This is a genomic window from Oxynema mangrovii CENA135 (genome assembly GCF_016632315.1).
GTDB classification, from domain to species: Bacteria; Cyanobacteriota; Cyanobacteriia; order Cyanobacteriales; family Laspinemataceae; genus Oxynema; species Oxynema aestuarii.
Genome location: NZ_JAEOXH010000001.1, coordinates 2979461 through 3037131 on the forward strand (window position 1 = coordinate 2979461; position 57671 = coordinate 3037131).

The window sequence follows — 57671 nt, forward strand, 5'->3', positions numbered from 1 at the left end:
CGAAGATGTGGAAGCCTCGGCGTTCGCCCGGGAGTCTCAGGGATGAACGACTTTTTTTTAATCCGATACGGATCGGAAATTTTGCTGCGCTCGGGCGAACACCTGTTTTTAGTGTTCGTGGCGATTTTGGTGGCGACGGCGATCGGATTGCCCCTCGGAATTTTGATCACCCGCAAGCCCGGCTTATCTCAAACCGTGTTGACTTTCGCCAATATCGTGCAGACGATCCCGAGTTTGGCGATGTTCGGTTTCTTGATTTCCGTTCCCCTCCTCGGCGGGATCGGCAAAGTTCCGGCGATGGTGGCGTTGATGCTCTATTCCCTGCTGCCGATTATTCGCAACACCTACACCGGGATTACCAATGTAGACCCGGCAGTGCGCGAAGCCGGACGCGGAATGGGAATGACGGACTGGCAGTTATTGGTTCAAGTGGAGATTCCGTTGGCGTTAGGGGTGATTTTGGCCGGAATTCGCGTAGCTACGGTGATTTCTGTCGGGATTGCCACGATCGCGGCGGCGATCGGCGCCGGAGGGTTGGGCGTGTTTATTTTTCGAGGGATCTCGATGGTCAATAACGATTTGATTCTCGCGGGAGCCGTTCCGGCGGCGTTGATGGCGTTGTTGGCGGATTTCGCGATCGGCTGGCTCGAAAATCACATCACTCCCAAAGGAGCGGCGAACGAATGAGTCGAGTGTTTGCGAAGAAAAGCTGGCAGACGATCGCCCTGTTGTTGATTTCGGCGATCGCTACGGTGGCGGTGGCGGCGTGCAATACTTCGATCTCCGGATTCTCCGGCGGCGGAGACCTGGCGATCGGCTCGAAAAATTTTACCGAACAAGTCATTTTAGGCGAACTGCTCGCCCAACATATCGAAAACCAAACCGATTTAAAAGTCCAAAGACGTTTAAATTTAGGTGGAACTTTTATCTGTCATCGGGCGATCGTTGCCGGACAAATTGATGCCTATGTCGAATATACCGGAACGGCCTTGAGTGCAATTTTAAACAAAAAACCGATAAGTAATCCCCAAAAAGTTTATCAAATTGTCGCCGAAGAATATCGACAGCAATTTAATTTAGAAGTGGGTCAATCCCTCGGCTTTCAAAATACTTACGCTATCGTCGTTCGTAACGAAGATGCCCAAAAATATCAGTTAAAAACTATTTCCGATTTAGCTCGCTACGCCCCCGCATGGGAAGCAGGCTTTGGTTACGAATTCATCTCGCGCGAAGATGGTTTTCCCGGCTTGTCGGACACTTACGACCTCAAGTTTTCCAGCAGTCCGGAAATTATGGATTTAGGGTTAATGTACCGCGCCTTGGTCAACAATAAGGTAGACGCGATCGCCGCCAACTCCACTGACGGCTTGATCGAAACCCTCAATTTAGTCGTTCTAGAAGACGATAAAAAATATTTCCCTCCTTACGAAGCTATTCCCGTCATTCGCCAAGAAACCTTAGAAAAATATCCCGAACTCGCCGAAGTCATCGGCCAAATTTCCGGCAATATTTCTGCCGCCGAAATGCGACAGTTGAACTATCAAGTCGATGGCGAATTTCGTAAAGTTAAAAATGTAGTCGCCGAGTTTTTAGCTGAGAAAAACTTTGGCCAATAAGAGATTATTTTATAAACATTAAGAGCGATGTTTGATCTTGTAGGGGTTTGGTTACCAAACCCCTACTTTATATTTATCTTTGTAATCTCTAAAAATCTAAAATCTAAAATCTAAAGTCATTTCAATTTAGATTGAGACAGGTTCTGGCATTTACAGCGCCTTTAAGAGTCAGTTTACCCACACCCTGTAGAGGTGATTCGCGAATCACCTCTACACAGATATTGTGTCTCATTCTTATTTGAAACCACCATAAAATCTAAAATCTAAAATCTAAAATCTCAAATTCCTACTTCCGTTCTTTTTCAATCTCCGATCGCCTCAAGCGCAACTGAATTTCTTCGAGTAACTTGCGATTCACCGCCATTAAATCCGCCACTAAGCCCAACATCCATAACTGAAAGCCCATCAACATTAAAATTGCCGCCAGAATTAAACTCGGAATTCGCGTGCGTTCCGTTCCCATCAAAAAATAAACAATCCAGCGAACGCCAAGAATAAATCCCAACCCAAACGGAAAACTCCCCAAAATGAGGAAAAACCGTAAAGGTTTGTACGTCATAAAAATCCGAAAAATTGTAAAAATTGATCGCCGAATATAGGCGGGAATACTTTTGACTAAACGCGACGGTCGTAAAAAACCATTCGTGCGGATGGGAACCGAAGTAATCGCCATTCCCTTTTGTCCCGCTTGAATAATCGTTTCCAGAGTATAAGTATATTCATTAAAAACATTAATACGCATCGCCGCTTCCCGACTGAAGGCGCGAAAACCACTCGGAGCGTCGGGAATCTTCGTATTGCTCGCCAAACGAACGACCCAACTCCCGAGGCGTTGGAGGGCTTTTTTAGTGGGCGAAAAATGCTCGATATCGGCGATCGGTCGTTCGCCAATCGTGATTTCTGCGTCTCCCAATAAAATGGGTTCGATCAGTTTGGGAATATCTTCCGCACAGTATTGATTGTCCGCATCGGTGTTCACAATAATATCCGCGCCCGCTTTTAAAGAGGCTTCCAAACCTGCCATAAAAGCTTTCGCTAACCCTTGGTTACTTCCGAGGCGGACGACGCGATCGACCCCACAAGCTTTGGCAACTTCTACGGTGCGATCGCGACTCCCATCGTCTACGATCAACCATTCAATTTCATCGATTCCGGGCAACTGGCGAGGCAATTCGCTCAAGGTGACGCCGAGGGTTCGTTCCTCGTTATAGCAAGGAATTTGGATAATCAGTTTAGTCATCCGCGCGCTTACTGATGGATTGAGAAAATTAAGGGCAAAGTTTCAATTGTACGGGAAATTGCGACTGGGGAACGGGCGATCGCCTAGACGGGCCTGCCCAATCGAGAAAGTGGCGATCGCCGTTCTCCGATCTAGTCTTTGTTGACAATAACCTTTCTAAAAAAACAATGAGTTCCTTGGAATTTTAGGAAAAAGTATTAACTAAATAGAGCTATTTTATCCAATGGTTTACCATTTTTTATCTAAAGCGCTACATTGACGACTAGGGGGAGTTATTGCTAGGATTCAATTGAGGAAGATTTTCCTAAAAATCGTCATACCCTACACGTCAATCGAGTTATTGCCATGCCCATCTACAGTTATTTGTGTCCGAGTAATAACCAAAAGTTGGACGTCATGCACGGGATGAACGAGAGAGCGCAAACCTGGGGCGAACTCTGCCGTTTTGCCAAATGCGATCCGGGGGATACGCCGGAAGATACTCCCGTCAAGCGTTTGATTACCGCACCACATACGATCGTCCCGACGGGGAATAGCGATCTGAAGAGTCACGGGTTTAGCAAGTTAGTCAAACGCGACGATGGCGTTTATGAAAACGTCACGGCGACGGATAATGAAAGTCGCATTGTCCGACCGGGCGATCGCTCCACTTACCCGGATATGAAAAAGAAATTTGGCGATTAATTTTGCCATTAATTCTGTCTTTTATTTCGCCATCGATCGCGCGATCGGGATGTTTATGGGTTGACCCGCTCTCAAAACCCGATCGCCCCTCGAAAAAGCGATCGATCGCGATCGGACTAGCGGTGAGGGGGGTTGAGTTTGAGCATTTCCCAAGTCGTATAAGTACCGATCGGACTCCACAGTAAATAAGGAACTAATAACAACGCCGCCGACTGGGAAACCGACCAGACACTGACGGCGAGTAAAGCACTCAGTACGGTTCCCGTAGCGCCGACGATCGTTCCGACGAGCAAACTTCGCAGTTTGGTCAACAGAATCGTGTAGGAAATAGTCACGATTTCTAAAGCTAAATAAAACCCCATCAATACCCAAGTTTTAACAGTTCCCGGGTCGCTTTCCCAAGTCACCACCGCCGACCACGCGCCACAGATAAAAATGACCGTCCAAATGAGGGGAATGGCGGCTTCAAAGGTCAGCCATTGGGGACGATGCAGGCGATTAAACCAGCGTAAATCTTCTGAAGAATTGAGGGAACTTCCGCCGATCGCCACCAGTAAAGTGACGACAGCAACAACCATCCAAGATTTTAACATCAGTTTTTCGGCGCGATCGCGCTTTCAAGGCAAATTGAGCGATTAATGGTGTTCGATTTCGAGATATTTTGCTGGTTTGTTTATAACATTTTTAGGCGATCGCCCGCTCTACCTCCAGTTAGATTATTTGTATTTTTAGCGATCCTATTTAGGTTACCCTAACGTATATAACCAACCATCGCGACCGCAGAGATAAACGCGATCGTTCCAAACAATTGGGGTAGCTTCAAAAGAAACACCGGGTTTAAATGCCGCAATTTGTTCGACTTTCAAACGATAAAATTCGCCTCGGGAATTGACCGCCGCTTGGCGATCGCCCGGATTGCTTTTTTCCCAAGTAAACTCAAATAAATAAACCCCATTATATCCGGCGGCGATCGCCCGATTTCCCTCGGTAAAAATTGGCGTAGAAATCGACGCGCCGATTTTTTGCTTGTACAAAATTAACGGCGTATCGTATTCACCTTTCCCGGAAAAGCTTTTAACTTTTTCCCCGGTTACGGTATGTTGCGATCCGAGATAAAAATAGCCGTCGAGTGCATTCGTTGCGAAAAGCGGCGGAAACTCTTCCCCGGAACGATAGCGATCGTTTAACGCCACCGAACCGATTACCCCGCCTTTCCAACTTTTTAAATTGGCATTTCCTGTAGGTAAAAACCATTCGATCGCCGCTTGCGGGTCTTGAGTCGGATCGAGTTTTAAGATGCCTCCCGAACCGGAAATATATTGTTTTTCTACCGAACAAAAAAGTTTTCCGTCGTCAGAAATCGCCACGGTTCCATCGAGATCGGATCCGGTAAAGAAATCCCAAACAATTTGGCGATCGGTCAAACTAATGCCATAAATATGACCGGAACCGGAGGCGATATAAAGGCGATCGCCGAGTCTGGCGGGAGAAGATTCCGTCACGAGATTCCCCCCTTGACGGCTCCGATCTCCTTCTTCGTAAAGTTGAACTTCGCTCACAATTTCCGGCTGCAAAAAGCCCGATTTTTCTGAAATCGCTTTGGTCGAACTGTTGAGAAAATAACCGATACTATTTTCCCCCGCATTAAATAATAAACCGTTGCCCAAATCTAAAGGGCTGCTATCATTATCCCGGCTATAACTGGCCGTTTTTTTAATATTTAATTTCCAAATTTCTCGACCCGTTCTAAAGGAAATGGCGCGCAAACTCGGAATCGGTTTTGAGGTAGAAACAGAATTTTTATTCCCCAAGCGACTCCCTTGTAAAATCACGATGCGATTGTCCTCTGTGGCGGTCGGATCGATATAAATTGTCGCCGTTCCTTTGAGAACGTCATCAAATTGGTATTTCCAGACGAGTTCGTTGGTGTCGAGATCGATTTTGCGTAAATGGTGGTCGTAAGATCCGATGGTTAAATAGAGTTTTTCACGATCGCGGGTTAAGGTAGGTTGTCCCGTCCACCCCGCACCACTCCAGGTTTTCCAGGTCGAGCCTACTTTTGTTTTCCCCGTTCCTAATGGAAATTTATCCAAAACTTTGAGGTGTTTGGGAATCCCTCGTCCGTAAAAATTGCGGCGATCGTTTCCGAGAAAAGTAGGGATGAGTAAATCGATTTCTAAACCGGGTTCGGGAACTAATTCGTTAACTTTGGAAGTTACGGCTTTCGAGAACAGCGTTTGAGGGGCGATCGTATCGGAATGGCTGCGCTGACAGGCGGCGATCGTCGGTGGAATGGCGCTGGCGAGCAAAAATTGCAACGCCAGTTTATTAAAATTTCGTCGCGCTAAAGTCATCAGTCGAGTTGATGGAAGTAGATACACGCATTTCTGAACTGCCAGAGGTTAAAACTGACAAGACATCGCGCGATCGCCCTCCGGTTTTCTCCAATTTGAAGATCGGGGAAGCGCGATCGCGCGATGTCTCAAATTATATCCGGCAATTACAAGATCGTGACGAGAAGAAGGGCGATTTTTATTTAATGGGATGGAGATCGGGAGTTACGATCGCCTTTGATGTCTGAGTACGGTTTAATTTTAGCGCGATCGCGCGTCACGAATTTGGAAAAATCCCGCGTATCGAGCAATCTCGAATCTGCCGACTTCGACGCCCCCCGACGCCCGACTAACAGACAAATTTGGCACATCTTTAACGATCCTCCTAATTTTTACGACACAGATAGTAATTATTCATGATGTCGTGGTCGAGCTGCTTGAGTTCGGCACCTATAAATCCGGCGTCGCGCAACATTTTAAAGGCCAATTCTTCGCCCCACATCGTCCCTAAACCCATGCCGCCCATTGCCAGAGAAACGGACATGCAATGTAGACAAGAAACCGTATACAAGAAAGGCGCGACGGGCAAATCAATATTGTTGGCAACATTAGAAGAAGCGCGAATGTCTTGCATCAAATATGTGCCGTCTTTACGCAATGCTCGGTGAATGGCTTGTAAAACTAAATCGGGATGGGCTTGGTCGTGAATGGCATCGAAGGTAAAAATGAGGTCGTAGCGATCGCATTCGTTGAATTTGGCTGCATCTTCAACTCGAAATTCGATGTTAGTCAGCCCCCGAGCCGTACTTTCCGATCGCGCATCGGCGATCGCTTCTTTGGAAAAGTCAATTCCGGTAAAATTGCTGTTAGGAAATAAGCTCGCCATTTCCATCAATGCCCGACCGCGACCGCAACCGAGATCTAAGACGTCGATCCCGCGATTTAAGCGATCGATACCGTCGGGAATGAGCGGTAAAATCCCATCTTTTAAGGCACTGACGACAGTTTGCGCGCTATCTTCTGCCATCACTTGATGGAAGCGATCGTAAGCGGAGTAAGGAAGGCCACCTCCTTTTTCAAAACAGTCGAGAATTTCATCTTCTACACTGGCAAGTAAGGGGATTAATTGCAAGCTGACTGCAATATTATTCGGCGTCGCCTCCCGCGTTAAAAAAGCTGCATGTTCTGGCGGTAAAAAATATGTTTGAGTTAGGGCATTATGCTCGATAAATCCTCCGGTGACCATAGCTCCCAACCACTCGCGCACGTATCGCTCGTTGAGTCCGGCAGCATCGGCAATTTCCTGACTGGTCGCCGCTTGCATTTGCCCCATCGCGTCAAACAAACCCGTCCGATGACCGATAGAGGTCATCAATGCCAAAGCGCCACTGTTGAGAATACCGAGCAAGTTCTGTGCAAATGCCTCGGCTTTGCTTTCGTTAAAGGCTTCAACGACCTGCACCATTGCGATTTCTCCCTAAAAACCAACTAGTTGGTATACTAGCCCGGGAGATCGGTAACGTCAATAGCATTAAATCGATGTAATTATTGCTATATAATAGTTTTAGGCTTTTTTGTAAATAAATTTTTTCGCTTAATATTTCTAAATACAAGTCGATCTGTTACACTAGATTGAGTATTACAGACTGAATAGTTTGTTAGAGGCGATCGCCTCGTCCATCCCAATTATGGAGATCTGAATGCCTAGAACCGGTGAAGAAACGCGCCAACGAATTCTCGATGCTGCCGAATCGCTCATTTTAGGTCACAGCCTTGCTGGAACCTCAATCGATATGGTTTTGGAGAAAGCAGGTATTACTAAAGGAGCCTTTTTTTATCATTTTAAAAGCAAATCCGACTTAGCCAAAACCTTGATGGAACGTTACGCCCGTCAAGAATTAGTGATTTTAAATGAGTCATTAGAACGCTCGGAGCGTCTCAGCCGCGATCCGTTACAACAATTATTGATTTTTATTGGGTTACTTCAAGAAATGAGCGATCGCTTTTTAGAGTCGGGGGCGGGTTGTTTGATTGCCTCTTATTTTTATCAAGCTGAAAAAATCGATCCGGAAATTAGGGAGATTGCCGCAGAGACGATTCGCGAATGGCATCAAAAATTAACTCGTAAGTTTGAAGAGGCGATCGCCCTCTATCCGCCGCATTTTCCGGTAGAACCGGAGTATTTAGCCGATGGCTTAGTCGGAACAGTGGAAGGAGCATTTATTTTAGTTCGGGTCTTGCAAGAACCGCAACAACTCGAAGCCCAAATTGCTAACTATCGCAATTATATCGAATTATTATTTACTCCGAAATAAAGTAGGGGCAAAAATTTTTTACCCCTAGGGTCATTGAATTATGGGGTAAAGAATCGATAAATACGGCAAGATCTTTCACTGAATTGAGAATAGGTATAGAGCGATATAAAAAAACTCCAGCTAACCACTGGAGTTTACCTTCTAGAAAGGAAGAGGTAAAAATTCTATAGGGTTGTCAGATATCCGGTTTAGAAATAACGAACAATTAAGGGAAGTAAAACTTCCAAAACTTCGCCCGTGACAGTATCTTGAACCTTGGCTCTTCTAAACGCAGTTCGTCCCATGTATGAAAAAACACTCGGCGAACTCATATCCCCGATGAGTTCGACCAGTTCATAGCGACCGTCATCGCTACTTTGAGGACGAATAATATCCCCGACGCTTCCCAAGCCACCTGCTTTATTTAAAATGACAGGCATGGAACGAATAATCGGGTATTTTTGACCTTGTAAGAGCAACCAAGTTGCCGTCAAAGCGGGTTTGGGGATTTGCGCGTTGGCAGCGTGAGGAAAGATGAACCCTGAAGACAATGCAAAACCTGCACTGAGTGCGAAAACTTTCGCCGTGAGAGAAAGATTCATAGATTTGATGTCTCCAGAATAGGATATTTTTTCGTCGATTCTGATTAAAAATCGCCGAATTTCTCTGACATTGACTCTCGTGAGCGGGTAGATGTTCCCAGGGAAGAAAAAATGCCTCGGGATCGACTGAGGTAACTGACTTCTGACTGCCGATTTTGTGCTTTTTTCTGTTGTTTGTTGCCTTTCCAATGTCTAAAATGAGATCGGGAATGAAATTGGGATACCTGGGTTACGGACTTCTACCTCTGCTTAAAACTTAAGTGATTTTTTTCATCACTAAAATCCGCTCGAATTTTGTTGTTTTTGTTTGGCGGCGCGATCGCCGATTGTCGGGAATCAGATCGTCATAAATTGTTTCTATACGGAAGCGATCGTTGGTGACTTTTAGGGCTTCTTCGGCTAACAGTTCTGCCGTTCGCCGCGTTTTTCCATTTTGACGCACGTCTCCTAACACTAAAATGCAATAACTGCCGGGTTTGAGAACGCGATACATTTCTGACAAGCAGACCGACATTTGTGGTAAATATATTTTAATTTTCGCCGTTAAAGAGCGATCTAATTGTGGCCAGTCCTCACAACCGAGAAACCACAAACGCAGGCGGTTATCGCGGGCGTAGTCCAGGGCGCCAAAGTACGGCGGGCTGGAAATAATGGTATCGACGGACTCGTTATCGATCGCCAAACTCATCGCATTCTCCTGCCAAATCTGATAATGGCGATCGCCCCAATTGTCTGGGAGTAAAGAACGGCGATAAGCCCGCTTAATTTTAGCGAGCAACCGCGATCGCAAATCCCGATAAACGTACATTTCCGGGAAGCGATCGCGCGGATATTTCGATTTTCGTAAATACGGGACGAGGTGGCTCGCTGGATAAGACAGAAAACCGGGGCGAACGTGATGTAAAATTCCCAACAAACAGCCTCTGATAAAATACTCTTCTCGTTCTTTTAACCAGCGAAAAGCAACGATAATTTCTCGTAAAGTATCTGGGTGGAAAAACTCTTTTACCCATGGAGGAATTGGGGTTAAATCGATGTTAGGAGCTTCTCGTTCGACGGTTTCGAGTAAAATTTCGGCGCGGGCGATCGCCTCGCTTTTGGTTGATGGCGCCTCCAACTTTGCCCGGGAAATTGCGTAAGCGTAGGGGCTGAGATCGTTGGCCCATACCTGGCGTCCGGCGATCGCCGCTTCTAAGGGAACCACTCCCGAACCGCAAAAAGGATCGAGTACCGTATCTCCTGTTTGAGAATACAGTTGTAACAAAACTTGCACCATTCCAGTTTTTAGCTTTCCCACATAAGGAGAAAGTTGCTGCAAGGTACTCTCTTTGTTATTAAAAGAACCATGCCACAAATTCGCATCGAGTTTCATTTTAAAAGCTTTTTAAAGTATAAATTGAGATCGCCCTAAATTTATATATTTTCGTTCATACATCCGCAAAAGAAAGGACAGATCTAACCACGACCTGCCCTTTATTGAATTTTTAATTGTCTTTTCAGTTCGATGCAGTCAACTAAAAAATACCGAGGACAATTACAAAGGTAAACAGACACAAAACAATAATCGAGAAAATCAGCAAGTCGGCTACACTTTCATCGGTATAAATTGGAAACTTCTTACCAGAGTCATCCATGAGAGACTCTCCTTAACGCTCTTGACGCTTGATTTAGGGATTTTCCTTAATTATAGTCACAGTAATTGGAAATTTTTGACAGGTAACATAATAGTTTATGAATGTTTATCAAACTTTAAAAGGTTTTCTTTATTTGCCGAAACAATAAGCAAACTTGCCTGTATCCCAATTCCCCTGGCGCCCCTGCGATCGTAGCGATCGCCTCAACGATTGTCGGTTGAAGTCTCTATTCCTAACTTTTTTTCTAAACGGCGACTAGCCCAAGACATCCCATAGCAAAATAGCCAATAAATTAAGGCAACAAAAATATAAACTTCCGCGTAGCGTCCGATAAATTCGGGTTGGGCGACAATCGATCGCGCCATCCCCGTTAACTCGACCAAACCGACAATCGACAGTAACGACGTATCCTTAAATAAGCCGATAAACTGACCGACAATCGCAGGAATCACCGCCCGTAACGCTTGCGGTAAGATGATTAAGACGACAATTAACGGGGAAGACAAGCCCAATGCTTTCGCCGCTTCCACTTGACCGCGAGGGACCGATTGCAAGCCTCCACGCACATTTTCCGCCATATATGCCGCACTAAATATAGTCAATCCGGCGATCGCCCGGACGACGCGATCGAGGTCTACATTCGCAGGCAAAAACAAGGGTAACATCACTTGTGCCATAAATAAAATCCCAATCAAGGGAAAACCCCGAATAATTTCGATGTAGACAACCGATCCCCAACGCACGATCGGCAAGCTACTTTGTCGCCCGAGGGCTAGCAAGACCCCCATCGGAAACGACAGGACAATACTGACCGTCGCCGTCAGCAACGTTAACAGCAAACCATTCCATAAGTCCGTCCGAACTGGTTGCAGTCCCCAACCGCCGCCAATCAGCCATAAAATCACCGGAAATAACAAAATCCAGGCGAACGGTATCCATTTCGATCGCCGAGGGCGCCATTTCGCGATCCACAGAGATAGTCCCCCGGTGGCGCCGACCAATCCGAGGATGACGCCCATGCGCCAATAAAGGGTTTGGGGATAACGACCGACGAAAAATAAAGAAAAATTGCTGCGGACAACTTGCCAATCGGCGAGGGCGATCGCCCAGTGTATAAATCCACGCCCGACTTGATAGAGAAACCAGCAACAAATCAGGGTGATAATACTATTGTACCAGCTATTAAATAAGTTTTGCCGCATCCAAGTCCACGGCGAGACTTTGGTGGTTTCAGGTTTTAACGATTCGGACATTTTGGGATTTTAGATTCTAGATTCTATAGCCATCCTAAATGATTGGTCACCCAAAGAGGGAGCAAGATGCTACCACTCCCAAGGTTTTTAGATGTAAAATTCAGATGTAAAAATTGTCAATTTTGTAACTAGAGAAACAATGAGGAAAGCAGAATACCCTCACTCCAAAAATCTTATTCTATCGGGCTGTTTGCAAGATCCCTGAGTCGGACAGTTGAAATATCTAACACCTTACTATCTTTCCTTAATTTGCACCTTTCGATTGTACCAATTGAGGAGTAAAGAAATTGATAAACTAATACTTAAATAAGTCAGCATTAATAAAATCATAATTTCCACCGATCGCCCCGTATTATTAAACGTGGTTGAAGCGACAAAATACAAATCTGGATAGCCGATCGCGATCGCCAAACTGGAGTTTTTCGTTAAATTCAGATACTGACTCGTTAACGGCGGAACGATCGCGCGTAAGGCTTGGGGAAAAACGACTAAACCCATCACCAAACTTGGCTTTAATCCGAGCGATCGCGCGGCTTCCCATTGTCCTTTTGGAACGGATAAAATCCCGCCGCGTACAATTTCCGCGATAAATGCCCCGGTGTACAAACTCAACCCTAATAATAATGCCGATAACTCTGGAGAAAGTTGGAGTCCGCCGAGAATTTGTCCGTTCTCTTGTAATTGAGGAAAACTCCAGGGTAAGGGTAAAGCTAAAAATTGCTGGCTGACGTAAATTCCTAACGGTAACTTAACTGCATTTTCCGCCGCAGGTAAACTTAAGAAAACGGCAAAATACCAAAAGAAAAGTTGTAATAATAACGGCGTGTTGCGAAGAACTTCGACATAAATAAGAGAGATTTTTCGCAATAACCAATTATCCCAAAGTCGTGCAATTCCCGCCGCTACGCCGACCACAGTAGCGATCGCGATTCCGGAGATCGTGACCCGCAACGAATTAATTAAGCCAACTAAAAGGGCGCGAGTATAGGAATCCGATCGCCGATATGCAATCGGGGTTTCGCCAATATCGAAAGAGGCTTGCAATTTGAGAAAATCAAAGCCCAGTTCGATATTTTGCTGGTATAAATTAAACTGCAAATTTCGCCAAAGCCAGTGAGCGAAAATTGCGATAAAACAAGCGACGATCGCCTGTAAGGTAAAATACCAAAAACGGCGATCGCGCAGTGGTTTTTGCAAGTTTTGCATCATCCTAATTACGAACTGAAACGATCGCGATCGTGGGGTTCGTCTAAATTAAAGATCGGCCCGATAGGAACGATGCGAGTGGGGTTTACTTTGGGATGACTTTGATAGTAATGGCGCTTGATATGCTCGAAATTGCAGGTTTCTTTTACGCCCGGATATTGATATAACTCTTTGAGATAATTCCAGAGATTGGGATAATCTTGAATCCGGCGTAAATTACATTTGAAATGAAAGTAATAAACCGGGTCGAAGCGCAATAAAGTTGTGAACATGCACCAGTCTGCCTCCGTGAGGCGATCGCCGCATAAATAGCGTTGTTTTCCTAAGATTTCTTCCCAATTATCCAGGGCTTTAAATAAATCGGTGACCCCTTCTTCATAGGCGATTTGAGTTGTTGCAAATCCCGCGCGATAAACACCGTTATTAATCGGCTGGTAAATCGCATCGATCGCGCGATCGACTTCCGCTTTCAAGTCCGGCGGACAAAAATTAACCGAATTTTGGGCAATGGCTTCAAATTCAGTATCTAACATCCGAATAATTTCGCGGGATTCGTTATTGACGATCGCCCCAGTTTTCTTATCCCACAACACCGGAACTGTAACCCGCCCGCTATAATCCGGTTGGGCTTTAAGATACAGTTGCCACAAATAATGACAGCCGTTGACGCGATCGGGAATCATCCCCGGTTCGTCGCTAAATTCCCAACTATTTTTGTCGATAACGGCAGACACGACCGACAGAGAGATCGCATTATCCAGTCCTTTTAATTGGCGCATAATTGCCGTTCGATGCGCCCACGGACAAGCCCAAGAAATATAGAGATGATAGCGTCCGCTTTCAGCTTTAAAGCCACTGGAACCGTCGGAAGTAATCCAATGGCGAAAGGTGGTAGAAGGACGAAGAAATCGACCTTGGTTATCTTCTTGTTCCCGTTCGGAAACCCATTTACCGTCAATCAGTAAGCCTAAACCCATGGTGATTTTAGATTTTAGATTTTAGATCTTAGATCTTAGATTTCAGATCTTAGATTGAAACAATGAGGGAATCGAGACTCGGGACTGAGTGAAAGCTCAAAACCCTCCCCAGTTTTACCCTTTTCCTCAACGAAAGGGCGGGGCGTACATTAATCCCCCGTCAGTCCATAATTTATTTAAACCGCGATCGAGGCTTAAGGGGGTCTGGGGGCCGAGGTTGCGATCGTACATTTCGCCGTAATTGCCGACATGTTTAATCACTCGGGCGGCAAAATCGGGACTTAAGCCTAATTCTTGGCCTAAATTGCCTTCGGTTCCTAAGAAACGTTTGACTTCGGGATTGGGATTGTTGGCTTGTTCCTCAATATTTTTAGAGGTAATCCCGAGTTCTTCGGCGTAGATGGTGGCGTAAACCACCCAACGCAGAACCTGCGTCCACCGGGGGTCTCCGTCGCTGACGGCGGGGGCGAGGGGTTCTTTAGAAATGAGGTTTTCGAGAATTTGGTGGTCTTCGGGGTTGGGAAAGCGCGATCGCCGCGAGAGGAGTTGGGATCGATCGGAGGTGACCGCCTGACAGCGACCTTCGGCGTAGGTGGCGTAGGCGACGTTGACATCTTCAAAGACCACGGGTTGATAGGCGAGACCCTGTTCCCCCATCACGTCGGCTAAGTTCTGTTCGTTGGTGGTTCCAGTTTGGGTACAAATGGCTTTATTTTCGAGGTCTTTGAGGGATTCGATACCGCTATCTTTGCGAACCATGATCCCCTGACCGTCATAAAAGACGACCGGGCCGAATTCCATCGCGACGGCGCCCGTATCGCGGCTGAGGGTAAAGGTGGTGTTGCGACTGAGAAGGTCTACTTCGCCGCTTGTAACGGCGGTAAAGCGTTCTTTAGCGTTGAGATTGCGAAATTCGACGGCGGTGGGGTCGTCAAACACGGCGGCGGCGATCGCCCGACAAATCTCGACATCGAGTCCGGCGTATTCGCCTTGAGTGTTCACGAAGCTAAACCCGGGCAATTCGCCACTGACCCCACAAACGATCCGACCCTTGGTTTTAATGCGTTCTAAGGTAGGCGAGGTGTTGCTGGCGGATCCGGAGGATGTCGAACTCGGTGGCACACTCGGGCCACACCCCCCCACGACCAGCGCCAAACATAAACTCACCAGTGGTAATAATCCCCATTTAGCCATAACTTCGCCCGTGGCAATAACCCCCATGTCAATATTGTCCTTGTTTACACGCCAGGGTAGTAGTGATTTCGTCAAACCAACCGCGCCACGAAAGTTGTTGGTCGCTCGTGGCTCAGGTCTTATCTTACAGCGTGACGAAACGCGACCGAAGGCGATGGCGCGTTTGACGGCCAGGATCGCTGTCGGATCTGGCGCCGGGGAAATTGGCTGACGAGTCTGAGCGATCGCGCGAGGGATGAAAGGGGGAGAGCGATCGCGATTCGGAATCGGCGCAGGATTTCAGCCCATGCTTTCGGTTCCGATCCGTTCTTGGGCGATGTCACGAATTAATGACAGTTTCGTTCTCAGGTAATTGTCGATCATGTTGGTTTCGTCTTGATTCAGGGATTGCTCTTGCTTGAACTGCTTGATCAACCATTGAATCAAACTCGTGTCGTCGAGGCTCAACAGAATATTTACCTGAGAATTTTCAATCGACGACCACAGTTGACGGAGCATTAACGGGTTCATCAAAACCTCCTTTGCGGTTACCCTCTTGGATCTCCATCCGGAAGAAGGGAGGAGCAAAATAGTGATTTTGGATACCTTGCGGCCAGGAACCACCAAACCTGGAGGATTCCCCTACGGTACGCGCATCGAGATGCCTGGGTATCGGTCGGGGAAGTGGATGTTTCCCTAACAGAGGGCTCGAATTGGGGACAGATTCAGCCCTTCGTTTTCGGTTCTCGTTCGAGGGGTCTTTCGACCCGAACGGGGTAGAGTCAAGCCCTCACCCGCGATCGCCGTTTCCAAGACTCAACAGTGGGTTAATTGACCCTAATCGGGGGCTTGGAGCAGCCATCTCCAGTCTACTTTGACGCCAACCTCGGAGACTGCAAGAACCCGAGGTCTAGTACCTTTAATTTTTCCTTTATATTTACACCATAGCTTATCTGGTAATAGCAGATTCAACAACACATAAGATGCAACAATAATTACAAAAACCTTACATTGGCGTTATCATAACTTTACCTTATAAATCATCAACAAGAGCATAAACCTTTATGAAGAAAAAGCGAATAGATTACATTCCACCGGGCTTTATCTTTCTTAAAGTTAAGGCGGGGGAGTGGCGAGCTTTAGGAGTCGGCGGATAGAGCGATCGCCGATTCCAAACCCTTGTCAGACAAGGGGAGGCGCCGATCCTGCCAGAAAGAGACGCTGCGATCTATCGCCGATAAAAAGGGGTGAAAAAAAAGGCAAAATCGCCAAATAGAAGGAAGTTGCGGATCTACCGATCGCCTGAGTTCTACAATAAGCGATCGCGGGATAGACGGGCGATCGCTTTGCAGAAATTGACAAAGATCGGCGGTTTCGATCGTAAAAATTCACAAGAAGATCGGGTCGGCAGATCGAAGCTTTCTTCTCGCCGACCCGAAGTAGCAAAACAGGCAAAAATGACCAAAATGTAATCTATTCTACCGTTACAGACTTGGCCAAATTGCGCGGCTGATCCACGTCCAAACCGCGACGGGCCGCAATGTGGTAAGCCAAAAGTTGTAACGGAATCACGGATAAAATCGGCGAAATTAATTCATCCACCACCGGAACGGGTAAGAGGGTATCGAACACGTCCGTCGCGTGCTTGCCATTTAAAGACGTAACGCCGACGATGCGAGCATCGCGGGCTTTTGCTTCTTGGGCGTTAGAAATCACCTTTTCGTAGACCGTCCCGGGCATGGCGATCGCCACCACCGGAACCTTAGAATCGAGTAAGGCGATCGGGCCGTGCTTCATTTCCCCCGCCGGATAGCCTTCCGCGTGAATGTAACTAATTTCCTTGAGCTTGAGGGCGCCTTCGAGGGCGATCGGGAAATTAATCCCCCGTCCGATAAAAATAAAATCCTGAGTTTCCACAAACTCGTGGGCCAACTCTTCGATCGCCCCATCTTGAGAACTGAGCAACATCTCAATTTGAGCCGGAAGTTGCCGCAATCCCGCAATAATCTCCTCGATGCGCGCTTCCGTTAACGTTTTGCGTTGGTACCCCAGATCCAGCGCCAAAGCGTAAAACGCCATCAACTGCGCCAAAAAAGTTTTCGTCGCCGCCACCCCGATCTCGATCCCGGCATGGGTATCGATCAAATGCGGCACCAAATGGCCCAAAGACGATTCCGGACGGTTGGTAATCCCCACCAAGCGGGCGTGATAGGCGGGGTCGAGACCGTTGCGGCGCTGTTGTTCCGTCGCCAACGCCGCCAGGGTATCCGCCGTTTCTCCCGACTGAGAGATCCCGACCATCATCACGTTCGGTCGCAACGGCGACGGAGCGTAACGGAACTCCGAGGCATACTGCACGTTGGTGGGAATTCCCGCCAGTTGTTCGAGCAGGTATTTGCCCACTAATCCGGCGTGCCAACTCGTCCCGCAAGCGAGAATTTCGATCTGTTCGAGATCCGCATATAATGCCGGGGGAATGTCGAGGGTGACCGGGGGTTGTTCGTTGTCTCCCGCCTGCCAGTCCTTGTTAAAATAAGCGTCCAAACAGGTGCGAATGACGCCGGGTTGCTCGTAGATTTCTTTGAGCATGAAATGGCGGAAGCCCTGCTTTTCAACCAGTAAGGGATTGAGGTTGAGCAAGCGGGGAGATTTGCGGAGGCGATCGCCTGCAAAGTTGTAGATTTCGACGCCTAACGGGGTCAGACGGGCGATTTCTCCATTTTCAAGCGCCAACACCGCCCGGGTGTGGGAGACGATCGCCGGAGTGTCCGAGGCGCAGAAAAATTCCCCCTGACCGAAACCGATGACTAAAGGCGCTTGCTGCCGGGCTACAATCAGTTCGTCGGGGTAGTCCGCACTGATGACGGCGATCGCAAAAGCTCCCTCTAAGCGATTCACCGCTTGGCGTACCGCCTCCAATAACGGCGAAGTCGCTTGCAGCGCCGCATTGGTACGATCGCTGCCGTCCAACTGGGTCAAGATTTCCGCGATCGTGTGCGGGATCGTTTCCGTATCCGTATCCGAACGAAACTGGTGTCCCCGTTCTTGCAGTTCGGCCCGCAATTCCCGATAATTTTCGATAATCCCGTTTTGAACCACCGCCACGCGCTGGTGATTGTCCATGTGGGGGTGGGCGTTGTGTTCTTCCGGTTTGCCGTGGGTCGCCCACCGCGTGTGACCGATGCCGAGTTGAGCCGGATTGTCCAACCCTTCGAGCTTGTCTCGCAGGTGATGGAGCTTGCCTTTAGCGCGAACGCACTGGAGTTGACCGTCATGGACGGTGGCGACCCCTGCCGAATCGTAGCCTCGATATTCCAGTTTTTCCAATCCGGATAGTAAAATTTCGCTCGCGGTTTGCGTGCCGATATAACCGACGATTCCACACATGTAACCGATCGCTCCTGTTGAATGCGGTACTGTTTATATTATTTTGCGTTTTCTGGAGTCGGTTGGGAGGCGATCGCGCCGTTGGCTGGGTTCTGGAGGGAAATTCGACATCGACACCGATGCGATCGTCCCGGAAAGACGAGGGTTGAGTTGCAAAAGTTCTCTCGACTCCGACTCGACGATCGCCCCACGGGACGTTATACGGGGGGCGATCGTCCTTGAGAGTTGTCTTCCGACGGCCTGCCGTGGATTCCGGAAACTCGACCGTTCCCCCGCTTGCGCGATCGCGTCCGCCTCGCTTCAGAAAAGTTCAAACAAATGAAAGTGCAAAAAAAAGTAAAAAAAAAGAGAGAGCCGTTTGCTCCCTCTTTTCCAGGAAAACCTTGAGTTGAAAACAAGGTATCGAGTCGAATGACTTTAGTAAGCCAGACCCATGCTCCGAGTCGTTTCGGCACCGAGATAGACGCGGACGCTTAAGAAATCAGTCGGGCAAGCGGTTTCGCAGCGCTTGCAGCCGATGCAATCTTCGGTACGCGGGGAGGAAGCAATTTGTCCGGCTTTGCAACCATCCCAAGGCACCATTTCTAATACGTCAAGAGGACAAGCACGGACACATTGGGTGCAGCCAATGCACGTGTCGTAGATTTTGACGGAATGAGACATGGAATCAATACTCCCAAAGAATTCTCAACAGGATTTCAGATCGATGGTAAATAGCTTTAACGGTGAGGTTTCACCGTTAAGAGATATAAATCTTGGCTTAGTTTATCGCAGTCGTTCTGAGTCCTCTCATCAAAGGGCCGATAACTTAAAACATCGTAATATTCCGACGGCAAAGCGGGCGATCGCCGGAATCGAGCTACAGGGACGCGATCGCCTCGGAAAGGCCACTTCCTCGCTCCCCTCGGGGATCGCTTCCCCTGGCCCTTACTCGTCCTAAAATCCTAATTTTTGTAACAAAGAGCGCGTCGAAACCACGTGACGGTCTAAGCCGAGTTGTTCCGGTGCGAGTCCCAACGCCAGAGCCACCAGTTGCGGTAAGTGCAGCACGGGTAAGTTGAGAGGTTGGCCGATCTGTTGGGCGACCTCCGGCTGACGCGAGTCTAAATTCAAATGGCATAAGGGACAAGGAGTGACCAGACAATCGGCTCCGGCGGCGATCGCCTCTTGGATGTGGGTTCCCGCCATTTGAAAAGACTGTTCGGTGGCGTAACTCGACAAAGGCCAACCGCAGCATTGGGTTCGCCCTCGATAAATCACCGGAGTCGCCCCCACCGCCTCAAACAGGTTTTCCATCGATCGCGGGTCGAACGGATCGTCGTAGGGGAGGGTGCTTTGCTTGCGTAACAGGTAGCAGCCGTAGAAGGCAGCACACTTGAGTTCCGACAGGGGACGGCGCACGCGATCGCGCAACGCCTCCAAACCGTAATCGCCCACTAACGCCCACAGCAAGTGTTTGACTTCCGTGGTGCCACGATAGGGAGAGCAGTGTTGTTCGCTCAGCAACGTATCGATTCGGTCGATATAGGCGGGATCTTCCGTTTTTAACGCTTTCAACCGCTCGTCTACATGACCGATCACCCCCTGGCAGGTACTGCAGTGAGTCAGCAGGGGTAAATTGAGTTGTTCCGCGAGGGCAATATTGCGCGCGTTGACCGCATCTTCCAACAGTTGGGAATCTTCTTTAAACGTGCCGGAACCGCAGCAAGACGCTTTTTTCAGTTCCACCAGCTCGATGCCGAGAGCTTCGGCCAACGCTCCGGTAGACTGATACAGTTCGCGACAAGCGCCTTGGGCAACACAACCGGGAAAGTAAGCGTATTTGAGCGATTTAGATACCATGAGAGTGCCTGGTCCTAGGAAACAAAGGCGGGCGAAGTGCGCGAGACGCCCGTCTCTATCATCCCCTGTTGCGAGCCTCGTGCAAGGGAGAGGCGATCGTACCGAAGCGAGTTTTTTTGGGTAAAAATAGAGGATCTATCCCCTTCCGAGCCATCTCCACCGGGGCGGCGGCGATCGCTTAAACCGTTGTCGAGCGCCGAAAGTCAAGGATTTTTCCCCTTCGAGGGAACTCGACCCTCGTTAACTACGAACTCCGAGACAATCCGACTCGCGTTGTCTTTCCGTGACAACAATCGGATAAGATAAGGAAATGTCTAAAAGCGATCCCGCGCCGAAATTGCGAGGACAATCCCGCAGCGATCTTGGCGTCGAGGAGTTCCGCGAACGAGACATCAAGCACGGATCAAATCCCTATACGATTGAAGCTACGGCATCTAAAGAGGAAAAGCTAATGAGTCAAGAGGACATTTTCGCCAAGGTCAAAAAGATTGTTGTCGAACAACTCGAAGTCGATCCGGAACAAGTCAAACCCGAAGCCAATTTTGCTAACGATCTCAACGCCGATTCCTTAGATGTCGTTGAATTAGTGATGGCTTTAGAAGAAGAATTTGATATTGAAATTCCCGATGAAGCGGCAGAAGACATAGCTACGGTGCAAGCTGCCGTGGACTATATCAGCAGCAAAGTGGCAGCCTCTGCATAAATTGCCTGCCTCCACCTGGGTTCTGCGTTTAAGGTGTGGAAGCTCTCGATACTGAATCATGACCAACGTCGAACGAAAACGAGTTGTTGTTACGGGTCTTGGTGCGATTACCCCGATTGGAAATACTCTCCAAGAGTATTGGGAAGGATTGTCGAGCGGGCGTAATGGGATCGGACCGATTACGGCCTTCGATGCCTCCAAACATGCCTGCCGGATTGCCGGAGAAGTCAAAGGATTCGACCCGCACGATTATTTGGATCGTAAAGAGGCCAAGCGCATGGATCGCTTCGCTCAGTTTGCCATTGCAGGCAGCAAGCAAGCGCTGGCGGATGCACGGTTTGCGATCGATGACCTGAACGCAGGACAGGTGGGGGTCATCATCGGCACGGGCATCGGTGGCATTAAGGTGATGGAAGACCAGCAGACGGTCTATCTCAATCGAGGACCCGATCGCTGTAGTCCGTTCATGGTGCCGATGATGATTGCCAACATGGCTGCCGGACTGACGGCGATCCATACCGGAGCTAAAGGGCCCAATTCCTGCCCGGTGACCGCTTGCGCGGCGGGGTCGAATGCGGTCGGCGATGCGTTCCGGTTAGTTCAGGGCGGTTATGCCAAGGTGGCGATCTGCGGCGGCACGGAAGCGGCGATCACGCCCTTGTCCGTGGCTGGATTTGCCTCGGCGCGGGCGCTTTCGACCCGCAATGACGATCCGACCCGAGCCTGTCGTCCGTTCGATCGCGATCGCGACGGCTTCGTCATGGGCGAAGGCACGGGCATCCTGCTGCTCGAAGAATTAGAACACGCCCTCGATCGCGGCGCCAAGATTTATGCGGAAATCGTCGGGTACGGCATGACCTGCGATGCCTATCACATTACCTCTCCCGTTCCCGGCGGCACCGGAGCGACCCGGGCGATGGAACTGGCGATGGCAGATGGCGGGATCGCTCCCGAACAGGTCAGCTACATCAACGCCCACGGGACGAGTACCCCCGCCAACGATAAAACCGAGACCCTCGCGATTAAAAAAGCTTTGGGCGATCGCGCCGCCGAGGTGGCGATTAGCTCGACCAAATCGATGACCGGGCATTTACTCGGCGGGTCCGGCGGGATCGAAGCCGTGGCGACGGTGATGGCGATCGCCAACGATCGCGTCCCCCCGACCATTAACTTAGAAAATCCCGATCCCGAGTGTGACTTGGATTACATTCCCCATCAAAGTCGCGCCCAAACGGTGAACGTCGCCTTGTCCAATTCTTTCGGATTTGGCGGGCATAACGTCACCTTAGCGTTTAAAAAGTTCGCCTGAAACCTCACTCGCCGCCCGTCGAGCGTGAAAGCCGCGATCGGTTCGCCGCCAAAATCGCTTTCACGCTCGCTCGGCAGTGATTTTGAGCCGATCCCCTTGTCGGTATATCCCCCTAATGGGATCATGAGTCTATCCTTTAGGGCAGACTCGCTTTGAGACTCACTTGAAGCGAACGCCCTCCAGTACAAGAGCGTCGTTAAAAAAAAAGAGACTATGGCCGTTGCAACCCAATCCCTCCAAGAACTTTGCATCAACTCCATTCGCTTTTTAGCGATTGATGCGGTAGAAAAAGCGAATTCGGGCCATCCCGGACTGCCCATGGGCGCCGCCCCGATGGCCTTCGTCCTCTGGGACCGCTTGATGCGCTACAACCCCAAAAATCCCAAGTGGTTCAACCGCGATCGCTTCATCCTCTCCGCCGGACACGGCTGCATGTTGCAGTACGCCCTGCTCTACCTGACGGGTTACGACGGTGTCAGCATCGACGATATCCAGCAATTCCGCCAGTGGGAATCGAAAACCCCCGGTCACCCGGAAAACTTCCAAACCGAAGGGGTCGAAGTCACCACCGGACCGCTCGGTCAAGGGATTGCCAACGGCGTCGGGATCGCGATGGCCGAAGCCCATCTGGCGGCCAAATTCAACAAACCCGACCTCAACATCGTAGACCACTACACCTACGTCATCCTCGGTGATGGTTGCAACATGGAAGGGGTCTCTGGAGAAGCTTGCTCCCTCGCCGGACACCTCGGTCTCGGCAAGCTGATCGCCTTGTACGACGACAACCACATTTCGATCGACGGTTCCACCGATATCTCCTTCACCGAAGATGTCGGCAAGCGCTTTGAAGCCTACGGCTGGCACGTCCAACATGTCGAAAACGGCAACACGGACCTCGACGCCATCCAAAAGGCGATCGAAGCAGCCAAGAAAGTCACCGACAAGCCCTCCTTAATTAAAGTCACCACCACCATCGGCTACGGCTCCCCCAACAAAGCCAACAGCCACGACGTTCACGGGGCAGCCCTCGGCGCCGATGAAGTCAAAGCTACCCGCGAATACTTGGGCTGGAACTATCCCGAGTTTGAAGTTCCTCAAGACGCCCTCAGCCACTTCCGCAAAGCGGTAGAACGCGGCGCCAGCTACGAACAAGAGTGGAACGCTTTGTGGACGCGCTACAAAACCGAATACGCCGAAGAAGCCGCCCTCTTAGAACGGATGATGAGCGGCAAACTTCCCGAAGGGTGGGACAAAGCCCTGCCGACCTACACCCCGGACGATAAAGGAGACGCCACCCGCAACCACTCCGGTAAAGTCCTCAACGCCCTCGCTGGGGTGCTGCCCGAACTGATCGGCGGTTCGGCGGACTTGGCGCCTTCCAATAAAACCCTGCTCAAATGCTCCGGCGACTTCCAGAAAGGCGCTTACGAAAACCGCAACCTCCGCTTCGGTGTCCGCGAACACGGCATGGGCGCCATCTGCAACGGCATCGCCCTGCACGGCTCCGGCTTAATCCCCTACGGCGCGACCTTCTTGGTGTTCACCGACTACATGCGCGGTGCAATTCGTCTGTCTGCTCTGGCGGAAGCGGGGGTGATTTGGGTGATGACCCACGACTCCATCGGCGTCGGCGAAGACGGCCCGACCCACCAACCGATCGAACATGTCGCTACCTTGCGCGCCATCCCCGAGTTGATCGTCATGCGTCCGGCGGACGGTAACGAAACTTCCGGCGCCTACAAAGTCGCCGTCGAAAATCGCAAGCGCCCGACCTTGTTGGCCCTGTCCCGTCAAGGACTGCCCAACTTGGCCGGAAGCTCGATCGAAGGGGTGAGCAAAGGCGGTTACATCCTCTCCGACAGCGACGGTACCCCGGAGATTATCCTCATGGGTACGGGTTCGGAAACTCATCTGTGTGCCGAAGCGGCGGAAAAACTGCGCGCCGAAGGGAAGAAAGTGCGCGTGGTGTCGATGCCGAGCTGGGAAATCTTCGACGAGCAAGACGATGTCTATCGCGAGTCCGTGCTGCCGAAAGCGGTCACCAAGCGTCTCGCGGTGGAAGCGGGTTCGAGCTTCGGCTGGTGCCGCTACGTCGGTTCCGAAGGCGATACGGTCTGTATCGATCGCTTCGGCGTCTCCGCTCCCGGCGGCGTGGCGCTCAAGAACTTTGGCTTTACTGTCGATAACGTGGTCGCCAAAGCGAAAGCGCTCTTAGGTTAATTCTCTAGGTCGCGCGGCGATCGCCCCGGAAGGCTCTCTAGTTTCTAGGGAGCCTTTTTGTTTGACATTCAACCGGAATCGAACTCGTCTCCGTCCGTGCCAGCCTTGCTAACGCGAGTAACCGCACTGGATCGACGATCTCGAACAGAACAAAGTCGATCGATTCAGGTGATTATAAATTAATGTAAAAAATTAAACCTCGGGAAAAGCCATCGGTTAGAGTGTTTGTCAAGCTTTGTTTTTCTTCGTTTTCAGACCAGTTTTTTAATATTTTCATAATCTTTTAGGAAACCCAGCCAATGACAAACCTTAACTATTCATTAACTCCGGCGATCGCTTTTTTAAAACAAGAATTATCTCTCTCCAATGCCTCAATTGAAATGGCCTTGCGCTACAGCGATCGCGAATGCGGGCCGTTGCCGACGATCTTGTTAAAATATGGCTTAATCTCCGTGGAGCAATTCGATCGCCTGTTCACCTGGCTGCAACGGGAAGGAGCGGAGCTCGCCGCCGCTCCCGTGTCCGCCGCTTGGAGCGGCGAGCCTCCCGCAGACCCCGAAGGGTGGTAAAGTCCCGCCTGCGGACGAGAACGCAAATCTGAGAGCGTCGTGCAATGATCCGTAAGCTTGCCTGGAACAGCCTTAACGTCAGCTTGAAATTTCTGGTCATTCTCGGGCTGGTCTTTCTCGGTGGCAGCGTCTTGAGCTTTGCAGTCCTTTCCAACTTGCACAATCGAACCGCCACCGACCAGGTTTCCCAACAGGCGATCGTCCTGATGGAAACGATCGATTCCGTGCGGCAATATACGAACGCCCAAGTCAGCGACTTGTTGGAACAACCCTTGGAATCGCAAGATCGATTCATTCCGGAAGCAATCCCCAGCTATGCGGCGCGGCAAGTGTTCGAGCAGTTTCGGGGAAAAAAGGGGTTTGAAAATTATCTGTATAAAGATGCGACCCTCAACCCGACCAACTTGCGCGATCGCGCCGACCCTTTTGAAGCCGAACTGGTCGAGCAGTTTCGCCGCCAGCCGAATCTCGAAGAACTCGAAGGCTTCCGCAACATTTTAGGACAACAACATTTTTACGTCGCGCGCCCCTTAGTCATTCGCCAACCCCAGTGTTTGCGCTGCCACAGCACCCCGGAAGCAGCACCGAATAGCCAAATCGAAATGTACGGAGCCGAAAATGGTTTTGGCTGGCAACTCGGAGAAATTATTGGAGCGCAGACGATTTACGTTCCCGCCAGCGCCGTTTTCGATACCGCCTTTCGGGATTGTTTGACGGCGTTGAGCGTGTTTATCGGGATTTTTGCCCTGGTTATCATCATTGTCAACCGTTTGGTCCGCCAGCTCGCGATCGCCCCGATCGGCCCGATCGCCCACCTGGCGCGTAAAATTAGCAACAACGAACTGAGCGGCGAGAGTGAAGCGGGGGTCGAAGAACTGCGCCAGCTCGATCGCATCGCCCGCCGTCAGGACGAATTCGGGCAACTGTCCCAACTGTTTCGCGAGATGGCTCGAGCCATTTACTCGCGAGAACGCAACTTTTTAGAACAATTGCAACGATTGCGCCTGGAAAGCGATCGCGCCCGCCAGAGCAAAGCGAGCCGCGAAGCCGAACTCAAGCGCCCTCGGGACTGGCGCTCTTTAGTCGATCGCGCCCGACAACTGCGCCAGCACGGCTCGACCGAGGACTAATGGCATTCGCGATCGACCGACGGCGAAGGACTCGCCGACGTCAAACTCGTTCCCCCCATTTCCTGATGGCGGTTCCATCGGATCGAGGCCATCAGAAAGCGCAACCAACTGCGTTCCGCATCGGAGGTATGGGGGTCTTTAGCCAAGCGGCGGACGAACTCCAAATCGGTCGCACTCAAAGCGCCCACGGGCAAACGGCTCAAGCGGGCTAACTGCGGCGTCCACAAGCGCACGGTTTTGTCGGCGCTGCTGGTCGCCAGCACTTGGCCGTTATCGCTAAATTGCAACCCCATCACCCATTCTTCGTGACCGCGCAGTTGCTGGATGGCGGTCGCGGTCGCGGTATGCCACAACCGCACGGTACGATCCCAACTGCCCGTGGCCAGCAGTTCCCCGGTCGGGTTGAACGCCAAGCAGGAAATCGATCCGGTATGGCCTTCTAACGGGGGTAAAGGTTCGGCGTCGGGGAGTTTCCAAAGCCGCACGCTGTAATCGTTGCTCCCGGTGGCGATCGCGCTGCCGTCGGGACTGAATGCCAGACAGGCCACCGAACCGCGATGGCCGCTCAAGGTTTTGAAGGGGGCGCCGACGGGCAACCACCACAAGCGTACCGTGGTATCCCAACTGGCGGTAGCCAGCAGTTGGCCGTCGGGAGAGATGGCCAAACATTCGACCGGTCCGGCATGTCCGGTCAGGGTTTGGATCGCTTCGCCACTGGGGAGCAACCAGAGGCGCACGGTGCCGTCGGCGCTTCCGGTGGCGAGGAGTTGGCCGTCGGGACTGATCGCGAGGCAGTTGATCCAGCCCGTATGTCCGGTGAGGGTGGCTTGCAGGCTTCCGGTGGGCAGGCGCCAGAGGCGCACGGTGCCGTCGGCGCTTCCGGTGGCGAGCTGTTCTCCGGTGGGACTGATCGCGAGGCAGTTGATCGGTCCGGTGTGTCCTTTGAGTTGTTGCAAGGCTTGGCCCGTGGAAATGCGCCAGAGGCGGACGCTGCGATCGTCGCTTCCCGTTGCCAGTAGCAAGGTTTTGCCGTAGGCGCCCACACCGGGATGGCTGAAGGCGAGACATTCGATCGGCCCGTCGTGTTTGACCGGGGGGCGATCGAGGTCTCCGGTGCGGCTGTAGGGGTGACCGAGGGTGTTGACGCGCTCCCCCGTGGCGGTATTCCACAGTTCGACGGTGCCGTTGGCGAGGGCGATCGCCAACAGGGGCGGTTCTCGCACGTAGCCCACACTGGTCGGCCCGATCGCGAAACAGGTGACGGGTTGGGCCGTCGGACCGATCGCATGGGAACAGTGCATCCGTCCGGCTAAGGCGGAGACATCGCCGATACATTGGCTCGCGAGCTTGTGCAGGACCTGCCACCCGGATAACTCGTTGGGGGTCTGCGGTTGCCACTGGGGTTCGATCTGGCGCAAGAGGCGCACGCTCCAGGCGGGGGGGGCTTGTTGGGCGAGTTTCCACATGCTCGACCACGATCGCGAGCGGGCTAAAATGGCGATCGCATTTTCCCATTCGCGATCGCTCATCTCCCCGAGTCGGCGGCGGTTCGGCGGCCCGACGATCGTTTCGACGATTTCGAGGCGTCCGGCTTTGCGGGCTTTGTCGGCAATGCGCGATCGCACCGCTTCGTCGGCGTCGAGATAGGCGTTTTGTAGCAAGCTGCCGTCGATGTCGAGCTGGTCGTAATCGGCCCACTGTTCGGTGAGGTAATAAAATAAGGCGCGTTTTTGCGGGTCGCTGGGGGCGTATTTGGCGGCGATCGCCGCTTCGCTCGCTAAAGGATGGTCTCGCTCGATCGCCCAGCGACAGACTTCCTCGCGCGCTTTCGGTCGCTGCAACTGCCGCAACGCCACCAACGCTTGCATCACGATCCACCCGTCTACATCGCGACAGGCAATCAGCAACGGTTCGACCACTTCGCCCCCTTCTTGGGTCACCACTGGCATCTGTCCGACTTTGAGGGCGCTCAATACCCGGATTAAAAGCGGTTGGCGGGCGATGTAACTGCCGCTTAAGAGTACTTGTTCTAAAAAGGGCGTCCGGGTCATCGCCCACTGCTTGCACAACGCATCGATCGCCTCGGGATTTTGCAGGCGAAACAAGCACTGGCGCGCCGCATGGGCGATCTGCACGTCGCGATCGCGGCAAGCTTTCAGGAGGGGCTTGATCGGATCGGGAATCTGAGCCACCACCTGCTCGACCTGCCCGACTTTTAACGCCGTCAGCAAGCATAGCGCCAAAGGGTGGCGGGCGATCCAGCGCCGTTCCAGCAGTAACTGGGTCAGTCGTTCGTGGCGCGTACTCGCCCAGACCGCACATACCGCATCGATCGCCTCGGGGGCGTCTAACTTTCGCAACGCCTCGATCGCAATTTCGTTCAAGCGCTCGTCCTCGGGGGCGATCGCCGCTTGCGCTAACAGTTGAGCCGCCGCCGCCGAGCGGTCTTCTACCAACAGTTGAGCCGCCTGCTGCCGCAACCATCCCCCGATCCCCGGCAGGGGTTTGTATAACCGCATCTCCAGTTTGGCCAGTTCGCCGGGTTCCATCAATCCCTGCCTCCGTTTAGATTTTGGTTCCAGGCTCTCTCTCACTATCCTCCTTGACGCTTGGGTATTTAAGATAGGTTTCCGCTCGGCCCCCGCCCCGATCCGGCGCGCCTTTCCCCTCAGACGGGTCCGCGATTTCCCCGTCTTTTCTCCCACTTTTCCCTTGCCAAGTTGTCGCGGTCAACCCCATGGCGATCGCCTAGATCCGATCGGACAATGCCCTCGACCCTGCCTCGACAACAGGGCCATTCTCTCTAAATTCTACCCGTAACGGCAAAAATAAAAACTGAGATTCCACCCCTCACGCGCAATCGCAGACCCAGCAAGGACTTTCCCCCTCCCTTTCCCCCCAGGATCCCCCTCAAATTGATTTGACCGCTCCGAATCGGCGATCGAAGACCCCACGATTCAAAGGTGCTTTGTTTTCAAATCCCCTTCTCGAAAATTTCCCTCGCAGACCCACCCACTCCCTAAGAACCGATCTCAGCAGCCGGGAGGGTCTGTTACTATCCACTCGGGGGTCTCAATGAAATACTTTGTGCAGTTTTTAAGGTCGATCGGTTTTCAAACAACTGTAATATAAAATAAATATGCGGTAAAATACGTATAAATCATGTGACGTTAACAATTCCGATCGCGAAGCGGCTCCTTTGGAGCATCGCCCCCGCCGAACCGCCGACGCACTCACCGAACAAGGCGGCGATCGCCCTGCACTGGCGTGTCTGGCATAGTATGATGGGGTTTCCAGAGGAGGCGATCGTCCCTGCAACCGCGATCCGAACTCCCCCACCGACGTGCAAACCGGAGACCCCCAATGACTGAAACAACCGATCGCTACGGCATCGTCCTAGTCACCGCCCCCTCCGAACGAGACGCCAAAACCATCGCCCGAGGCTTAGTCGATGCGAACCTCGCCGCCTGTGTCAGCATCAGTGCGATCGAGTCCATTTATACCTGGAAAGGAGAAGTCAACGAAGATCGAGAATGGCAATTGATCGTTAAAACCGATTTAACCCACTTCGATCGCTTAGAAGCAAAAGTTCGGGAACTCCACAATTACGAAGTCCCCGAAATTATTGCGATTCCGATTATCGCCGGATTTGAACCCTATTTGAACTGGATAGGCGAACAATGTCGCCCCAGTTCGCACTAATCAAACCCACTCGTAAACGTCAAAGACGGTGCGATCGCACTGAGTGCATTCGCCGCAGGGTTTGGGAGGCGGCAGTTGGCGAACCCGACCCTTGCGCACCAACTTTTTCAACATGGGTTCTAAGGCGGCAGCTTCCACGTGAAAATGAGTAGACAGTTGCGCTAGAGACGCCGTATGTTGTTCGGCGAGATAGACTTGCAAATCGCGAAGAATCATCAGCATTCCTCCTAAATCAGTCGTCCCATCCGGCGCATTCCCAAGATCGTCCCCGCCAATAGGGCAATGGCGCCGAAGATCCAAACCGTGGAGAATGCCGGATGGCGTGCAAACGTTGCAGCCTGATAAAACACCGTCGCCACCCAATACGCCAACCCGGTCGTCCACACCCCGGCGAATACAGTCCATCGCGTCCCGGTTTCGCGGTAAATCGCGGCGGTGGCAGCCAAACAGGGAAAATACAATAAGACAAATAAGAGATAAGCAAACGCCCCGATTTTGCCGTCGAAGCGGTTGACCATTTGACCGAAAGTTTGGGAGGTGACCCCCTGACTCTCGGCGGCAATTTCGGTGTTTTCCAGATCGCCGACACCGACTCCCAAAGGATCGAGCAGTTGGTTCCCTAAATTGGCGAGATTGGCGGGGATAGAGGCGAAGGCATCGCGGATATTGCCCCAGAATTCAAAGGGGGCATCGGGTTCGGCGGCAATGTCTTCCCGGGCCAATTGTCCGTAAAGGGAATCGAGAGAACCGACGATCGCCTCTTTGGCGAAAACTCCGGTGAAAACGCCCACGGTGGCGGGATAATTATCTTGGCGAATCCCCATCGGCGCGAATACCGGGGTGACGCTGCGGCTGACACTAGTCAACACCGAGGTTTGGGAGTTGCCCAAGGATCCATCCCAGCTAACGTTGTTGAGTAATCCGAGAACCATCACCATTAAAACAATGACTTTTCCGGCGCGAACGATAAACTGGCGCAGGCGGTCCCACGTTCGCCACAAGATCCCCCGTAAGGTCGGGAGGTGGTAGGGGGGGAGTTCCATGACGAAGGGAGAAATATCGCCGCGCAAGATTGTATGTTTGAGAATCAGTCCGGTGCAGATCGCCGCCCCGATTCCAATGAGATATAAGGCGAAAACGATATTCTGACCGCCGACGGGGAAGAAGGCGGCGGCGAAGAGGGCGTAAACGGGAAGTCTGGCGCCGCAGGACATGAAGGGATTCATTAAAATCGTCATCAGCCGATCGCGCGGGCTTTCTAAGGTCCGGGTGGCTAAAATGGCGGGGACGTTGCAGCCAAAACCGACCAGCATGGGGACGAAGGATTTCCCGGGTAAGCCGATAAAGCGCATCAGGCGGTCCATGACGAAGGCGGCGCGGGCCATGTAGCCGGAGTCTTCGAGAAAGGCAAGAAAGAGGAAGGTACAGGCGATGACGGGGATGAAGGTGGAAACGGTTTGCAGACCGCCCCCCGCGCCGTTCGCCAGCAAGACGACCAACCAATCGGGGATTCCCACGGTGGTTAACAACCGTCCGAAGCCGTCTACGAAGATCGTTCCGGTGAGGATATCGAAAAAGTCGATAAAGACGTTGCCGAAGTCGATCGCGAACAGGAACATCAGATACATGACGGCGAAAAACAGAGGGATGCCCAACCAGCGATCGAGGACGATGCGATCGATACGCTGGGTGAGGTTGAGGCTGACTTCGCGCGGTCGCGCCACGACTTGTTCGCTGAGGTGGCGGATGAAAGTATAACGGGCGTCGGCGATCGCGATATCGAGGTCGTCGCCGAGGACGTCGCCGACTCGTCGTTTCCAGTGGGCTAAGGCGCGATCGAGTTCCCGTCGCTGCAAGGTGGGAACGCCGATATCGTCGTATTCTAACAGGCGCAGGGCGGTCCATCGCGGATCGACGACCCGGGCCGGATTGTCTAAGTAGGGCATCAAATCGGCGATCGCGTCTTCGACGACGGCGGGATAGGCGACGAAGGTGGACGGGATCGGGCGATCGCGCAAGCCGCGATCGATCGCCGCCCTTAACTCGCTCAATCCCTGGCTTTTGGAAGCAACCACCGCCACTACGGGACAGCCCAGGTGTTGGGAAAGGCGATCGAGATCGATGTCGAATCCCCGTTCTCGCGCCACGTCTACCATGTTCAAAATGACGACGACGGGCAATCGCATTTCGATTAACTGGGTGGTTAGGTAGAGGTTGCGTTCTAAGTTGGAGGCGTCGATGACGTTGGCGACTAAATCGACGGCGCCGGAGAGGAGGTAATCGCGGGCGATGCGTTCGTCGAGTCCGGTGTCTTGGTCTTCGGCGTCGAGGGAGTAGACCCCCGGTAAATCGATGATGGTGACGGTTTGTCCGTCGTGGTTGTAGGTGCCTTCGACGCGATCGACGGTGACCCCGGGCCAGTTTCCGGTGATTTGGTTCGATCCGGTCAGGGCGTTGAAGAGGGTGGTTTTGCCGCAGTTGGGGTTACCGATGGTGGCGATCGTGGCGCGGGCGGTGATGGTGGAGTTCATAGGCGGGGAAGGGGGCTAAGGGCGATCGCCCCCGGTCGAGTTCGGGCGATCGCCGATCTTTCTACAGGACAATCGAACAAACGATACAATTCAGCGCACGAGTTCGACCAGTAGGGCGCGCGCCTCATCTTTTCGTAAACTGAGGCTAAATCCTCTCACGTAGATTTCGACGGGATCGCCGAGGGGGGCGTGACGGGTGACGGTGAATTCGGTTCCGGGGGTCAGTCCCATGGCCAGCAGTCGTTTGCGGTAGCCCCGGCGCGGACAGTCGTAGCTGAGAACGCGCCCGGTTGCCCCGATTTTGAGGTCGTGCAAGTGCTGGGAAGGAAATGTATTATCGATGGTCGGGGTTGGATGGCGCGAAACCGCGATCGATCGCGCCTGATTGCACCCCAAGCCGAGGTATTGACCGTTGACTTCGATCGCCGCCGAACCACTTGGGGTACGGCTGACTACGTGCAGTTCGTCGCCGACTCGCAAGCTGTGGTGCCCTCGCCCCGACCCTACGGCAGCTACCCACAGGAGATCGCCTATTTGCGCGCAAGATAGGGGGAATATGGCGTCTTTTGAGGGGTTGTCATCCTCGGCGTGCCAATGAGGGCGATGCTCCAAAGGAGCCGCTTCGCGATCGCAACGACCTCCGAGAAAGGTAAATCCTCTCTTGAGGTGGTTTTCAGACCGATGGTTTCGCGATCGATACGGCTGTTTCATTTCCCTGACCTCTCTATTAATTCAGAGTTATTCTCATTAGGTGTAGCGGAAAAACTCTTGATTTATTACCTTATCACTATTGGACAATGAAAATCGTTTAAAGCCTAAAAGGTAACAATTTTTAGCAATTAAGATCTCGTTTTCGCGCCTTCTACAGCTATAAAGCAATGAAATAAACTGTTACCCTGTGACGGCTAATAGTTGATAATAATTTTCAATTAATAAGTTCATTGTAGGAAGACTTTCTTGACTTTGCAAGAGCGCGATCCCGGCATTTATTGGCTTTTGGCGGCTAAAACGGTCAAAAGTTGCCAGTTTGAAGGGAGATTTGCGCGATCGGATCGTTTTAGATCGATTGCCAATCGAGGGAACTGCGCGATCGCCTGGTGATTCGGGCGATTGACCCTTTAGGGCGATCGTGAACCCCTCAAAGGTCTTACATTTATTTACACTTATTTAGTAAATTCAATATTTTATCTTTAAGTGTAATGTATATATAGTTTACAGAAACTATTCCTAAAAAGGGGCGGACAATGGGACGATCGCAACCCGCCCCGCGATCGTCCCATTGTCCAACTTGCAAATCCTCGTCTCTTGTTCGCGCAGAATTTTCGTTTTCGATAAAATCGTTGAGATCCAGTGCTAAGTTACACCAAGATTCTAATTGCCTGATATGTCTAACCCGCCCGCACCCGAGTCAAACCCGATCGATACAGCCCCAGACGAAGCGCAACCGACGGACAACACCCCAACCCCCGGGAAACCGAAAGAAAATCGCAGCGCCAAAACCCGGCAAATGTTGGGAATGAAAGGAGCCGACGTTCGCGAAACCTCGATCTGGAAAATCCGCTTGCAGTTGATGAAACCGATCACCTGGATCCCCTTGATTTGGGGGGTCGTCTGCGGGGCCGCCGCCTCCGGGAACTACCAGTGGAAACTCGAACACGTGTTAATCGCCGCCGCTTGTATGCTGATGTCCGGACCGTTGCTGGCGGGGTACACCCAAACAATCAACGATTTTTACGATCGCGACCTCGACGCCATCAACGAACCCTACCGTCCGATTCCCTCCGGCGCCATTTCCGTTCCCCAAGTCGTCGCCCAAATTTGGATCCTTCTCCTCGGCGGAATCGGCGTCGCCTATGCCTTAGACTGGTGGGCGGGTCACGAATTTCCGACGATTACCGCCTTAGCCATTGGCGGGTCGTTCCTGTCCTACATTTACTCCGCGCCGCCGCTCAAACTGAAGAAAAACGGCTGGTTGGGGAATTATGCCTTGGGTTCGAGTTACATCGCCTTACCCTGGTGGGCCGGACAAGCGCTGTTCGGGGAACTCAATACCACCATCATTGTCGTGACCCTGGTTTACAGTATGGCCGGATTGGGGATTGCGATCGTCAACGACTTCAAAAGTGTGGAAGGAGACGAACAACTGGGCTTAAAATCGCTCCCGGTGATGTTTGGGGTGACCGCAGCCGCGTGGATTTGCGTACTGACGATCGACCTGTTCCAATTTGCGATCGCCGGATATTTGATGAGCATTCATCAGAATTTGTACGCCGCGATTTTGATCTTGTTGGTCATTCCTCAAATTACTTTCCAGGATATGTATTTCTTGCGCGATCCCCTCGAAAATGACGTTAAATATCAAGCCAGCGCCCAACCGTTCCTCGTGATTGGAATGCTCGTCACCGCCTTGGCGATCGGACACGCCGTGTAGACGCGATCGCCCTTCAATTCTCGATAGCGACTGATAACTTTTTTTAATTTTACCCTTGCCGGAACTGAGCCGTTCCGGCTTGGTATTTAAGATTGGCGAGATTGAAAAATGCAAATCTCCAAACGAGGTTCTAAAATAAAACCCAATAAAGGGTTTGCTCGTGGTTGGCGTGTGAGGAGTTGACGTGGCTAAGTTTTTCTCTAGGATGAAAGAATTTTCAGCAAAATTCACTCGAACCCGATCGCCCGAAGCATCGAAAGATCCAACCGCAGCCGAACCCGAACCAACCATGAGCGAACCTGCTGAATCTACCGTTTCAGTCGATCTTAGAGACACGCCGCCCGCGACAGCCGAGGGTCAATCCAGCCCCGGCGAACTGACCGAACCGACCGAACCGACCGATCGGGACGAAGCCAGTCCCGACGCTCCCGAGACCAATTCCGATAAAAACTCAGATAAACCGGGAAATCGCGCTCGACAGTGGCTCGCGCGCCTCAAACAGGCGTGGAAACCGCCTCAAGGACCGCCCCTGTATCGAAGACCCCGTTTTTGGGTCGGCGTGGGAGTCGTCACCGTCGCCACTGGAACCGGAAGCGCGGCGATCGCCCTGTGGTATCTCAACCGCAACCTGCCCGATGTCGCCGAAATTTTTACCTTCGTGCGCGATGGAACGATCGCCATTCAAGCCGCCGACGGCACCATTTTGCAACAAAGCGGTCCGGCGACCCGGGACAAACTCGAAATCGAAGATATCCCCCAACCCCTGATCGACGCCTTTATCGCCTCCGAAGACAGTCGCTTTTACGAACATGACGGCGTGGACTACCAAGGCATTTTTCGCGCCGTCGTCTCCAACCTCCTCGCCAGAGAACTCGTCCAAGGCGGCAGCACGATCACCCAGCAACTGGCGCGGGTCGTCTTCCTGACCCAAGAGCGCACCATGGCTCGCAAATTGCGCGAAGCCCTGCTCGCGCGCAAGATCGAGCAGAAAATGGACAAAGAACAGATTTTAGAGCGCTATCTCAATATTGTTTATTTGGGATCGGGCGCTTACGGCGTCGCCGATGCCGCCTGGGTCTATTTCAGTAAAAAAGTGAGCGAACTGACCCTGTCCGAAATGGCGACGATCGCCGGACTGCCCCCCGCACCGAGCGTGTATTCCCCGCTCGTCAACCCGCAACTCGCCGGAGAGCGGCGCGATTTAGTGTTAAAACGCATGGTCGAAGTCGGCAGCCTCGACCCCGCCGAAGCCGAACGCGCCAGCCGAGACCCCCTCAAAGTCAAAGCCAGCGTCCCCAAACGCTTGCAAGTCGAAGCGCCGTATTTTGCCTCCTACATTCAGAAACAGTTACCCAAACAACTCTCCCCGGAAATTCTGGAAATGGGAGGATTGACCGTCGAAACCACCCTCAATCTCAAATGGCAGAAAATCGCTCAAACTGCCGTCAGAGAAGCCGTGGAAATCGACGGAGCCAGCCAGGGATTCGATCAAGCCGCCTTAGTGGCGATCGACCCGCGCAACGGCCAAATTAAAGCAATGGTCGGCGGTTACGATTACGAAGACAGCGAATTCAACCGCGTCACCCAAGCCCAACGGCAACCCGGTTCTACCTTCAAAGGCTTTGTCTATACCGCCGCGATCGCCTCTGGATTAAGCCCCACCGACGGCTACGAAGACGCCAACTTTACCGTAGACGGCTACAAACCCCGCAACTTCGGCGGCACCTATCGCGGCTGGATCTCCATGCGCGACGCCCTCACCAGTTCGATTAACGTCGTCGCCGTCAAAGTCCTCATGGATGTCGGATTCGAGCCGACCATCGAACTCGCCCGCAAAATGGGGATTAAGTCCGAACTCAAACCCGTTTACTCCCTCGCTCTCGGCGGCAACGAAGTGAACTTACTCGAACTGACCAGCGCTTACGGAACTTTAGCTGCCAAAGGCAAACATGTCGAACCCCACGGCATTACCCGCGTCATCGACCGCCGAGGTCAAGTGCTTTACGAAGCCAAACACCAAGGGCAACAAGCCGTCGATCCCGAAACTGCCGCCATTATGGATTGGATGCTCGAACCCGTGGTGCAGTACGGAACCGGAGCCGCCGCTCAACTCGTAGACCGTCCCGTCGCCGGAAAAACCGGAACCTCGGACGAAGCCCGCGACCTGTGGTTTATCGGCTATATTCCTCAAATGGTCACCGGGGTTTGGCTCGGCAATGACGACAGCTATCCGACCTGGGGCAGCAGTTCGACCGCAGCGTTTACGTGGCGGCAGTTCATGAAAGAAGCGGTCGAGGACATGCCCGTGGAAGAATTCCCCGAACTCCCGGAGAATTTGTACGATCGCCAACCGACGATTAAAGCCCAACCCGTCCAACCCAACAGCGTCATTTACGGGGATACAACCCCCGATAATGCCCGAGCGCAGCAAGAATCTACCGATGGATATACTTATTCCAACTACTAAACCAGTATCCTAGATAAAGAGGAGCTTCTGTTTTTGAGTCAGCCTCGTGCGGCTCTAGAGCGTGGCGATCGTTGTGGGTCGGTTGCTCTCCGTTTTGGTGAGGGCGCCAGACTGACTGGGAGCCACGCCGACAGATGCTCGAACCGCTTAAACATTTTGCGATTAGGAGGTGCGGCTACCACCCAGAAGGCAGTCATTGCCCGCCCTGGGGTTTGCGTCGCAATCGACGATTTTATGAACATTTTGATGCCATTCGCAGCCGCTTCATCCGGCGATTTTCTCCCGTTTACTGCCGTTTACGTCGTCGGCTTTATTGCCGCCGTGGCGATCGGTTCGATCGCCTGGTACAACTCCAAACGTCCCCCCGGTTGGGAAGGAAAAGACCGTCCCGGGTTTATTCCAAAAGTGGATAAGGATGAAGGCGATAACTCGTAAAAGAGTTGGTAGGCAAAAGGCAAACGTCCGTAGAGCGGGCATCTCGCCCGCTTCCCCCTTGAGAATTTACTCAGATGCATCCGGGGCTTTCCTGAGTCGCACCATGAAAAAACCGTCGAGATCGTAACGATGGGGCCAGACTTCGAGCCAACCTGCGGGCGTGACGAAGTGTGCCGCCGGGTTGCTCGCGGGAGGAACTTCGATCGCCCAGTCCGGATGAGTCGCTAAAAAGTCGCGTATCGGTTTTTCATTTTCCAGGGGGTGCAAGGTGCAGGTCGCGTAAACCAGCACCCCACCGGGTTTCACCCATTGGGCCGTTTTGGCTAACAGTTCCCCTTGCAGTTGGGCTAACTGCACGAGATTGTCGGGGGTTTGGCGCCAACGGGCATCGGCGCGACGGTGCAGGGTTCCCAACCCGGAACAGGGGGCATCGAGTAAGACGCGATCGGCCCGACGGTCGAATTGAGCGAACTCGCGACTGTCTCCGGCTAATACTTCGATCGCGTGCAAGCCGAGGCGATCGCTATTTTCTTTCACTTTTTTCAGCCGAGACGGCGTTTTATCGCAAGCGTAAATCGTACCGCGATCGCCCATCAACTCGGCAATATGAGTTGTTTTACCCCCCGGAGCCGCACAGGCATCGATAATCAGTTCTCCGGGCTGCGGGTCGAGTAAATAACTGGTCAATTGGGCGCTGCTATCTTGAACGGTCCACCAGCCCTCGGCAAATCCGGGCCAATTGACGATCGCCCCCGCCCCACTTTTGAGGCGCAACGCTTGCGGTAAATGGGGAACCCGCATCACCTCGATCCCCGCCCCTTGAAAGGCCGATTCTACCGTGGCGATCGCCGTCCGCAGGGGATTGACCCGCAGATCGATACTCGGCGATCGATTGAACCATTGCGCCAATTGTTCCGCTTCCTCCACCCCCAAGCGTTCCACCCAATTCGCCACGATCCAATCGGGATAACTGTGAGCCACTGCCAACCGCGCGATCGGCTCCTCGGGCAGGTGTAGGGGATCCCCGGAGGCTGCCGCCTGCGCCGCCCGCAGGTACTGACGCAACAAGCCATTGACAAAACCCGCCAACCCTTTCAACCCATTCGTTTTCGCCAACTCCACCGTCGTATCCACCGCCGCCGAAGCCGGGATATCGTCGAGATAGCGCAGTTGGTAAAGGCCCAGATGCAGGATCCACCGCAAATCCGGCGGTTGGCGATCCGCAGGTTTTTTCGCAAACTGGTCGATCGCCGCATCGAGCGATCGCCGCCGTCGAATGCAGCCGTAGACCAATTCAGTCGCCAAACGGCGATCGAGGGGCAACAAAGCGCGATCGCCCGTCCCGGAGACCTTTTTCAAGGCGCGATCGAGGGCGACATCCGCAAACGCCCCCCGGCGATCGAGATCGCGAAGGGCTAAGAAGGCAATTTGGCGAGGATTTTGCATGAGACAGGGGAGTAGGCAAAAAGGTAAAGTTCACAATTCCTCCCACCACGGTGGGACATTCATCCAACCCGCCTCCCTCCTCCCCATCTAAACTCTAAAATCTAAAATCCCAAATCCGTTCCCTTCCCCGCGTGAACTAATGCCAACTTCTCATACTTGCGTGCGTGTTCGATTAACTCGTTCGCTTCCTCCTGGGAGACCTCGCGAACTCGCTTGGCGGGAACGCCGACCACCAGAGAAAATGGCGGCACGTCCTTGGTGACGATCGCCCCCGCCCCCACAATACTGCCGCGCCCCACTCGAACTCGATTGAGGACGATCGCCCCCATGCCGATCGTACAACCTTGCTCGATATAGGCACTGTGAATCACCGCCCGGTGACCGACGGTGACATCCGCTTCTAAAATTGTCGGTTCGCCGGGATCCCCGTGCAGAACCGCCCCATCTTGAATATTCGTGCGATCGCCGATGACGATTTTATCTACATCCCCACGCAACACCGCCGAATACCAAATACTCGCCCCTTCGCCCACTTCCACCACCCCCACCACCGTTGCATTCGGCGCCACAAATGCGGCACGGGACAGATCGGGAGGCGCCCAAAAATTACCGGGGGCCGATGAAATCGATTGGTTGACATCGCTCACGAGAGTTCCCTGGTCTATTAGAATGAACTGCAACAGCCGAATTAACCTAGTTATCGTTCAAAACTGGGTTTAAGACCTCGCCCTTACAGGGTGACTTTATGCTATAATATACAGCATAATACCTAGAACACCATGCACGTTTTAGAGTTTAAAATTCGAGGAAAACCTTGGCAATGCCAAGCGATTGACGAGGCCATACGGACAACACAGTTTGTTCGGAATAAATGCTTGCCTTATTGGATGGACAACAAAGGGGTTAATAAGTACGACCTCAACAAACATTGTCGGGTATTCGCTCAAGAATATCCTTTCGCTCAAAAGTTAAACTCTCAAGCTAGGCAATCTGCTGCCGAACGTGCATGGGCGGCGATCGCTCGATTTTTCGAGAATGCTAAAAAAGGGATTCCTGGTAAAAAGTTTTGTATTGATATTGAGGTCAAACTTAATTCTCAACCGACAGGAAAAGCCATGGAGTTAGAGGTAGGACTGAAAGAGTTTTATACAGACTCTAACGATCGCAGCGAACCCAATCCTCGTTTTTACAATGAAAGCGAGCAACGGTTGAACTTAAATCAATGTTTGGCCAAGCCGATTAATGATGCAGGTTGGTATCGATCCAGAAAATGCTTGGAGTATTTCGGGCAGAAGCTCGGCAAGGTAACAATTGCTGTTGACCCTGCTTTTACGTCCCAACAATGCTTCAGTTGCGGTACAAAAGTGCAAAAAATCCTATCCACTCGCACCCACGTTTGCGCTGGTGGAGGTGAAATGAATAGGGATTGGAATGCTGCAATCAATATTCTGAAACGAGTCTTGAGTACGCAAGGGCATTGCGGAACTTGGGTTGTAAACCCGAACGCTTCTGGAGATTTGACCGCTACTGTGGCTGGAGTCATCCTGTCCGAGCAAGTCGAATCGTCGAAGGAAGAATCCCCTCACCTTTAGGTAGGGGAATGTCAAAATAAAATCAATCTCCGGCAGAGTCCAAACATGTTGGCACCGATTGGCACATGATTGATATCGCCTCGCAATATCCCATTTTCGGCCCTGAGATTCAGTGTCCCCATTGTCGTCAAACCATTTCGGCGCTGACCTTAACCGATACCTATCTCTGTTCTCGACACGGTGCATTTGAAGCGAACCCCGAAACTGGGGAGCTGATACACCTGCAATCCGGGCGTCATTGGCGCCGTTGGAATAACGAATGGTATCGCCAGCACACCCATCCCGACGGCATCCGTTTTGAGATCCACGAAGCACTCGACCGACTCTATACCCAAGGCTACCGCGCGACCCGAGTGGTGATCGCCCAACGCTACGAGCCTTTAATCGGGGCGTATTTGGAGCGCAGCACGCCGTGGAGAGGGCAATCGAATGACTCGCCTCTGCCCCGTCTTTACGGTCTTCCGGTCGAATTCAGTCCCGATCCCAAAGAGGAACCCCGTTGGGAAGTGATTAATTTCGATCTCGAAAAAGAACCCGGCGTTCCGATTCGTTATCCTTATTTTCGATTATTTGAATGAAGGGGGAAGGAGTGAGAAAAAGGGAGGAGGAAAGAGGCGAAAGGGACTGGGGAAGGAGAAGAAAACGATGAGTTGCTTCATATAAACTCAACTCTTTCAATCTAAAATCTAAAATCTAAAATCTAAAATCTAAAATTCCATGCATCACGCTTCCATCCGCACGGCAGATATTCACGGCGCGATCGCCTTTTACGAAAAACTAGGTTTTCAAGTTTGCGATCGCTTTACTGCAGGAATTACCCTGGCGTGTTGGATGGAAGGGTTGGGGGGTCGGATCGAGTTAATCCAAGTCCCGCAACCGCGATCGGCGCCGGATGCGTTTGGAGACGAGCATTACACCGGGTATTACCATCTCTCCTTTGATTTGACCGAAACCACCGAAGATTTAGAGCAGTGGTTGGAGGAGTTAAAAGCGCGTTTCGATCGCCCCGCCACGGAGGACGATGGCACGGACTCCCCTCTGAAAGTCCTACTCGAACCGACTCAGCAAGTTATCGGCGATCGCGTTTACGAAGTCACGTTTATCGCCGATTCCGACGGACTCCCCCTCGAATTTATCCGCTCGATCGGCCCGATGCAAGGCTGAGTTGCGGCGATCGCTTTTTTTCCACCCACGACCCGGTACCATCGAGGATAGTTTTTTCAAACTCTACCCTCGATTATCTTCATGCTGAGTTTGTATTTATTTGCCGTTCTCGGTTTCGTGGGAAGCGGTCACTGCATCGGAATGTGTGGCCCGTTCGTGATGAGCTACACCCGTCCCGGTCGCAATCGGTGGTATTCCCACGTGCTGTACGGGTTGGGGCGATCGACGACTTACGCCTTGATGGGATTGATTGTCAGCAGTTTCGGACAAGTCTTGCAAGGTTGGCTGGGGTTGCGGGCCAGTTTACTCGTTTTAGCGGGGATCGTAATGATTTACCTGGCGTTGGGACAGTTGCGCCTGTTGCGAATTAAATTACCTGCGATTCAAAATTGGCGCCCTTATCAGACCAGCCTCGGGCGCCTGTACGCCAGCGATCGCTGGTATCGAACCTATCCATTAGGCACCCTGTTAGGCTTCATTCCTTGCGGGTTGACGGCGATCGCCCTCAGTCTGGCGATGACTCAACCGATCGCGATCGCCACCGTCGGGATGTTCCTGTTCGGTTTGGCCACTCTCCCGGCAATGGTCGGCTTCGGACTGCTGATCCAACGCTTAAAAGTCCCCCGTTTGGAACGCTACATGGCTGGCGTCATGGCGATTTTAGGCGTTTTGACCCTGTGGATGGGAATGCACCGTTTGGGCTGGGTCAGCCCGCCGCCACAAAGTGCCTTACTCATGCGGCTGCACCCGACCAGTCTCCCCGGCGCCCCGAATGGCGGTCACTTGCCCGGACATCCACCCCACCATCAATCGCCGACTCCCCACGGGGATCGCTGAGGCGCTACCCAAGAAATTCTTACTTGAAATGATAGAGTCTTGGAGAACACCCTAGACGAGTCTATCGTATTGCTATGACATTCGTGCAATTGCTCAACTCGTTTTTCGATCGCCGAGTTTCGGCCTTTTTAACTCAAATCCGGCCATTCGGCGCGATCGCCGCGATCGCCGCGTGTGTGGGGCTAATGCTCGGGACTGTCCCCGTGCAAGCCTCGGAATTGTCCGGAGGCGATCGCTTAATTGCCCGCCAACCTTCCACGGAAGTTCGAGTCAGTTTAGGAAATAGCAGCGACGCGCTCAAATTTTTCCCCGACCAGTTCCAATTCGTTGCCGGAAAGCGTTACAAACTGGTTTTAAACAATCCCAGTCCTCAAAAACATTACTTTACCGCCAAAGACTTTGCCGATTCGATTTGGACTCAAAAAGTTGAAGCGGGCAAAGTAGAAGTCAAAGGTGCCATTCACGAATTGGAACTCAAACCCGGCGCCGAAGCTGAATGGATTTTCGTACCCATGAAACCGGGAACTTACCGCTTGCGTTGTACGATTCCCGGACATGCGGAAGCGGGAATGGTCGGCACCATTACCATTAGTAGCGATAGCCAGCAGACGTAAGCAGGTAAAAATCCCTCTCCCTTGCGGAGGGACCATAGCTTTGACCTCATATTTGGCGATCGCCATTGGCGATCCCGTCAGGAACCAGGGAATCTTTACCTTGTTTTAACTAATGTTTGTTGTCATGGCTTTTTTCAAAGGTTTCAAAGGGAACTTACCCCGATTGCCAAGCTCGCTCCTAATTGTTCGCTTTGGGAAACATGGGCGATCGCACTGGATTCGATGGGCGAACTCCGGAGGTTAATGGAAATTCCCCCAACCCACTCCCCTTTGAAAATACAGCTTTTGAGGTTGATTGAGACTCGAACAAATTGGCGCCATCTTTTATTTTAGCTGCTGAAAATGTGACCGAAATCGCACCTCAGTCGGGGACGGGAGTTCTACACTAGAAATAGAAATGCGATCGCGCGATCGCCGACATTGCATTGATGACTGCCTAGGGTTGCAGCTCCTCGATTTCGGTCCGTTTCCGCTTTCAGCTTGATGCGACCGACCCGTCAACTGAAGCTCACCGCAATCACCGACAGACTCCATTCAGATTCAAATCGTTTTTCCCCCACAAAACGATCTCGATCTGCTCCCATATCCGAACCGAGGGAGGAATGAAACCCACACTCATCGATCGTCTGACGCGGACTTAGCACTCACCGCATTTTAACCCCTATGTTGGCGAGTTTAGGTGCGATCCTCACAGCGCTGAGTGAAACGCCACAAATCGCCATCCCATCGATCTTTGAGGTCAATTCCAGCCACTTTTTTCGCAGAAGGCCGATGTCAGGTAGCGTCAATTAAGTCAATTAATTCATTTTATGGTGAACTTACTTCACCGCTTTGGTGTCCGAAATTGTAGGGTTAATACTGGATAGGTCGGCCCTCCAGTGGATTCGCAAAAATTCAATCGTTCGCAGTTCCGACTGCTCTAGACCAACACCAACATGACACCTATAGATGTAACCAAAAATATTCTCTTAGTTGAGGATCAACTCAGCCATCAAGATTTAATTCTTGAAGCTTTAGAAGAAAGTCACTTCCAACCTCAAGTTCATATCGTTAAGAATGGCGAGGAAGCTTTAGACTTCCTTTATTGTAAAAATAACCATGCCAAATCTCCCCGACCGGATTTGATCTTACTGGATCTCAATCTTCCGAAAATGGACGGTCGGGAATTGCTTTCTATTGTCAAGCAAGATTCTCAACTTCAACTGATTCCCATCGTTGTTTTTACGACTTCAACGGCGGAAGTAGACGTGATTAAAAGTTATTCTCTCCATGCGAATTGCTACATTACCAAGCCTTCGGATTTAGATAAATTTTTTAATTGCGTCCGGGCGATCGTCGAGTTTTGGCTGATGATTGTCACTCCTCCGCCGCAATAACAGCGACGCTTTCCGAAGCACGAACGGGCGCCGTTAATGCCTCGGTCGGGGTGGGTAAGTGCAAGCAAATCTGTTAAGTTAGTCAAAGGATTCAACTTCGATGTAGTTGCTATTGTCAACCCCGCCACCTCTGGCTGAGTTACAACGGGGTCAATCCTTGCAGGAAGGCGCGATCGCACTGTCCTCCAGATGCCGCACTCCCCTACGAGCGTGGCCGACACTTAACTCTGTAAAAATACTCCATACCTCCACCAGGCAATCAGCCCATGAATATTTTAGGAAATCTGCTTCCCCAACCGTCCGCTCAACCTCGGAAAAGACAGCGACGCACGATCGAACTCAAGTCAAAACGCGAAATCGAAATCATGCGTCAATCGGCCAAAATTGTCGCCACCGTTCTTAAAGAAATTTCTGAAATGGTCGAACCCGGGATGACGACGGCGGACTTGGACGCTCATGCAGAGAAGCGCATTCGCGAAATGGGCGCCACGCCGAGCTTTAAGGGGTATCACGGATTTCCCGCCTCCATTTGTTCGAGTATTAACAATGAGGTGGTTCACGGAATTCCTAATAAGAAAAAAGTTATTTGTGAGGGCGATGTCCTCAAAGTCGATACGGGCGCTTACTATCAAGGATTTCACGGCGACTCGTGCATTACGATCGCCGTAGGAGAAGTTACCCCGGACGCCGCCGACTTGATTCGCGTCGCCGAAGAAGCGCTTTACGCCGGAATCGAACAGGTGAAAGCTGGAAACTACTTGCTCGATATTGCCGGGGCGATCGAAGATCGGGTCAAAGCAGGTGGCTTTAGCGTCGTCGAAGATTTCACCGGACACGGGGTCGGTCGCAATCTACACGAAGAACCTTCTGTCTTTAACTTCCGCACCCGCGAAATGCCTAACGTTAAATTGCGCGCCGGAATGACGTTGGCGATCGAACCGATTGTCAATGCCGGATCGAAATTTACCCGCATTTTAAAAGATAAGTGGACCGCCGTAACCGTCGATAATTCCCTTTCCGCTCAATTCGAGCATACGGTGTTGGTCACTGAAGACGGTTACGAAATTTTAACCGATCGCTCCAAGGTCTAATTTCTCTTCATTGTCAATAACAGCCTCCTGCCCTTCACAGGAGGCTCGTTCGTTCGGTTTTAGCGTTCTTGTTCGCCTTACAAAATTAAAGCCGTTCCGACGATTTTCGCCACCCTCACCGTCGGTTCGATCAGTCGTTCCACTCCCTTCAATCCCTTTTCTAAGGCGGCGATCGCCTCCTCGATTAAATCTTTATCCGGTTCCGGTCGGTTCAGTTCCTGCTCGACCACCGAAATCGCCCCTTGACCGATGGTTTTTTGCAGCTTATTCAACTCGCTGGCGCGATCGACCTCCGTTTTAAGCATTTTCAGTAATGCCAGCGCTTCTTGCAAGTCTCCTCCCTCACCCGTCGCCTGAATTTGGGTTTGACTTTTATCTAAATCGATCGCCCCTTCCGCCGAAAATTGCCCGATATCGACCTCACTGCGATCGCCAATTGTAAAATTCCCAAAAGATTGCGATTGCTGAGTCTGCGCTTGTAAGGAAGTATTCGGAATCCCCCCACCCCCTAAAATCGGCTCTAACCGTGCTTTCAGTGCGATTTTGTCCTCCGGTTCGAGATTTTTGACGATCTCAACGACCTCATCGATTGTATATTTAGGCATATTTTGTATTTATCCTCATTTATTCAGCTCAATTGATTGGTTTCAAAAACTAACGATTACTATGAAGCTGTCGAGCATTTAAATTGCGTGTCCGAGAGCGACCAAGTATTCCTGAGTGCAGCCGAAGGATGCTCTCTCTCCCAGGATGCTTAAATTTATTCCCCATCTAAATCTGGCGAACAGCTTATTTTTTTAAGATCGTGAGGATCGTGTCGATTGTGACCGACACGATCGCCTATGGTTTCGAGAATTAGCCGTTTAACTTAGCCGTAACTGTGGCTAACTTACGTCCCAATTCTTTGACCGCTTCTTGTTGGTCTGGATCTTTCAAATTCCCCTCATTATCGAAGATGTCGTAAGCATTCGGTAGGGTTTTTTGTTCCGGCAAAACTACAACGCCGATATTGCTGAGAATCGATCGCACGTGTACCAGTCCGCGCAATCCTCCCAATCCTCCGGGAGAGGTACTCATTAATACGGCAACTTTGCCTTTAAAACAGGTCAGGGCTAAAGGGGGTTCCCCAGGTTCGGAACGAGACGCCCAATCGATCGCATTTTTCAGCAAGGGCGTAATCGAACTGTTGTATTCTGGAGACGCAATTAAAAAGCCTTGATGCTCTTTCATCAACGCTTTGAGTTTGAGTGCGTTTTCCGGTAACCCCTCGCGTTCCTCTAAATCTTGGTCGTACAGGGGCAGGGGTAAATCGCGAAAGTCGATATAGGTGACCTCGGCGCCTGCTTCTTTGGCTCCTGTAGCGGCGATGGTGACCAATTTTTTATGGAAGGAAGCTTCTCGCGCGCTTCCCGCAAAAGCAAGAATTTTTGCTGGGTGACTCATCTGTTAATCCTGGGTGAACAAAGGAGAGAGGATGGGTTGAAGCGAATCAATTCGCTGATTTCTGGCTACTTTAGTCATAGGGCGATCTTATTGTATTGGGGAAAGGGAAGGGAAAATCAGAGGTCGGGCGTCCAGTAGTTGGCGAGTCGTTGGCGACGTCTCCCAGAGTTACCCGCTCAATCTAGAATCTAAAATCTAAAATCAATTGACGGGAGGGGGGAACTCAAATACAATTAATCACTATATAGTTGTTTAATATTTTAAACGAGACTGCCATTTAGCCGAGGGATTGCCATGTCTACGCCTCACTCAGATACTGCTGTCGTCCCGGAACCGGAACCGAAACGGGGGATTATCGGGCAAATCACGGCGTATTTTATCAATTCTCAAGTCACGGTGCTGGCGATCGCCGCCGTGGTAATTTTCGGACTAGCGGCGGTGATTTTGACGCCGAAGGAAGAAAACCCACAAATCGTGGTTCCGGCGGCGGATATCTTTTTGCGCTATCCCGGCGCCCCGGCTGAAGTGGTCGAGAAAACGCTGACGACCCCCGTAGAAGCGAAGATTCGGGAACTCACGGGGGTCGAACATATTTATTCAGTATCGCAGAATTCCGGGTCGAAGGTAACGGTGCAGTTTTTCGTGGGGGAAGACTGGGAAGATTCGTTATTCAAACTGCAAAATCACTTATATAACTGGCAAGATATTTTTCCGCCGGGGACGACGTATTTAGTCAAACCCGTGATTATCGACGACGTCCCGATCGTGACCCTGACGGTGACCGGGAAAGATTACACGGACAATCAGTTGCGACGGGTGGGGGAACGGCTGTTAGAGGATTTACGCAGCATTCCGAATACGGCGAATTTGACGATCGCGGGAGGACAACCGCGCACGATTCGCGTCGATTTAGACCCCGATCGCCTCGCCAGTTATCGCCTGTCCCCGGCGGCGATCGCCCAACGCTTGCAAGGGGAGAACGTACAGCTTCCCGCCGGAGATCTGGCAATCGGAGACAATCGCTTATTTATCGAAGGCGGTAGCCTGTTCGAGTCGGCGGACGACCTCAAAGAAACGATCGTCGGCTTTGGCGAAAACCGATCGCCGATCTACCTGCGCGACGTAGCGGTCGTCAGCGATGATTTCGGCGATCGCACCACCTATTCGCGCATTCATACCCGGGAAGATTGGGACGTCTCTAACCCTTACCCCGATCGCGACTTGCAGCCGACCGAACCATTTGCAGAACAAAACGCGATTACGATCGGCATCGCCAAGAAAAAAGGCACCAACGCGGTGACCGTAGCCAAACAAATTTTCGACCGGATCGACGAATTAAAAGCCGACTTACCCAGTGGCGTCGAAATCGCCGTGACTCGTAACGACGGACGCACCGCAGCGCGCGCCGTCGGCGACCTGTACACCAGCTTGTTTCAGGCGATCGCGATCGTCGTTGCCTTGCTGGTAATCTTTCTCGGGTGGCGCGAAGCCTCGATCGTCGCCTTCGTCATTCCCCTGACCTTAGCCGGAACCCTTGCCGTCGGCTGGATCGCGGGACAGACGATCAACCGAATTACCCTGTTTGCCTTGATTCTCGTCCTGGGAACCTTGGTAGACGACGCGATCGCCGTCACCGAGAACATCCACCGCCGCTTCGAACTGCGTCCGGGGATGAACTTCAACGAAAAAATGGAAGAGGCGATCGACGCCGTCAGCGAACTTGGCGCCCCAGTCATCCTCTCCACGATTACCGTGATCCTCGCCTTCATTCCCATGCGCTTCGTCACCGGGATGATGGGGCCGTACATGGCGCCGATGCCGTTCAACCTCCCGGTCGCCATGCTGATCAGCACCTTCATGGCGCTGACCGTAACCCCGTTTCTCGCCTTGCGCTGGATTAAATTAAAAGCGAATCACCACGAACCGCCGCCGTTGGAAGAAACCGCAACCTATCGCTGGTATCGGCGCCTTCTCGAACCCTTGCTCGATTCGGCGACACGCCGCCGTTTCTTTATCCTATTTATCGTCGGCATTCTCTTAGCGACCTTTAGTTTGCCCTTAACCCAGGCGGTGCAGTTTCGGATGTTGCCGAAAGCCGACAAAGACCGCTTTTTGATTCAAGTAGACATGCCTTTGGGGACCGAACTGGTGCAAACCGATCGCGTCGTCCGCGAAATGGAAACGGTGTTGCAAGACGACCCCGCCGTGACCAACTTCGAGACCTATGTCGGCATCGGGTCGCCCGTCGATTTTAACGGCTTGTTGCGCGGGTCGAGCGATCGCACCGGGGAACATTATGCAGATATTCGGGTGCATTTAACTAACTCGGACGCGCGCAAAGAGACCTCAGAAGACGTGGTATTCCGCTTGCGCGAACCGTTGAGCGAAATTGCCCGCAATCATAACGGGATTGTTAAATTAGTCGAAGATCCCCCCGGACCGCCCGTGAGATCGACCATGTTAGCCGAATTGTACGGACCGGATTATCCGACGTTGCGATCGCTGGCGAAAGACGTGCGCGAGGTGTTCGCCGAAACCGATGAAGTCGTCGATATCGACGATTCCGTTAAAAATCAGATGCCGCAAGTCGAGTTAGCCGTCGATCGCCAAAAAGTGAATCAGGCGGGACTGACGACCCAGGAAATTGCCCAAACGTTGAATATGGCGATCGCCGGGGCCAACGTATCGACCCTCAAAGTTCCCGGCGAACTCACTCCCGTCGCGATTCAAGTGCGGTTTGCAGAAAAACACCGTCAGGCGATCGAAGATTTGGCCCGCATCCAAATTCCCACCGCCGCCGGGGAATTAGTTCCCCTGACGGAATTGGTCCAGTTTACGCCGACGACGGTGGACGAACCGATTTTCCATAAAGATCAGCGTCCCGTCGCCTACGTCATGGGAGAAATGGGCGATCGCTCCAGCGTTTACGCGGTCATCGACCAGTTAATTTATTTTTGGAAAAACCCCCTTCCCGAGGGCTATTCCATTAACTGGGACGGGGAATGGAAACTGACCCTAGACGTGTTCCGCGATTTGGGGTTGGCGATGTTAGTGGCGGTGATGTTGATTTATTTTATTTTGGTCGGTCAATTCGGCAGTTTTAAAATTCCCCTGATTATTTTAGGGAGTATTCCCCTGGCGTTGATCGGGATTTTAATTGGTTTTTCGCTCAATGGCGTTTATTTTAGTGCCACGGCGATGATCGGCGTGATTGCTTTGGCGGGAATTGTGGTGCGTAATGCGATCGTTTTGTTGGAGTTTGTGGGAGAGAAATTAAAAGAAGAAGGAACTGATTTAAAACTGGCCATTCTCGAAGCAGGCGCCGTTCGGTTTCGTCCGATTTTATTGACGAGCGTAACGACGATGTTGGGAACGCTTTCAATTTTGAGCGATCCGGTGTGGTCGGGATTGGCCTGGACCTTACTTTGCGGGATGTTAACCTCTTCGTTTTTAACGTTGGTCGCGATCCCGTTGATGTATTACGGCGATCGCCTCGGACATTTGAAAGCGAAAAAATATGAGGCAAAATCTCTAGCATTAGAAAGTTGAGCGCGCTCTTTAGGCCGTCGAGACGCCGGGAAATTAGGGCGTTTGTGGAGGAAGGAGAAACGAAAGAGAACGGCGATCGCCAAGGGTCTCCCCAGGAGAATCCCCCCCGAGTTTAAAAAGCAGGCTAAAGGGTTTTCATTCACAAATTAAGAAAACCTTTAAATTCCTTATGTGAGCCTTTGTTGATGGTTCAATAAGAGGTAGATCGACACTTATCGATGGCGGTAAATTAATAACATCGATAATTGCGATCGAACCAAAGGGGGATCGCCTCTAAACTTGAAGTCCCTTAGAAACTCCTCGGGTTGCGATCGCCGTGCCACCAGCCATCGCACTCCAGGCGATCGAATGTTCCGAGTCTGAGTAACTTCAGGCTCGCTCGCGTGAGGTTCAGGCCATGTTCAAACCGACTGCAGACCCGATCGCGTCTCCCGCCACCGCTTCCAAACCGACGTTAAAACCGTCCGGGGGAGAATTGTGTCACACCCTCCAGGGGCATTCCCTGGCCGTCACTGCCGTAGCGCCGACCCCGGACGGCAAACGGGTCGTGTCCACCTCCGACGATCGCACGATCAAAGTTTGGAACCTGGAAACCGGGGAATCGCTACATACCCTCACGGGTCACCAAGACTGGGTGCGAACCCTGACGGTCACCCCCGACGGCAAACGGGCGATCTCCGGTTCCGACGATCGCACCCTCAAAGTTTGGAATTTGGAAACCGGAGAAGCACTGCACACCCTCACGGGTCACCAAGACTGGGTGCGCGCCGTAACCGTCACCCCCGACGGACGGCACTTGATTTCCGGTTCCTCCGACAAAACGATTAAAATCTGGGATCTCGACAAGGGGAAAGAACTGCACACCCTCGCCGGACATTCCGGCGCCGTGCGCGCTTTAGTCGTGACGCCGGACAACAAGCGCCTGATTTCCGCCTCCTTCGACAGCACCCTCAAAGTTTGGGATTTCCACAAGCGCAAACTACTGTTTACCCTCACCGGACATACGGACACGGTGCGGACTGTCGGCGTCACCCCCGACGGCAAAACGGCGTTTTCCGGGGCGCAAGACGGCACGATTAAAGTGTGGGATCTCGACAAACGCAAATTGCGCTACAGTATTCCCGCCCACGAAGGCACGGTACGGGCCGTGGTTTTGAGTCGAGACGGGCGCCAGATGATTTCCAGTTCCGACGACCACACTTTAAAACTGTGGGATCTGGAGACGGGGAACAAGCTATTTACCCTGACCGGACATCACGACGTGGTGCGGACCGTGGCGATCGTCCCCGAGAGCGATCGCGTCATTTCCGGTTCGGCGGATCGCACGTTAAAAATTTGGACGTTGAAACCGGGAACGGCGTTAGTTTTGTTGACCCGTCACGGCGATCGCGTCATGGAAGTCGCCTGTACCCCGGATGGTAAGCGCGTCGTCTCGGCGTCGTTCGATAAAACCTTGCACGTGTCCGACCTCGAAACCGGGGAAAAACTGTTAACCCTCGCCGGACATACGAAAGAAGTACAGGCGATCGCCCTCACCCCGGACGGGAAACGGGCGATTTCCGGCGGACGCGACTGCAAGATCAAAATCTGGGACTTGAACACCGGGAAAGAACTCGCCACCTTAACGGGACATCAAGCTTGGATCCGCGCCCTATCCGTGACCCCGGACGGCAAATACTTGATTTCCGGGTCGTTCGACCACCTGGTCAAAGTCTGGGATTTAGCGACGGGAACTGAGTTGAGAAGTCTCAAAGGTCATCAAAGTTCGGTGCAAGCCGTCGCCGTGACCCCAGATAGCAAATATGCGATTTCCACCTCGGTAGATAAAACGGTGAAAATCTGGGAAATCGAGACCGGAGAGCTGTTTTTAACCCTTTACGGTCATCAAGGCACGGTGCGCCCCGCGATCGCCACCCCAGACGGACAGTGGGTGATTTCCGGTTCCACGGACCAGACGATCAAAGTGTGGGAGTTGGAAACGGGTAAAAATCTGTTTACACTCACCGGACACCAGGGACGTGTCCGGGGATTGTCGGTCAGTCCCGACGGTAAACGCCTGGTTTCCGCCTCGGAAGACCACACGTTAAAACTGTGGGATTTGGAAAGTCGGGAACTACTGGCGAGTTTTACCGGGGCCGATGCCTTGTGGTGCTGCGAGTTTGCGGCGGATGGCGATACGATCTTGGCCGGGGAACGGTCGGGACGAGTGCATCGCTTGAAATTGATTCACCCGGATTAGGCGGGCAATTCTCCTGCCCGGATGTTCCGAGATCGTGCCTTGAGGAGGTTTCGGTCGTGAAAGTTGAAGAGGAACCCGCAACCGTCGCCACGGCGGTGAATTGGGGAACGGTATGCAGCGTGCGTGGCAGCATTATCGAGGCTCACTTTGACGAAAGTCTGCCCCCGATTTATACCAAGCTGGTCGCCGGAGAAGACCGCGCGATCGCCATCGAGGTCTTGGCCCATTTAGACCCGCATACGGTGCAGGGCGTGGCATTAACCCCGGTACGCGGTCTGGCCCGGGGCGAGGCGATCGCCGATACCGCACATCCCTTGCAAGTCCCCGTAGGCGATCGCCTCCTCGGACGCATGGTCAACGTGTTCGGCGAGGCGATCGATCGCGGCGAACCGATCCTCGGCGGCGAATGGCGATCGCTCCATCAAGCCCCCGTTCCCCTCACCGGACAGGCGACGGGTTCGGAAATTCTCACCACCGGAATTAAGGCGATCGACGTTCTGGCCCCCCTCGAACGCGGCGGCAAAGCCGGACTGTTCGGCGGCGCCGGAGTCGGCAAAACCGTGTTAATTACCGAAACCATCCACAACACGATCGCCCAACACGAAGGCGTCAGCCTCTTTTGTGGGATCGGCGAACGCTGTCGCGAAGCCGAAGAACTCTATCGCGAAATGCAAGACGCCGGAGTCCTCGATCGAACCGTGATGGTCTTCGGTCAGATGAACGAGTCTCCCGGCGCCCGCTTCCGCGTCGGTCACGCCGCCCTCACCATCGCCGAATATTTCCGCGACGACGCCAAACAAGATGTTCTGTTACTCATCGATAATATCTTTCGCTTCGTCCAAGCCGGACAAGAAATGTCCGGTCTGATGGGACATTTGCCTTCTCGCGTCGGCTACCAACCCACCCTCGCCACCGAACTCGCCGAATTAGAAGAGCGCATTTGTAACACCTCCTCCGGCGCCATCACCTCCATTCAAGCCGTTTACGTCCCCGCCGACGACTTCACCGACCCCGCCGCCGTCCATACCTTCGCCCACCTCTCCGCGTCGATCGTCCTGTCGCGCAAACGGGCCAGCGAGGGCCTCTATCCCGCAGTGGATCCGTTGCAATCCGGCTCGAAAATGCTGGCGCCCCACGTGGTCGGCGATCGCCACTATCAAATTGCCAAAGCGATTCGTTCGACTTTGGCGAATTATGAGGAGTTGAAAGATATTATTGCCATGCTCGGCATTGAAGAATTATCTCAAGAAGATCGCCAAATTGTCTATCGCGCCCGACGCCTGGAACGGTTTTTAACTCAACCGTTTTTTTCTACCCAACAGTTTACAGGCAAACCGGGCCGTTTGGTGTCTTTAGAGGATGCTTTGGACGGGTGCGATCGCATCCTCAACGATGAGTTTTCTAACTATCCGGAAAGTGCGCTATATGCGATCGGAAGTATTGATGAAGCCAAGGAAGTTTAGAGTTTAGATTGTACATGGGATTTGGGAGTAGGAAATCGGAGATGGATTGTATTTGAGAATGGGACGGGCGATCGATGGAATTTAAAATCTTATTGCCGACAGAAATATTAATCGAAACTTCAGTTCAAAAAATCATTGCTGAAGCCGAAAACGGCTATTTTACTTTACTTCCCAACCACATCGATTGTGTCACCGCTTTGGTTCCGGGGATTCTAACATTTTTTACCTCTTTGACTTCCGACTCGGACAAACAATCGATCGCCGTTGATGGCGGGATTTTAGTCAAGTGCGATCGCCAGGTCTGGCTGTCAACCCGAAATGCAGTCAGTAGCAAAGATTTAAACAGCTTGCGTCAAACCGTCGATGAGGAGTTCAAACGCCTAGACGAACAACAGAAAAAAGCCCGTTGCGCGATCGCCCGTCTGGAAGCAACAATTTTACGCCAATTTATGGCACTGGAAAAGGGATTGTAGATTTTAGATTTTTGGTTATCTTGGTTTTAATTTTATTGGTGAAGATTGTTTTATTTTTTCTCAGTAGACCTCACTCAAGTTTTTCTTTATTTATTCTTGACTTATTCATTGCTTAAAATATTAATTTCCTAGAAGTGCGAAGGATGCCTGCATCACAAATTCCTCAGCTTTGTCTTTTTTTTATTTCTATTTGCTTTTAGCTTTTATCTAGCTGACACTCAGGAAACATATCTCTTTTATCAACTCATTGAAATAAGGAAAGCTTACCATGAATCACGATCGCGATCGCCCGGAACCTTGGCAAGAATTTCGCGATACTGTCGATAAAAAAGCTAGGCGAAAATTAGCAGCCCGCCGCGATCGCTATCGCAGTATTTGGTATGGATTGGGAATGTATGGTTTAGTCGGTTGGTCTGTTGTTATTCCCGCTTTACTGGGAATTGCGGCGGGGATTTGGATCGATACTCATTTTCCCAGTCCCTATTCTTGGACGTTGATGGGATTATTTATTGGCATTGTTTTAGGCTGTTTGACGGCGTGGTATTGGATCGAAAAAGAACGTCAAGGATAAATGATTTGAACTGATTTAAAATCGGGGGATGGAATGTTATCTACAACTGATTTAGTCTGGAGTATGGCGATCGCGATCGTGGGAGGACTGGCTTTCGGTGGGTTCTATTTTGGGGCGTTGTGGTGGACGATTGGCTATCTGAGAAAGACCCGTCATCCTTATCTGTTTCTCGTCTGTAGTTTTTTGATTCGATTTAGTTTTGTAGGTATTGCTTTTTATCTCCTCATCGGCGATCGCTGGGAACGAATTTTCCCCGGTTTGTTGGGATTTATCGTGATGCGAACGATTTTAGTTCGTCATTTGAGTAAACCTCAATTGATTTCAGTTTCTAAAAGTTATCGATAACCCAGACTGTCTTAAGCAGGTCAGACCGAGCGATCGGATCTGGGGAAATAGGGAATCGATCCCCCACTAGGTAACGAAGAGAATTAAAAATTTTATCGACAGGAAGATTCGTTAATTTTTTAAAACAAAAACCGATCGCTTCTCTTGTTTCGCATACAATAAGAACACGGCAAAAAATGAAACTCACTCCCGATCAAATTTCATACTGGCATTGGGGACCGATCGACCTCAATGCAACCTTAGTATTTACCTGGTTGGTGATGGCGGCGATCGCGATTGTGGCGAGTTCGATCTCTCGTAAACTTTCGAGTTCTACGGACTTATCCGACGGACAAAACTTACTCGAAGCGATCGTCGAAATCGTCAGCCAACAAATTCGCGAAGTGGCGCAACAACCCGCCGAACCTTTTTTGCCGTTTGTCGGAACGTTATTCTTATTTATTGCGGTTTCTAATGTTCTGGCGATCGTTCCGGGATATTATCCGCCAACGGCTTCTCTTTACACGACTTCGGCGTTAGCAACTTGCGTATTTTTTGCCGTTCCAATTTATGGAATCTGGCAACAAGGAATTGGCGGGTATTTCAAACATTATTTAGAACCGACGCCGTTGATGTTACCGTTTAATATTATTTCCGATTTTTCGCGGACTTTGGCGTTGGCGGTGCGCTTGTTCGGCAATATGTTAAGCGGTCAGTTAATTGTCGGCTTGTTAATTTCGCTGACGCCGTTATTTTTCCCAATCGTGATGCAAGCGTTTGGGTTGCTGACTGGGTTAATTCAAGCTTATATTTTTGCGATTTTGGCGATCGTTTATATTGCTTCGGGGATGGAGATAAGCGATCGAGGGGAACGGTGAACGATCGTATTTTTTTTATAAAAGGTTAATAAAATGGGGAATTATTTCGTTTTTACCAGTCATGGTTCGAGCGAAATTATTAACAGTAACTCGGTAAAACAATGGATAATTTAACTTTGGTGGCAATGAGTTCGATCGTGACGGCGGGACTGACCATCGGGATTGGGGCGATCGGTCCGGCGTTGGGGGAAGGGCGCGCCTTGGCCCAGGCGTTAACTGCGTTGGCGCAGCAACCGGACGAGGCGAATAATATTACCAGAACTTTGTTTGTGGGGTTGGCGTTGGTGGAATCGACGGGAATTTATTGTTTGGTGATTTCGTTAATTTTGCTGTTTGCCAATCCGTATTGGAATTATTTTATTAAGTTGGGAGGGGGCTAAATTGTGGAGATTAATTGGTTTACCTTTTTCGCTCAAATTATTAATTTTTTAATTTTAATTGCCTTGTTGAGGCGCTTTTTGTACGGACCGATCGCGCGGGTGATGGCCGATCGCAAGCAAAAAGTGAAAAATCGGTTGCAAGAAGCCGATAGTAAAATGCACGAAGCGATCGCCGAAGCGGACCGTTATCGGGAGAAACATCGACAATTGGACGCGCAACGGGAAGAACTCTTAAAAGAGGCGCGAGAACGAGCGCAAGAAGAGCGCAAAATGCTATTACAAAAGCTGCGCGAGGAGGTAGAGACCAGTCAATCTCGCTGGTACGAGGCGATCGCCGCCGAACGAGAGGCATTTCTCGACGACTTGCGGCGACGGACTACAGAACAAGTCTGGGCGATCGCCCGCCAAGTGTTAAGAGATCTAGCCGACGCGCGCCTCGAAGAACAAGCGATCCGGGTCTTTCTCGATCGCCTGCCAACCAGCGACCGAACGG

At 51.7% G+C, this 57671-nt stretch carries 54 protein-coding genes (2 of these 54 running past the window's edge); 32 read left to right on the forward strand and 22 right to left on the reverse strand.

The annotated features are described in order from the left end of the window. The 3 genes in view from JJD41_RS11605 to JJD41_RS11615 are tightly spaced (each overlapping or abutting the next) and all read left to right on the forward strand, a layout consistent with a single transcriptional unit that may run on beyond the window. Nucleotides 1-46, forward strand: partial view of an ATP-binding cassette domain-containing protein gene (locus tag JJD41_RS11605; protein WP_168567400.1) — the 3' portion only. Its footprint begins 746 nt before the window's first position; 46 of the gene's 792 nt are visible here — the last part of the coding sequence; its start codon lies off the left edge, out of view; its stop codon occupies nt 44-46. Next, the gene (locus JJD41_RS11610) at nt 43-687 is read left to right on the forward strand and encodes an ABC transporter permease (RefSeq protein WP_168567399.1); all 645 of its coding nucleotides are present in this window, start codon (nt 43-45) and stop codon (nt 685-687) included. The genes JJD41_RS11605 and JJD41_RS11610 overlap by 4 nt, the downstream gene beginning before the upstream one ends. Further along, nucleotides 684-1616, forward strand: coding sequence for a glycine betaine ABC transporter substrate-binding protein (locus JJD41_RS11615; protein WP_200666049.1), 933 nt, complete (start codon nt 684-686; stop codon nt 1614-1616). Before JJD41_RS11610 ends, JJD41_RS11615 begins: the two co-directional genes overlap by 4 nt. Before the next feature lie 286 nt (nt 1617-1902). Here JJD41_RS11615 and JJD41_RS11620 read toward each other — a convergent pair whose 3' ends face one another. Continuing rightward, nucleotides 1903-2856, reverse strand: coding sequence for a glycosyltransferase family 2 protein (locus tag JJD41_RS11620; protein WP_200666050.1), 954 nt, complete (start codon nt 2854-2856; stop codon nt 1903-1905). Between the two features lie 345 nt (nt 2857-3201). Here JJD41_RS11620 and JJD41_RS11625 point away from each other — a divergent pair, with 345 nt between their 5' ends. Next, entirely contained in the window at nt 3202-3540 is a 339-nt protein-coding gene (locus tag JJD41_RS11625) for an FmdB family zinc ribbon protein (RefSeq protein WP_200666051.1), read from the forward strand. A gap of 116 nt (nt 3541-3656) precedes the next feature. On the opposite strand, the gene JJD41_RS11630 is transcribed toward JJD41_RS11625, so the two are convergent. Next, the gene (locus tag JJD41_RS11630; RefSeq protein WP_200666052.1) at nt 3657-4133 is read right to left on the reverse strand and encodes a TspO/MBR family protein; all 477 of its coding nucleotides are present in this window, start codon (nt 4131-4133) and stop codon (nt 3657-3659) included. 153 nt (nt 4134-4286) lie between these two features. Next, the gene (locus JJD41_RS11635; protein WP_200666053.1) at nt 4287-5894 is read right to left on the reverse strand and encodes an outer membrane protein assembly factor BamB family protein; all 1608 of its coding nucleotides are present in this window, start codon (nt 5892-5894) and stop codon (nt 4287-4289) included. A gap of 11 nt (nt 5895-5905) precedes the next feature. Here JJD41_RS11635 and JJD41_RS11640 point away from each other — a divergent pair, with 11 nt between their 5' ends. Continuing rightward, nucleotides 5906-6121 carry a hypothetical protein gene (locus tag JJD41_RS11640; RefSeq protein ID WP_200666054.1) on the forward strand — a complete coding sequence of 72 codons (216 nt, stop codon included), beginning with the start codon at nt 5906-5908 and terminating at the stop codon, nt 6119-6121. A gap of 137 nt (nt 6122-6258) precedes the next feature. Here the strand turns inward: JJD41_RS11640 and JJD41_RS11645 are convergent, their stop codons facing one another. After that, nucleotides 6259-7338 carry a class I SAM-dependent methyltransferase gene (locus tag JJD41_RS11645; protein WP_200666055.1) on the reverse strand — a complete coding sequence of 360 codons (1080 nt, stop codon included), beginning with the start codon at nt 7336-7338 and terminating at the stop codon, nt 6259-6261. 235 nt (nt 7339-7573) lie between these two features. Here JJD41_RS11645 and JJD41_RS11650 point away from each other — a divergent pair, with 235 nt between their 5' ends. After that, nucleotides 7574-8188, forward strand: a complete 615-nt coding sequence (locus JJD41_RS11650) for a TetR/AcrR family transcriptional regulator (RefSeq protein WP_200666056.1) — start codon at nt 7574-7576, stop codon at nt 8186-8188. 188 nt (nt 8189-8376) lie between these two features. Here the strand turns inward: JJD41_RS11650 and JJD41_RS11655 are convergent, their stop codons facing one another. The 10 genes from JJD41_RS11655 to JJD41_RS11700 form a co-directional block, all read right to left on the reverse strand. Further along, entirely contained in the window at nt 8377-8769 is a 393-nt protein-coding gene (locus tag JJD41_RS11655; protein WP_200666057.1) for a hypothetical protein, read from the reverse strand. A 256-nt stretch (nt 8770-9025) separates the two neighbouring features. Beyond that, entirely contained in the window at nt 9026-10141 is a 1116-nt protein-coding gene (locus JJD41_RS11660; RefSeq protein WP_200666058.1) for a DNA methyltransferase, read from the reverse strand. Nucleotides 10142-10606: 465 nt separating this feature from the next. Further along, nucleotides 10607-11656 (reverse strand): amino acid ABC transporter permease, encoded by a 1050-nt coding sequence (locus JJD41_RS11665; RefSeq protein WP_200666059.1) that lies wholly within the window; start codon nt 11654-11656, stop codon nt 10607-10609. Between the two features lie 234 nt (nt 11657-11890). Then, nucleotides 11891-12862, reverse strand: coding sequence for an amino acid ABC transporter permease (locus JJD41_RS11670; RefSeq protein WP_370583793.1), 972 nt, complete (start codon nt 12860-12862; stop codon nt 11891-11893). A gap of 8 nt (nt 12863-12870) precedes the next feature. Next, complete coding sequence (locus JJD41_RS11675) at nt 12871-13839, reverse strand: glutathione S-transferase family protein (protein WP_200666061.1); 969 nt, start codon at nt 13837-13839, stop codon at nt 12871-12873. 126 nt (nt 13840-13965) lie between these two features. After that, a complete protein-coding gene (locus JJD41_RS11680) occupies nt 13966-15033 on the reverse strand; it encodes an amino acid ABC transporter substrate-binding protein (RefSeq protein ID WP_200667252.1) in 1068 nt (355 codons plus the stop codon). Nucleotides 15034-15312: 279 nt separating this feature from the next. Next, nucleotides 15313-15543 carry a hypothetical protein gene (locus tag JJD41_RS11685; RefSeq protein ID WP_168567386.1) on the reverse strand — a complete coding sequence of 77 codons (231 nt, stop codon included), beginning with the start codon at nt 15541-15543 and terminating at the stop codon, nt 15313-15315. A gap of 942 nt (nt 15544-16485) precedes the next feature. Next, nucleotides 16486-18399 (reverse strand): glutamine--fructose-6-phosphate transaminase (isomerizing), encoded by a 1914-nt coding sequence (gene glmS, locus JJD41_RS11690; RefSeq protein WP_200666062.1) that lies wholly within the window; start codon nt 18397-18399, stop codon nt 16486-16488. A 417-nt stretch (nt 18400-18816) separates the two neighbouring features. After that, nucleotides 18817-19062 carry a photosystem I iron-sulfur center protein PsaC gene (psaC, locus tag JJD41_RS11695; RefSeq protein ID WP_006616272.1) on the reverse strand — a complete coding sequence of 82 codons (246 nt, stop codon included), beginning with the start codon at nt 19060-19062 and terminating at the stop codon, nt 18817-18819. A gap of 273 nt (nt 19063-19335) precedes the next feature. After that, complete coding sequence (locus JJD41_RS11700) at nt 19336-20241, reverse strand: CoB--CoM heterodisulfide reductase iron-sulfur subunit B family protein (protein ID WP_200666063.1); 906 nt, start codon at nt 20239-20241, stop codon at nt 19336-19338. A gap of 451 nt (nt 20242-20692) precedes the next feature. Here JJD41_RS11700 and acpP point away from each other — a divergent pair, with 451 nt between their 5' ends. From acpP to JJD41_RS11725, 5 genes are all read left to right on the forward strand, one after another. Then, nucleotides 20693-20944 (forward strand): acyl carrier protein, encoded by a 252-nt coding sequence (acpP, locus tag JJD41_RS11705; RefSeq protein ID WP_200666064.1) that lies wholly within the window; start codon nt 20693-20695, stop codon nt 20942-20944. 58 nt (nt 20945-21002) lie between these two features. After that, entirely contained in the window at nt 21003-22253 is a 1251-nt protein-coding gene (gene fabF / locus JJD41_RS11710) for a beta-ketoacyl-ACP synthase II (RefSeq protein ID WP_200666065.1), read from the forward strand. Between the two features lie 213 nt (nt 22254-22466). Further along, on the forward strand, nt 22467-24473 hold the full coding sequence (gene tkt, locus JJD41_RS11715; RefSeq protein ID WP_200666067.1) for a transketolase: 2007 nt from the start codon (nt 22467-22469) through the stop codon (nt 24471-24473). A 299-nt stretch (nt 24474-24772) separates the two neighbouring features. Then, nucleotides 24773-25042 (forward strand): DUF2949 domain-containing protein, encoded by a 270-nt coding sequence (locus tag JJD41_RS11720; protein WP_200666069.1) that lies wholly within the window; start codon nt 24773-24775, stop codon nt 25040-25042. A gap of 44 nt (nt 25043-25086) precedes the next feature. Continuing rightward, nucleotides 25087-26172, forward strand: coding sequence for a Tll0287-like domain-containing protein (locus tag JJD41_RS11725; RefSeq protein WP_200666071.1), 1086 nt, complete (start codon nt 25087-25089; stop codon nt 26170-26172). Here JJD41_RS11725 and JJD41_RS11730 read toward each other — a convergent pair. After that, entirely contained in the window at nt 26169-28721 is a 2553-nt protein-coding gene (locus JJD41_RS11730) for a WD40 repeat domain-containing protein (protein WP_200666072.1), read from the reverse strand. The two genes, JJD41_RS11725 and JJD41_RS11730, sit on opposite strands and share 4 nt — an antisense overlap. A 615-nt stretch (nt 28722-29336) precedes the next feature. Between JJD41_RS11730 and JJD41_RS11735 the strand changes: the two genes are divergently transcribed. Beyond that, on the forward strand, nt 29337-29543 hold the full coding sequence (locus tag JJD41_RS11735) for a hypothetical protein (RefSeq protein WP_200666073.1): 207 nt from the start codon (nt 29337-29339) through the stop codon (nt 29541-29543). Beyond that, nucleotides 29536-29874 (forward strand): divalent-cation tolerance protein CutA, encoded by a 339-nt coding sequence (gene cutA, locus JJD41_RS11740; protein ID WP_200666074.1) that lies wholly within the window; start codon nt 29536-29538, stop codon nt 29872-29874. Before JJD41_RS11735 ends, cutA begins: the two co-directional genes overlap by 8 nt. Here cutA and JJD41_RS11745 read toward each other — a convergent pair whose 3' ends face one another. The 3 genes from JJD41_RS11745 to JJD41_RS11755 all read right to left on the reverse strand — a co-directional run bounded on the left by JJD41_RS11745 (nt 29875) and on the right by JJD41_RS11755 (nt 33116). After that, nucleotides 29875-30090, reverse strand: coding sequence for a FeoC-like transcriptional regulator (locus tag JJD41_RS11745; RefSeq protein ID WP_200666075.1), 216 nt, complete (start codon nt 30088-30090; stop codon nt 29875-29877). It lies immediately after the preceding gene. Between the two features lie 11 nt (nt 30091-30101). Continuing rightward, nucleotides 30102-32405, reverse strand: coding sequence for a Fe(2+) transporter permease subunit FeoB (gene feoB / locus JJD41_RS11750; RefSeq protein ID WP_200666076.1), 2304 nt, complete (start codon nt 32403-32405; stop codon nt 30102-30104). Nucleotides 32406-32495: 90 nt separating this feature from the next. Next, nucleotides 32496-33116, reverse strand: a complete 621-nt coding sequence (locus JJD41_RS11755; RefSeq protein WP_200666077.1) for a FeoA family protein — start codon at nt 33114-33116, stop codon at nt 32496-32498. A gap of 673 nt (nt 33117-33789) precedes the next feature. On the opposite strand from JJD41_RS11755, the gene chlG reads away from it, so the two are divergent. The 3 genes from chlG to psb35 all read left to right on the forward strand — a co-directional run bounded on the left by chlG (nt 33790) and on the right by psb35 (nt 37738). Next, nucleotides 33790-34836: a chlorophyll synthase ChlG gene (gene chlG / locus JJD41_RS11760; RefSeq protein WP_200666078.1), complete on the forward strand. Its 1047-nt coding sequence runs from the start codon at nt 33790-33792 to the stop codon at nt 34834-34836. 289 nt (nt 34837-35125) lie between these two features. Further along, on the forward strand, nt 35126-37303 hold the full coding sequence (locus tag JJD41_RS11765; RefSeq protein WP_200666080.1) for a transglycosylase domain-containing protein: 2178 nt from the start codon (nt 35126-35128) through the stop codon (nt 37301-37303). 246 nt (nt 37304-37549) lie between these two features. After that, nucleotides 37550-37738, forward strand: coding sequence for a photosystem II assembly protein Psb35 (psb35, locus tag JJD41_RS11770; protein ID WP_370583830.1), 189 nt, complete (start codon nt 37550-37552; stop codon nt 37736-37738). 66 nt (nt 37739-37804) lie between these two features. Here the strand turns inward: psb35 and JJD41_RS11775 are convergent, their stop codons facing one another. Further along, nucleotides 37805-39184 (reverse strand): 16S rRNA (cytosine(967)-C(5))-methyltransferase, encoded by a 1380-nt coding sequence (locus tag JJD41_RS11775; RefSeq protein WP_200666082.1) that lies wholly within the window; start codon nt 39182-39184, stop codon nt 37805-37807. Between the two features lie 101 nt (nt 39185-39285). Then, nucleotides 39286-39831, reverse strand: coding sequence for a gamma carbonic anhydrase family protein (locus JJD41_RS11780; RefSeq protein WP_200666084.1), 546 nt, complete (start codon nt 39829-39831; stop codon nt 39286-39288). A gap of 132 nt (nt 39832-39963) precedes the next feature. Between JJD41_RS11780 and JJD41_RS11785 the strand changes: the two genes are divergently transcribed. The 7 genes from JJD41_RS11785 to map all read left to right on the forward strand — a co-directional run bounded on the left by JJD41_RS11785 (nt 39964) and on the right by map (nt 45858). Then, nucleotides 39964-40776, forward strand: coding sequence for an RNA-guided endonuclease InsQ/TnpB family protein (locus tag JJD41_RS11785; protein WP_200666086.1), 813 nt, complete (start codon nt 39964-39966; stop codon nt 40774-40776). A gap of 65 nt (nt 40777-40841) precedes the next feature. Continuing rightward, the gene (locus tag JJD41_RS11790; RefSeq protein ID WP_168567367.1) at nt 40842-41354 is read left to right on the forward strand and encodes a TIGR02652 family protein; all 513 of its coding nucleotides are present in this window, start codon (nt 40842-40844) and stop codon (nt 41352-41354) included. Between the two features lie 139 nt (nt 41355-41493). Next, nucleotides 41494-41940: a VOC family protein gene (locus JJD41_RS11795; RefSeq protein WP_200666088.1), complete on the forward strand. Its 447-nt coding sequence runs from the start codon at nt 41494-41496 to the stop codon at nt 41938-41940. A gap of 81 nt (nt 41941-42021) precedes the next feature. Next, entirely contained in the window at nt 42022-42777 is a 756-nt protein-coding gene (locus JJD41_RS11800) for a sulfite exporter TauE/SafE family protein (RefSeq protein ID WP_200666090.1), read from the forward strand. Nucleotides 42778-42851: 74 nt separating this feature from the next. Beyond that, nucleotides 42852-43391, forward strand: a complete 540-nt coding sequence (locus tag JJD41_RS11805; RefSeq protein ID WP_370583794.1) for a plastocyanin/azurin family copper-binding protein — start codon at nt 42852-42854, stop codon at nt 43389-43391. A 935-nt stretch (nt 43392-44326) separates the two neighbouring features. Further along, complete coding sequence (locus tag JJD41_RS11810; RefSeq protein WP_200666092.1) at nt 44327-44767, forward strand: response regulator; 441 nt, start codon at nt 44327-44329, stop codon at nt 44765-44767. A gap of 266 nt (nt 44768-45033) precedes the next feature. Continuing rightward, nucleotides 45034-45858: a type I methionyl aminopeptidase gene (gene map, locus JJD41_RS11815; protein WP_200666094.1), complete on the forward strand. Its 825-nt coding sequence runs from the start codon at nt 45034-45036 to the stop codon at nt 45856-45858. Between the two features lie 77 nt (nt 45859-45935). Here the strand turns inward: map and JJD41_RS11820 are convergent, their stop codons facing one another. Next, nucleotides 45936-46463 carry a hypothetical protein gene (locus JJD41_RS11820; RefSeq protein ID WP_200666096.1) on the reverse strand — a complete coding sequence of 176 codons (528 nt, stop codon included), beginning with the start codon at nt 46461-46463 and terminating at the stop codon, nt 45936-45938. A gap of 250 nt (nt 46464-46713) precedes the next feature. After that, a complete protein-coding gene (locus JJD41_RS11825; protein ID WP_200666098.1) occupies nt 46714-47301 on the reverse strand; it encodes an NADPH-dependent FMN reductase in 588 nt (195 codons plus the stop codon). Nucleotides 47302-47595: 294 nt separating this feature from the next. On the opposite strand from JJD41_RS11825, the gene JJD41_RS11830 reads away from it, so the two are divergent. The 9 genes from JJD41_RS11830 to JJD41_RS11870 all read left to right on the forward strand — a co-directional run. Next, the gene (locus tag JJD41_RS11830) at nt 47596-50850 is read left to right on the forward strand and encodes an efflux RND transporter permease subunit (protein ID WP_200666100.1); all 3255 of its coding nucleotides are present in this window, start codon (nt 47596-47598) and stop codon (nt 50848-50850) included. A 397-nt stretch (nt 50851-51247) separates the two neighbouring features. Then, nucleotides 51248-53089 (forward strand): WD40 repeat domain-containing protein, encoded by a 1842-nt coding sequence (locus JJD41_RS11835; RefSeq protein WP_200666102.1) that lies wholly within the window; start codon nt 51248-51250, stop codon nt 53087-53089. A gap of 56 nt (nt 53090-53145) precedes the next feature. Beyond that, complete coding sequence (atpD, locus tag JJD41_RS11840) at nt 53146-54552, forward strand: F0F1 ATP synthase subunit beta (protein ID WP_370583796.1); 1407 nt, start codon at nt 53146-53148, stop codon at nt 54550-54552. A gap of 74 nt (nt 54553-54626) precedes the next feature. Next, a complete protein-coding gene (locus tag JJD41_RS11845) occupies nt 54627-55025 on the forward strand; it encodes a F0F1 ATP synthase subunit epsilon (protein ID WP_200666104.1) in 399 nt (132 codons plus the stop codon). A gap of 268 nt (nt 55026-55293) precedes the next feature. Next, on the forward strand, nt 55294-55596 hold the full coding sequence (locus JJD41_RS11850; RefSeq protein WP_168567356.1) for an AtpZ/AtpI family protein: 303 nt from the start codon (nt 55294-55296) through the stop codon (nt 55594-55596). A gap of 33 nt (nt 55597-55629) precedes the next feature. Further along, complete coding sequence (locus JJD41_RS11855; protein ID WP_200666106.1) at nt 55630-55941, forward strand: ATP synthase subunit I; 312 nt, start codon at nt 55630-55632, stop codon at nt 55939-55941. A 176-nt stretch (nt 55942-56117) separates the two neighbouring features. Next, nucleotides 56118-56798 carry a F0F1 ATP synthase subunit A gene (locus JJD41_RS11860; protein WP_200666108.1) on the forward strand — a complete coding sequence of 227 codons (681 nt, stop codon included), beginning with the start codon at nt 56118-56120 and terminating at the stop codon, nt 56796-56798. A 101-nt stretch (nt 56799-56899) separates the two neighbouring features. Next, nucleotides 56900-57178 (forward strand): F0F1 ATP synthase subunit C, encoded by a 279-nt coding sequence (locus JJD41_RS11865; protein ID WP_200666110.1) that lies wholly within the window; start codon nt 56900-56902, stop codon nt 57176-57178. Nucleotides 57179-57181: 3 nt separating this feature from the next. Continuing rightward, nucleotides 57182-57671, forward strand: the 5' portion of a protein-coding gene (locus JJD41_RS11870; RefSeq protein ID WP_200666112.1) for a F0F1 ATP synthase subunit B family protein. 278 nt of this gene lie beyond the right edge of the window; only the first 490 of its 768 coding nucleotides appear in the window; it begins with the start codon at nt 57182-57184; its stop codon lies beyond the right edge, outside the window.

Excerpts from the sequence above, each read along its gene's own strand:
- JJD41_RS11685 (WP_168567386.1), bottom strand. The coding sequence starts at position 15,543 with ATGAACCCGTTAATGCTCCGTCAACTGTGGTCGTCGATTGAAAATTCT.
- JJD41_RS11635 (WP_200666053.1), bottom strand. The coding sequence starts at position 5,894 with ATGACTTTAGCGCGACGAAATTTTAATAAACTGGCGTTGCAATTTTTG.
- JJD41_RS11805 (WP_370583794.1), top strand. The coding sequence starts at position 42,852 with ATGACATTCGTGCAATTGCTCAACTCGTTTTTCGATCGCCGAGTTTCG.
- tkt (WP_200666067.1), top strand. The coding sequence starts at position 22,467 with ATGGCCGTTGCAACCCAATCCCTCCAAGAACTTTGCATCAACTCCATT.
- JJD41_RS11800 (WP_200666090.1), top strand. The coding sequence starts at position 42,022 with ATGCTGAGTTTGTATTTATTTGCCGTTCTCGGTTTCGTGGGAAGCGGT.
- JJD41_RS11640 (WP_200666054.1), top strand. The coding sequence starts at position 5,906 with ATGGAAGTAGATACACGCATTTCTGAACTGCCAGAGGTTAAAACTGAC.
- JJD41_RS11865 (WP_200666110.1), top strand. The coding sequence starts at position 56,900 with ATGGATAATTTAACTTTGGTGGCAATGAGTTCGATCGTGACGGCGGGA.
- JJD41_RS11615 (WP_200666049.1), top strand. The coding sequence starts at position 684 with ATGAGTCGAGTGTTTGCGAAGAAAAGCTGGCAGACGATCGCCCTGTTG.
- JJD41_RS11625 (WP_200666051.1), top strand. The coding sequence starts at position 3,202 with ATGCCCATCTACAGTTATTTGTGTCCGAGTAATAACCAAAAGTTGGAC.
- acpP (WP_200666064.1), top strand. The coding sequence starts at position 20,693 with ATGAGTCAAGAGGACATTTTCGCCAAGGTCAAAAAGATTGTTGTCGAA.
- JJD41_RS11675 (WP_200666061.1), bottom strand. The coding sequence starts at position 13,839 with ATGGGTTTAGGCTTACTGATTGACGGTAAATGGGTTTCCGAACGGGAA.
- JJD41_RS11730 (WP_200666072.1), bottom strand. The coding sequence starts at position 28,721 with ATGGAACCCGGCGAACTGGCCAAACTGGAGATGCGGTTATACAAACCC.
- psb35 (WP_370583830.1), top strand. The coding sequence starts at position 37,550 with ATGCCATTCGCAGCCGCTTCATCCGGCGATTTTCTCCCGTTTACTGCC.
- JJD41_RS11680 (WP_200667252.1), bottom strand. The coding sequence starts at position 15,033 with ATGGCTAAATGGGGATTATTACCACTGGTGAGTTTATGTTTGGCGCTG.
- JJD41_RS11835 (WP_200666102.1), top strand. The coding sequence starts at position 51,248 with ATGTTCAAACCGACTGCAGACCCGATCGCGTCTCCCGCCACCGCTTCC.
- cutA (WP_200666074.1), top strand. The coding sequence starts at position 29,536 with ATGACTGAAACAACCGATCGCTACGGCATCGTCCTAGTCACCGCCCCC.
- JJD41_RS11755 (WP_200666077.1), bottom strand. The coding sequence starts at position 33,116 with ATGAAACAGCCGTATCGATCGCGAAACCATCGGTCTGAAAACCACCTC.
- JJD41_RS11620 (WP_200666050.1), bottom strand. The coding sequence starts at position 2,856 with ATGACTAAACTGATTATCCAAATTCCTTGCTATAACGAGGAACGAACC.
- JJD41_RS11630 (WP_200666052.1), bottom strand. The coding sequence starts at position 4,133 with ATGTTAAAATCTTGGATGGTTGTTGCTGTCGTCACTTTACTGGTGGCG.
- JJD41_RS11665 (WP_200666059.1), bottom strand. The coding sequence starts at position 11,656 with ATGTCCGAATCGTTAAAACCTGAAACCACCAAAGTCTCGCCGTGGACT.
- JJD41_RS11670 (WP_370583793.1), bottom strand. The coding sequence starts at position 12,862 with ATGCAAAACTTGCAAAAACCACTGCGCGATCGCCGTTTTTGGTATTTT.
- psaC (WP_006616272.1), bottom strand. The coding sequence starts at position 19,062 with ATGTCTCATTCCGTCAAAATCTACGACACGTGCATTGGCTGCACCCAA.
- feoB (WP_200666076.1), bottom strand. The coding sequence starts at position 32,405 with ATGAACTCCACCATCACCGCCCGCGCCACGATCGCCACCATCGGTAAC.
- JJD41_RS11830 (WP_200666100.1), top strand. The coding sequence starts at position 47,596 with ATGTCTACGCCTCACTCAGATACTGCTGTCGTCCCGGAACCGGAACCG.
- JJD41_RS11765 (WP_200666080.1), top strand. The coding sequence starts at position 35,126 with ATGAGCGAACCTGCTGAATCTACCGTTTCAGTCGATCTTAGAGACACG.
- JJD41_RS11860 (WP_200666108.1), top strand. The coding sequence starts at position 56,118 with ATGAAACTCACTCCCGATCAAATTTCATACTGGCATTGGGGACCGATC.
- map (WP_200666094.1), top strand. The coding sequence starts at position 45,034 with ATGAATATTTTAGGAAATCTGCTTCCCCAACCGTCCGCTCAACCTCGG.
- JJD41_RS11645 (WP_200666055.1), bottom strand. The coding sequence starts at position 7,338 with ATGGTGCAGGTCGTTGAAGCCTTTAACGAAAGCAAAGCCGAGGCATTT.
- JJD41_RS11785 (WP_200666086.1), top strand. The coding sequence starts at position 39,964 with ATGCACGTTTTAGAGTTTAAAATTCGAGGAAAACCTTGGCAATGCCAA.
- JJD41_RS11775 (WP_200666082.1), bottom strand. The coding sequence starts at position 39,184 with ATGCAAAATCCTCGCCAAATTGCCTTCTTAGCCCTTCGCGATCTCGAT.
- JJD41_RS11655 (WP_200666057.1), bottom strand. The coding sequence starts at position 8,769 with ATGAATCTTTCTCTCACGGCGAAAGTTTTCGCACTCAGTGCAGGTTTT.
- JJD41_RS11850 (WP_168567356.1), top strand. The coding sequence starts at position 55,294 with ATGAATCACGATCGCGATCGCCCGGAACCTTGGCAAGAATTTCGCGAT.
- glmS (WP_200666062.1), bottom strand. The coding sequence starts at position 18,399 with ATGTGTGGAATCGTCGGTTATATCGGCACGCAAACCGCGAGCGAAATT.
- JJD41_RS11700 (WP_200666063.1), bottom strand. The coding sequence starts at position 20,241 with ATGGTATCTAAATCGCTCAAATACGCTTACTTTCCCGGTTGTGTTGCC.
- JJD41_RS11825 (WP_200666098.1), bottom strand. The coding sequence starts at position 47,301 with ATGAGTCACCCAGCAAAAATTCTTGCTTTTGCGGGAAGCGCGCGAGAA.
- JJD41_RS11610 (WP_168567399.1), top strand. The coding sequence starts at position 43 with ATGAACGACTTTTTTTTAATCCGATACGGATCGGAAATTTTGCTGCGC.
- JJD41_RS11745 (WP_200666075.1), bottom strand. The coding sequence starts at position 30,090 with ATGATTCTTCGCGATTTGCAAGTCTATCTCGCCGAACAACATACGGCG.
- JJD41_RS11650 (WP_200666056.1), top strand. The coding sequence starts at position 7,574 with ATGCCTAGAACCGGTGAAGAAACGCGCCAACGAATTCTCGATGCTGCC.
- fabF (WP_200666065.1), top strand. The coding sequence starts at position 21,003 with ATGACCAACGTCGAACGAAAACGAGTTGTTGTTACGGGTCTTGGTGCG.
- JJD41_RS11820 (WP_200666096.1), bottom strand. The coding sequence starts at position 46,463 with ATGCCTAAATATACAATCGATGAGGTCGTTGAGATCGTCAAAAATCTC.
- JJD41_RS11795 (WP_200666088.1), top strand. The coding sequence starts at position 41,494 with ATGCATCACGCTTCCATCCGCACGGCAGATATTCACGGCGCGATCGCC.
- JJD41_RS11790 (WP_168567367.1), top strand. The coding sequence starts at position 40,842 with ATGATTGATATCGCCTCGCAATATCCCATTTTCGGCCCTGAGATTCAG.
- JJD41_RS11660 (WP_200666058.1), bottom strand. The coding sequence starts at position 10,141 with ATGAAACTCGATGCGAATTTGTGGCATGGTTCTTTTAATAACAAAGAG.
- JJD41_RS11810 (WP_200666092.1), top strand. The coding sequence starts at position 44,327 with ATGACACCTATAGATGTAACCAAAAATATTCTCTTAGTTGAGGATCAA.
- JJD41_RS11855 (WP_200666106.1), top strand. The coding sequence starts at position 55,630 with ATGTTATCTACAACTGATTTAGTCTGGAGTATGGCGATCGCGATCGTG.
- JJD41_RS11720 (WP_200666069.1), top strand. The coding sequence starts at position 24,773 with ATGACAAACCTTAACTATTCATTAACTCCGGCGATCGCTTTTTTAAAA.
- JJD41_RS11725 (WP_200666071.1), top strand. The coding sequence starts at position 25,087 with ATGATCCGTAAGCTTGCCTGGAACAGCCTTAACGTCAGCTTGAAATTT.
- JJD41_RS11845 (WP_200666104.1), top strand. The coding sequence starts at position 54,627 with ATGGAATTTAAAATCTTATTGCCGACAGAAATATTAATCGAAACTTCA.
- chlG (WP_200666078.1), top strand. The coding sequence starts at position 33,790 with ATGTCTAACCCGCCCGCACCCGAGTCAAACCCGATCGATACAGCCCCA.